A 47,406-nucleotide genomic window follows, 5' to 3' on the forward strand; every position below is an offset into this window, starting at 1 on the left:
GCGGTTTTAGAAGGAGTTGTAATTTTTCAAAAAAGATTGAAAACCATTTTAAAGCTTTCGACTTAACCTTTTTTTACATCAATAATGGCTTCATTTAATGTCAGCATACTTTTTGAAACACCACCGAGACATTTTTAACATCATCCATGGCTTTTTGAAGGTTGCCATGATCTCCAATCGCAATACTGATACGGCCAGAAAGGTTCTTATACTCATCAGCAGTTTGAGCAATTTCAGCAGCGGTAGCGCCAATTCCAAGAGCAGCTAAAGCCCCGGTTAGAGCATTAAAGCCGGTTTTTAAGCCCTGTAACTCTCCCGAGACACCTTTAGATGCTTGCTCTGTTTGCTGTAATTCTTGTGATGTTGCCTCTAATTCTTTATCAAGCTGCTTTATTTGTTGGGCGGTTTCTTGGGATTGGTTGCCAAGCTGGTCTACCTCTTTTGTCGCACTGCTGGTATCACCTACAACACTGGCTGAGCCTTCTTTAAGTGCTGCAAATGCTTCTTTTGCTGCTTTTTCTGACTGATGCATATTAGAAACAAATGCTTTTGTGTCAGCATCCATTACCAATTTAAACGTTAAATTTTTACCAGACATGCTGACCTCTAAAATTCAGGCAATAAAAAACCCGCCGAAGCGGGTGTGAATCAAGTAAAAAACCTCCCGAAGGAGGTTCTTGTTTTATTTAGAATTACGCTCTTTTAGAAAATGCCTTCCTACACGCAATGTATCTGTGCCGTACAGCAAATCCAATACACTATCAAAACGCTTGGTAAATTCGGCAATATCCATTGTTGGGTAGAAGCCCGGAGGTAGTGGCATTGCGGTCAATACGCCATTGCGAGCACTTACATGCCAAGAATCATACTTGGAGTTATTGAACTCTTGGCTGATCTGCTGGGCTACCTGCACCACCTCTTGAGGGTAAGGCAGAGCTTTAATTTCAGGCTTTTCAACTTTCGCCTTTAAATCCATTGTTTCTAGATAATGCACCGCTTCTGGAAAATGAATCTCTAAAAGCTCTGCATAGCGTGGGATTTTAAAGTGTCGATTATGACGCGCCCACATTTCAGCAAAGATTTTACGCTCACCACCAGAACGACGAGCCACAATTTCATGAAGTAACGCTTGTTGTTCAGGTGAAATAGCTTGACGCGCCTTAACTCTAAATTGCATCACCATTGCATCGTAAGCACGAATAACCTGTAGGTGGAATTTTGCAGATATCCACATTGCGTACGAGTAAACCAATTCTTTTACGACGTATGTACCTTGCTTCTCCGCACCACCCTTAATTACTTTTACAGCACTTTGCAAATTTGCAGAGTTTATATTTTGACCGATATGAGAATTTGCATATCGCTCTATTTCCTCAATCAAGTCCTTGGTCTGCTGGTTGCGAAGAAAATAAGCAGGGAAATGTTTTTTATCATCACCACTTGCCTTATGTAGATCATTCAAGCAATAACGACCATCTTCATCTTGGCGAATTGAGAAATCACCAATAACCAACGGTTGAGTATTTGGATTTACTGGATTTTGTGTTAAATTAGACATAAGAATTCTCTCTTATTTGATGTAGTTGAGACATTCAAAACCTTGTTTATTCTTGGCGGAAGGCAAGGTTTTTTTGTGCCTGTGGTTTTCATGCTTTCGCACTCTCTATTTCATTTTTCATTTGCTTAACCGCATGGTTGATCAAATAGTTCACTGGTCGCTCATACTCCTGGCCTAGTTCCTTAAGCCAATCCATTAATTCAGGTTCAATTCGAAGATTGTATTGAATCTTGGTTCTAGAGGATTTGGTTGTATTGGGTTTGGTTGGCAATTCCACTTCAATCTCCTTTATTTTTAATAGTACCTCTTGGGTACATACCAATAATGTACCTCTTAGCGACCATTGTCAAGTACCTCTTTGGTACTTTAATATGGGTATTTTAATTTTGCGGTATATGGTTATGAGCGAGAATCAGCGCGATCCACAGTACAAATTGCGTTGGCCTGAAGATTTAAGAGATAAAATCATGGAGTCCGCCAAAAATAACAACCGATCAATTAATGCGGAGATATGTGCTCGATTAGAGCAAAGTCTTGCATTATCACCAGAAACCCATCCGATAAATATGGCACCAGAAGAACTGATGGAGCGAGCTTCCCACACAATTGCTAAAGATGTTCTAGATGAATTTATGAAATTTGCCCAGCAAGGCGATATAAAAGAAATAAAAATAGTAATTAAAGAAGATAGAAATAAAAAAGCACTCTAGGGTGCTTTATGGTCTTGCTTTTATACATGATAAATATGCGCTATTCTCAAAATCCAATATTGATTTTTGTTGGAATTCAGGCGTATCAAATCTAGGTCTGCTGTAAGCATCAATCACAAGAGCTCTAACAACATCTTTAATTGCAGGATCAGCAGGTCGTACGACTTTATCCATCATCTCTGTCATTGAAGCTCCTTTTTGCCTACTACTCATTATTGCTTTTGCAGCCCCTGTTGAAGATTTGCATATAGCCAGCCACTCATCCTCCGTATACTTACTCTCTTGCTGCCTAGTAATTTTTTCTTGAGCAATCTTTTCCTGACGTTCCTGCTCATACTCTTTAGCTCTTTTTTCTCCATTCAGCCTTTCTTGTTCAGCTTTCAAGGCTTTTGCTTTCTCTGTTTCCGCTTGTCTTTGTGCGGATAGTTGAAGAGCTTTAGCCTCATCAAGCTTCTCTTGCTCCAGCTTCTGCTGATGCGCAATCTCAGCCTGTTTCAATCGTTCTTTGTCAGATTCATTACTTTTATAAGCAAATACCCCAAAAGCCAAAATAAGAGCAAATACCCCAGCCAATAAATATTTCATCTGGATCAACGCTCCCACTCAATCTTGTAGATCTGGCCATCCACCACAGTAATTGTGTAGTTCTGACCATTTACAGTGTAACGATAAGAAGTAGCTTTATGCGGCCAACCTTTACGGTCATGAATCACGTGATGATAAGAAGATTCAGGTTCACCCAATACATCATACATTTGCCCCAATGTAGAGCCAGGCTTCACATAACTGGTACTGCCACGTACTGAGTTCACCTCTACAGCAAAAGCTGTGGTACTAAGCATAAGAATCGTAATTAATAATAATTTTTTCACAGTAACCCCCTAAATTATTATTTTCACATCATAACTTTAGGGTGATGCATGATCAATCAGAAACCATTTCTTTCTTGAACGACTCAAAGCCTTTTTTGTCAGATTGGGCTACACGTGCTGCAACAGCGTTATTGAAGATTCCCTGTTTGTACATCTTGTTTGCTGCCTTAACATAGCCCTGGAATGCACCGTAGGTCATCTGCATGATTTCACTATGCTGATGGCCCATTGATACCAGAAACTGGAATGAGTCAAACCAGGTGGAGTCATCTTTCTTTTTAATACCACGTTTTGGTTTTTCGTATTTGAAGTAAGCCTGATTGACCAGAAGCACCGCTTTAAGTAGATCTTTAAATCCCTGTTCATCAGTAGCAAGTTCCACCAGTGATTCATTATCCAGATCAGTAACGCATGCCATGGTCGAAATAACCTGTACACCATGAGCTTTAAATAACTGTGTCAAAATTTCATCTGAATAATTTTGGTCTTTAATGAAGTTTTTCAAAACTTCAGCATGCATTGCCCAGGTATCAAAGTCCTTCATCTGGATCTGACGTACTTCGATGTCATTAACTTTAATACTTCGATTTGTTGCTGGGAAAAAATCATTCATGATGGGTCTCTGAGATAAATTTTAGACATTAAAAAAGCACCCGAAGGTGCTTTTCTTTTAACTTTAATAAAGGCTGAATTCTATAAAGCCCAATTACGACCTTGCCCCATCTCATAAACGATGAGAATTAAGGCTACTATCATTAGAACGACAACAACGATTTCGGCTTTGGTCAGCATTTTCGGAGCTCCACTTTTCATCATTCATATGATAAGCAAAGCATACAATTAATAACATAAAGATTACAAAAAAATTATTGGATGTTACAAAGATTTAGAAGTTAGGGAAGTTTCTTTAGAGTGTAACTACCTACTGAAGCATTCAAACATTTCGTTAAGCAACTCAACAAAAAGTTTCAACCGAAAAGCATTCTTACGCAAACCTAGAAACCTATAACTTTAGACCTGAATATCTTACATATCCCGACATAGCTGCTACATCCACGATTTAAATCATTCTCTACACTGAAATTAAGTCTTAGAAACGTAGAGGAAATTCAAATGAAAAAGTATTCGAAAATTCTAATCTTAGCTTTAATGGGATTTACTGGTACCGTAGCTATCGCAGCTGACTCGATTCCAATAGAAGCCACTGCCGCAGCTGAAGCACAACAGGTTGCTTTAGAGTATGGAAATGAAAAATATCAAAAATCTGAATCATCTGGTGAATAAAAGAAAGCCCTTAATTAAAGGGCTTTTTAATTACTTCCAGCTTGGCGTACAACCATTCTTCCATGACAACTCAAATTGCTTTTGATCCGTCTGATTTTCTACAAGTACTATATCCTTTGAAAGCATAATAAAACGCTGGAAGGGAACATAATCACTATCTGCTTCTTTATAGCTTACTTCTCCACACTCTCCTATTTGATTGCGGAACTTTGCCGAATCAGGGTTGGGAATGAATTTTTTTGTAGCTTCTTTTGCAAATTCAAGCTGTTCCTTTTTGCTTGTTTCTAAATCAAGATGCTGACCGTGAGATTCCTTGTGTCCACACCCAGCTAAAATCACAATAAAAAAGAATAAGCTTAAATTTTTCATAATATCCCCATGTATTAAGGGCAGCACTTTACATTAATTTTCAATCTTATCTAAAGCCTAGGGAGAGTGGATTTGTAAAGTTATGTTTTACTATTTTAAGTCTTTTTAAAATTGACCCTATCTAGCCAGGTGAAACTTCCACTTATCAAAAAACCGCCCTAAAGGCGGTTCTTAGCTTACTAACTTACTGACATACAAGATAAATAAAAGTAGAAATAATTATTACAGCTAGGATGGAGACAAATATTTCTATTTTAGTCATAGCAGTTTTATTCCTAACATGAACTGAATATCTTTTATAGCCCTATTGAGCGCTAATTAAACTAACAAAATATTACAAAATGATGAAGTATTAAAAAACCACTCCGAAGAGTGGTTTAAGAACTTCGATAATTCTTATTATCCAGCCAAACACTTATTAAGAATATCTCGGGTGTAATTTGGATTTTGGGTTGCATTTGGATCACCGTAAATACTTTCAATCATCTTATATAAACGATCCTTTTCACCCGGACTTCCTTGAGCCTGTTGAGCTACTTTTTCAACAACACCAAAAGCAACATCTTTACTTATCCCCATCTGTTTACCTTGCAAGACCATTCTTGCAGCATTAGCAGTATCTACACATCCTTGTTTTTCAGGATCAGTTAAAGTACTTCCACTGGTACAGTAGGCAGTATATCCATCACTAAAGATATTTTCGTCTTCAAGATCTTCAAAAACTACAACGCCGCTAGAGATATAGAATTTCTTAAAGCCAGGATATGCGCCATAACTATTCTTGGCATTTACTTCACCACAAGCTCCATTTATATTTTGGAATTTCGCAGAGTCTGGATCTTTTAAAGAACCTTTAACTACGTTTATTGTTGTATTCTCTGCATCGGCATTAGAACACCCGACTAGACCAATCAGAAGAAGGGCCGAAAATATTACTTTTTTCATATTATTACTCGATTATTATCAAGTATAAAATACTAGAATTTTAATCAAAAGAAAACCTAAGTCTTATCTCGTAAAATCCAAAAAAACAGGCACAAAAAAGACGCTAATACGCCGTGGAGTTCTTTGTGCCTGCATGAGGTTATTACGCTGCCGGAATCGTCACAACATGGCCATATAAGCCTAATGCCGGATCTGCTTGCTTCGTTACATCAGATAAAGCCTGACCAGAGATTTCATACTGACCAAGTTCTTCATGAATCAGTGGGAAAGTGGTTTCTGGCGACTTCTTGGTACGCCATAAACGTACAGCCATATGCTTACCATTCGCGGTATTGATGCCCTTGAAGAAAAGCTCATACTCTTTTTCAAAGTCGGATGCCAGAGTGGTATTAGTCACTGCACCAGTGGTGTAGGTGGCTAAGATCGGCATGGTCAGATCTGATACATTATGGAAAACCACAGTACCAAATACAGCATCCAGTGTGTAATTCTCTGGATCAACAGTCTTAGCTGTGCCAGTGGTTGAATCCTTGAATGAAACCGTTTTCAGGTTATAACCATCCAGTTTGATTTCTTTACCGGCCACCACAGTACCCAGTGATACATCTGTCGCTGTAGTGGTCGCTACGGCGTGATTCATACCAGACAGGATGTATTGAAGGTTTTCTGGATCAGTTTCTTCCAGCGTTCCCGTGAAATTCACTGATGTTGCGTTGATCATGGTGAAGTCAGTAGTACGCTGACCAGATGTTGATTCTTTATGCTCAACAACATCAGCACCAATTTCTAACTCAAAGTCTGGCACGTTACCCAAATGGCGCATTGCACTAGCAACACCATTCACAAGTTCTGACAGGTAAAACTTACCTTGCAGCGAAATATATTCTTTAGCCATTACTTTTCATCCCCTGTAGTTTTTTTGGCTGGAGCAGCTTTAGGTTCAGGCAATTCCTGAATGACACCATCTGCCAGTAACTTTTTGATTTGTGCATCATCCAGCCCGCCAACGACATCGCCCTTTTGAAAGCGACCTACAGGCTGTAATGCTTTGTATTGTTTTGCCATGACTGGCTCCTAAATGAATTTTTGTGATTCAAAAATAATCGTGATGTATGCAAAGCCTGGACTATACCCATCCCGAACCGAAATCATTTCTAGTGCCGTTCGTGATGCCTGAGGCTGCCAGCCGGAAAGTAGCTGAATTACTTTCTCAGTCAAAAGCCCAGCTTCATCACTCACCGCTCGGCCATCAGTCATCTGAGATTGAGCATTACGACATGCCACCGTGACCGCCCATTGCTGACCGATCTGATTGATACTTCCACGACCTGCACTGGCTTTTTTGTCAATACGAACGAAATTGACGTGTGCTGACGGCGTAACCTGCGACATCTCGGTTACGCTGACTGAGTTTAACGGCGTATAGATCTTTAGAAGTTCTGGAATTTCTTTCAGCTTTTCTGCAATCTCATCACGCACCGCGAAGAAGGTGCTCATCTATAAAACTCCCGACAATATCCAAAATCATTACCTCATCTTCAGCATTAATACCGAGCTGGGTCCGTGGCGGTAGAACTGATTGCTTAACCTTTCGATACTGGCCACCAACTGCAAAGGTGATGTATTGGCCATTCTTAGGTAAGATTGTTGCGCCGTAATGCAGATGGGGTGCGTACACAACATCTGTACCCACCTCCACACCACTTGAAAGAACATTGTGTGTGTAGGAATTCATCAGGCGGCCAGTGTTTCGAAGCGTTTCACCGACCCCGACACCATCCCTGCCTTGCATGCTGGCACGCCATGAAATCTTCCACGGGTTCCCATCTACATCAGTACCTGTTAAGAATCGATTCTGAACACTATTCACAAGCCCAGCACCGATCTCATCAAACAGCCGATCCTTTAAAGAATCAAAGTTACCTAATTGATTAAGCACCGCTTCAATCGGTGAGCTATCAGCTTGAATGGTTATTGCAAAAGCCATAAGCACCTCACTTCAAGCTGGGCATCTGGTCCAGGATAGAATCTCCAAATACACCACCGGTATATGAAGTACCGACTGGCGCTGTTGAAGGTCGTCCTTTAGGTTGGTCATCCACGATCTGGTTTGTTTCAGGCAGCTGAATCTGCAAATGGGCCTTGTTGTCAGCAACGCGTTTTAAGAATGCGATTGCATCCTCATAACGCTTCCGAGCCTCCTCGATAGGCTGCTGGAAGTAAAGACGATAGCGTGCAATATCACACGCCATACGCTTTAAGTTACTAGGCACATTGGGAAGTGGCAAAGGATAACGACCACCGATATGACCGTTAATCTCCTCTGTTGCATCCTGAATTGCATCAGTTATTGAAGACTGAGAAGGAAGCATCGCTTTCAGATTTTCAATCTCATCACCAAATCGTGCGACCAAATCTGCTTCAGTCGCATACATAGATCACCTATTTGGTTTCATCAGCAGGTTTTTCACCGGCTTTAGGTTTTGCGGCAGGTTTCACCTTTTCAAGTTCAGCCACTTTTGCCTTTAGCTCAGCAACTTCTTGATCAGCCTTGGCCTTGTCCGCAACTGCTGCCTGATTGGCTTCAGTTAAGGTTTTATTTGCTACTGTTAACTCAGCATTGGCCTTTTCAAGTTCAGCCAAGCGTGCGGCTGTACTGTCTGCTTTGGGTTCTTCCGGCTCTTGATATTCTTCAATAGCCCCAGATGCTAAAAGGGCCTGAAGTTGTTTAGCTTCAAGCCCTTTGATTTCATCACCTGGCATAAAATGCCCGATGGATTGTTTTGCTGTGTACTTCGGCATGTCTTGCTCCTTATAGAGTGATAAAGCCAGTACCACCAACGACACCGTTCTTATTAGACGGCACAACCAGTGGAGCAGATTCGGTCATCAGCATGATGCCGCTTGGATCTTCACAGTACCATTGACGGTCAAAGTACTGCTGAGCAACGCCGTTGGCCAACATATTTTTAATCTTACAGTGAGCTACCGAACCATTGGTATCGGAGATCAGTGAGAAGTAATCCTTAGGAATAAAACGATTCACCTTGCCCTTGTTGCGGTAGGTTGCGTCATATACCCAGAATTCGATTCCATCAAAAGTACCTTTGAAGGTCGCTGACTCTTTGACACCAAAGCTTGGATTCACTGGAACAGAAATACCGGCATACGGCGTGATGAATTCTTTTTTGAATTCTTCATTGTTCCAGAGAGCCGCCCAAACTAAACCAGACATAACAGACAGCTTAGCTTCGCCACCATCAGCCGACAATTGACGTTCAAGCATGGTGCGAATATCCGTTACTGGCTTGGCACCCGCTTCATTCCATTTGACCAACGGCGTATATGTCAAAGACGCATCACGACGGTAATCCACCAGGTTGAGCTCATAATCATCTGAGTGAAGCGTGTATTTACCATTTTTCAGTAAATCAATCGCCATCATCATGACTGAGTTATCAATCGCATCATGGTTGCGCTTCATCACTGAGATTTGAGCAATGATCATTTGCTCTTGCTCAGATAGTCGCTGGTTACCAGTTGAGATGATACCTGCAGTACGTAAACGCTCAAGCAAGGCAATTTCAAAAGTTTCTGCCGGAGTGACCTGATTCTTTGGCTTGTAGTAAGCCGGTTTAACGTGGCGTACTTCACCAGATTGAGTAGTATCAAATGGCTTACCAGGCTGTTGCGGTGATACCAGTGGTGCCAGATCATGTTCAGCTGATAATTCAGCCAGTGGCACATCATCACGCGTGAATAACGGGCGATTAGGGAAAAGCTTATCTAAAAGCCATGTGTCCATTGGACGGTAATTCGAGTGGATCAGTGCCAGCTCACCCACATCAAGAAGTTCAAGTGGAGCACCTTCAATATTAAAAGACTGTGGCATGTTGTTTACACCTTAGAAAGTTCGATTTTGTTTTTAGTTGCCTGTGCACGCGCTGCATCATATTCTTCAGCAGCAAGCAAAGTCCCATTAAGCGATACAGCTTCAATACTGAAAACCCCGCCATAGTAGACCAGAATTTCAATTCCATCAGCGGCCTTGATTGTGGCTTCTGCAGCAGTAACATCCTGACCACAAATCACATCCCATGTTTTTTCATCAGCAGCATGCGTAAGTACATTGGCATCTGAAAGTGTGAGCAAGTCGCCTTTCTTGTAGGCCGTTGCAGTATTTACTTTGGCATTGGCACGTCGTAACTTTTCATTGTCTAGAATCAGCTTTTTAGACTGGACCGTAATTTTTGGAATAACCTGGCTCATGAATTATTTCCCCTTGTTTTGTTCTGCGAATGCTTGTGCACCAGAAGTGAATTTGTGAGTGTCGGTATTATTCGACTGACCACCTTGCCCCGGATTAGCTTGATGGCTAAACAGGTGAGCAAATGCCGGATTTACACTTGGTGTTTGTTGTGTTTGTGGTGTAGCTGGTGGTTGCTGGCTACCTGCAGAAAATTGACGAAGTTGCTTAGCTGAGAATGCAAATGCACCATCATCAAGCTTTTTCATTTCTTCAATATCTTCAGCGCTGAATTCTTTGCCCAGGTCTTTACCTAATGCAGTGATTTCAGCTTCACGTTTTGCTGCTGCGAATTGTTTGTTTTGTTCAGTCAGAGTATTCACCTGACCTTCCAGTTCGGTAATTTTGGCCTGAGCCTTTTCTAATTCGGTCACGTCTGTGTCCTCTGGTTGATTAAATTGTTTTGGAGAGTGACTTGCTGCCACTGCGTTTGTATTGTCATCCGCACCCAAAGCACAGAAAGACACCTCACGAATACGACCACCACGGAAAACCGTGATAGGCCCTTGATGCACTTTTCCATTTACAGTGACTGATGCACCCGCTTGGATTTCTTCGACTGCAGAGGGTTCAATTCGCACTGACATCTGCCATGGAAAGCCATCGTCAGAGTCCTGAGCAACCTGAGTACCAAATTCATTACTCATTAGATCGCCTGAAACTGTTAGGCCGTTCTGGTGATCAATGCTGTGGCTATTGATGGCTCCAGCACGTTGCCGGGTTGAGTGATCCAGTAACGCAGGGATTCGGCCTTTAATTTGCATAGAATCAAGATCAAAGATGATTCGATCCCAATACCAATGATCGGTAATAACTTCACCACTGTATGCAACACCGGAGAAAGTCCGCTTCTTCTTGCCATCTTCAGCTTGATCGACATTTAAGTTACCGACCTGGAAGCAATACTGATTCGGCTTATGTTCCTCTTCTTTTGGCATTTCTCATGCTCCATAAAAAAACCGCCCTTTCGGACGGCGTAAAATAGCTACAAATAAACCCACCGAGGTGGGTAAATAGTTCAAGTATTCTTTATAGGTATCAGCTTAAGTTTCCATTCACTATCAAACCTCTTATTTAGAAAGTTTGTTATCTGGTTCTCACGATCTTTGAACTCATATGGAGTTAAGACTATTGCATTCCTTCCGCTAGATACCCCATACCTTGTAAATCCCGTAAGCGCTCTCCTTGTAGAAGTATTATTTGACAAAAGAACCCTTGCCTTTCCTTCTCTTATTAAACGCTTTCGGCCTCTTATTTTAGGGCACTTATCTGCAGGTATTTCGATCTCAATTGCAAAACAAACCATATCCCAACCAAGTGACTAAGCTGTACAGATTTTATAAGTCTACTTTGCCCCTAATCCAATATTTAAATATTCCATTCGTTGTATAAAAAATGTAGCTTAAACATTGTCCTATAGCAGATTAGTTAATTAAAAGATTAATTAACTAGTGGTCTGATCGTATAAACCATCTGCCCTTCAACCGCTTCAATCGAAACAACCTCAAATGACAATCCCATCGGTATTAAAACGCCGTTACCAGCATTCAACATATCCAGATCAACACCCAAGCCTTTAGCATTCTCAATCTTAATCACGATATCTGAAGCTGTATCAGCCATCAGCAACGGCGCATTAAGCTGAGCTGTCTGCCCAACCTGATAAGCCGCTACTTGATTAAGTGTCGCAGCACCCACCACGGTTGAAGCCGCATTGCTCGCCACAGCTTGAATAGCTGCCATATCAGTACTCAGCCAGCGCTTAAGCACATCATCAGCCAGAGAGCTTGTAGCAGAGTTTAAGTAGCTGGTCAGCGATGCATCATTTCCCTGTACATAGTCCAGGAAAGTCCGAATCGCACTTGGTCGAATGCTTGGATCAAGTGGAATCACGGTATTGGCCACCGTATCAAATAGATCCCGAGCCTTATCATCCATCGGAGCAAATAGTCTTGTGAGTTTTTTACTCGCCGTCCATTCAGCCTTGATTACCTCTTTCTGCTCGAGGAGATATTCCTTATCCAGACTTGAAGTGCTGATCTTTTTATCCACCAGTGATTCAAGCTCACCAAACTGTAAAGGATGGGAACTCCAATCCAAAGCTTCAGCAACCTCTGTTAGCTTATCGTCAGGTGTAATGCCGTATTTCAGCGCCTGTTTCTCAGTTAATGCTATGCATGTGCACCGACAGCGGAAACCTGTGGGAGGATAATGTGTCAGCCAGAATGGATCATCAATGTGACGAACGATCCGGTTCAAGGCCAAATGACTCGGACGCACTCGACTATCATTGATCGCCGAATACATCAGATATGATCGTTTAGCTTTGTTCCTTTGCTGTTGTTGCCACCGGCCATGACCGTAAGCACTTTGGATGTTCGTACGAAATACATTGTCCAGGTAATGCTTTGGCAGAATGATTTCAGATTCTTCAATTAGCTTCTGAAAATCCTTAAAGGTACCGCCGTCGGCAATCGATTTATTCACCGCCTTGATGACCGTTTCAATCTGCTCAAGACTCGATAGAAAGCTAACCGTAGTTGCCATCTGTCGGGTCTTAAGGTCCATTGAATAGAACTCATCAGGTAGCACGATCTTTTTACTGTGAGCGTACTGAAGCGCCTCAAGAAATGTGACTGGTTGCATAACTTACTTCCCGTTTTGAGCCGCCACATACCCCAATACATCTGCCGCATACAAAGCCTGATCTAAATTGGCAGTGAACTGAGTTTGTGTTGCTCCAGGTATTAACTGCATTAGGTTATAAGCTAGACTTTCAGGACCATCAGACTTGAATATCAATTCTTTGACCTGGTCCGGCTTAAGTAGTTGCAATTCATCTTGGCCATCAGTCAGTTCTTCAACTTCTTGCTGTTCTGGTGATAACTTGTTTGCTTGTGCCTTGAAGTTAAACGCCGTCTTAGGCAATGCAGTAAATTGATTGAAGCCAGTTTGAGGCTGTTCAATCACATCACCATCTTCCAAACCATATTCACGCTTAAAGTATTGTGGCGTTAAGACTGCACCGGCATTCTTTAACTTCACATCACGATCCGCTTTAGGCTCTTCCAGTGATTTCTCTTCACCAATGATGACCCGGTGGCGTTCCCAGCCATTGATATCACATAGCGCGTTAATAATGGCTTGTATCGTTGGCATGATCATTCGTACGTCAGCTTTATACTTTGAGTTTTGCACTTCAAGATGCACATCACCCAAAGCACGAGAGCCCGCACCATCTGTACCACTGGTTAAAGTCTGACCCAGAATCACCTTTTGAATACGGCGCTCAAGGTTCTTGTCAAAAGTTTCGAATGTCTGTGATGCGTTGCCATTGGTATTGGCTGTCTGGATCTCTACCGAATCTGTACCGCTTAAAGCAATTACCGAACTGGCATGCGCTCTAAGTAGTGCATCACGCATATCTGTCGTCTTGCCGGCAGTTTTACCAACCAGCATTGGTAAGCCAAACTTTTCAACAAACTTGGCCCAGAACTTAAAGCCAGACGTTTTGAAGAACCAGACCCAGTACAGTCGACTTAGAAGAGCCTCACCTAATGGATTCTCATAAGTAGATTTACAACGTGTCAAAAAGTGTTTGAAGCGCTGATCAACCTCCTGATCCTGTCGAGTTGTGTTGTAGTTGGCCAGCAACATCAGACGACCATCATTCTTAGGCTCATACCATTGCATTGGCTTTTCACCAATCCACTTAAAACCAATAAACGGCGTAATGGTATTGCCATCAATATGTAGGCTCGGTTCCTCAGGCTTGGTATAGATTGCTTCTAATACAGAATATCCGTACCAGCGAGCATTCTGCGCACCCAGAAGAATCTCAGACCACCACTCACGTAAATGCTCCATGATGATTTTTGATTCCGGTTGATCCATCGGTTCTACACGCCATGATGCACTTTCAAGTTTATCTTGGCGCTTTTCAATGGCCTGATAAATCTCATCGTCATACATCATGACTTTCAATCGTGGACGTGTGACCCCGGCTTTTCGAAGTACTTCATCGCCGTCTGGCATTTTGGTCAGATAACTGATTAAAGCCTGTTCAGCCTCATGAGAATACAGTGCACCAGCTTCAGGTTTTGCATTCTCAGGCTTTTTCCTTTTCTTAGACATAACTCAACCTTATGCAGCCGGAGGGCTGTAATTAATCGCAATTACTGCATCTTCAATCGCATCAATCAGCGTATCTACTTGGTCATCATGATCATGGGTAAATGCCGCATTGAATGCTTCACATTCTTCAAAGAATTCACCGACCCAATGAGCATCTTTAGGTACCATCACAAAACGATCTTCCGGTTTATCCTTATAGTTTGCTTCGAGATGGACCTGCACATCCATGAAACGGGATAGCTTGTCTGTATTACGTTGGACTGGAATCACAGCGACACCAGAGTAAGTGCCGAGTGTTTGGATCAACTGAGTACCAGATGCCTTATCTTCTACTTTCATGTAGCGGATTGGTTTGGTATGCCAGGTGTACTCTTTATGCTTATCCAGAAAGGCTTTAGCCTGACGGTTAAGCTCTGGTGCTTCCCATTTACCGCGCAAGAGATCAAGCAAGTACAGTTTTCCATCTATACCCATACCCACCAGCAGGAATACAGAGTAGTCATTGTGCTCTTTGGTTTTCTGTGCTGTATCGACAAGGACGGCGCGCCACTGAAGCTCTGGATGCTCTTTATAGAATCCAAACCATTCAGACTTGATTAAGTCACCGCCTAATTTCTTAGGCTGCTGCATGTACTGACTGGAGAATGTATAACGGGATACCGTGGCACCTTCTTTATCCTTGCCACCCTTTTCAAGTTGTAATAAGGATTGAAGCGATTCTTTCTTTGGCCAGTAACTTTGGCGGCCTTGCTCATCACGCTCAGCATCTCGCGGTACCAGCTTTTGAATATGCTCTGGCAGGGTTGTAATGTACTTATCATCAATCAGTGCCGGAATGGATATCTGAGTCCATTCACCAGGTAGATTACCTGTCATGACAAAGTTGGTTGGATCCTCAGTATGCAGGCGCTGCATGATCATGATGATGGGTGTATCAGACTTGGCTTTACGTGAGTTCACCGTATTAAGTAACTTACGATTGGCAGCATCTCGTTTGATCTTACTGAAAGCATCTTCTGGCTTTAACGGGTCATCAATGATGATACAACCTGTAAAGCCATCATCAGCCAGTGTTCCTGCGCGCCGTCCTGTTACCTGTCCACCCATAGAGGCCACATACACATGGCCAACATCGTAGTCCTCAACTGTAATCTTCCATTCCTTTTTGGAGTCAGTACTATTGGAGACTGTTAAATCCCACATCATCCGATAGTCTTTGGACTTCACAATGTCACGCGCCGTATCTGATACACCCTCAACTAGTGATTGAGAAAAGGATAGATACAGAAATCGAGAGCGTGCATTCAAAGCCAAACCACGTGGAATTAGATTAGTTGTCAGTTCAGTTTTACCCGCGCCTGGTGGAACGTTGATGACCACGTTCGCAATCTCACCAGCTATCACCTGATCAATGATCCAAGAGATATAAACATGGTGCCAATTCACCGTAAATTTAAAGCCCATCCGGGGCTTGAAAAAACGCCGGGTGAAATATAAATGCTCATCTTCACACAGCTTCTTTTCAACCTGTGTTTGCAGATCCATTTAGTATTCCTCTTGGGCCTTCTTTACAGCAGCTTCGACCTGTTCTTGAGTAGCATGAACAACGGTGGTCTGTAATGCTTCGCCGTCCTTACCGGTAATTTCTTGTCGGTTAGTGAATTGACCACCTACATCTTTAGCAGCCTGCTCAAGAATCTTGAGTGCTAATTTTGCATTCTTGGTTTTTTCAAGTTGCTTCTGATATTGCTTAAGCCGGTAATACTTACTGGCAATTGGAATATCTATTAAACCTTCATCAAATTTCTTACGAGTCTGATTGAATAGATCTGCAAGTTTTTTCCCGAGATTGCGACCCGCGTATTTAGTTGGGTCATAGTTTTCACACTGACGGCGATCGATTTCAATGTTGAACTCTTGCTTGACCAACTCCGCAACTTCTTGAGGGGTATCACGGCATGCAAGAGCTTGAACAATAAATATTTTTACAGGCTCTTTAAGTGCTGCCATAAATCCCCCTTTTGTCATGCTACGTCATGCAAAGTAGGCAAAAAAATTTAACCGATGACACAGTTCCCACAACACGCAGCAATACTTGTTTCAGATACAAACGGCGCATTCTTGGCAATTTCAACGAGACGTTTCACTGAGTCATCAGCTCCCCACCGTTTAGTCTCACCAAAGAACACTTCAACGTCATGGCCAGCTAAGTAATGTTTAGGCAGGCCAGTCATATCGCTATAAATTATTTCACCATCGTCATCACGCTCTACACCAATGTGATATAGCTCATGCTCAATCAACCGGCAGAAATCCCGATCTGTTGCCTGTTCGCAATAAGTGGCATCTACAGTAATCAGATATTGAGGTACGAAACCAAACCAGTCTCGCATCTGTTGTTCCTGGCGTGCTTTCTTCCAGCCACCCACGTTAAACATCACTTTTTCACATTGGCCAAGCACCATACGTTTTTTCGCTAGAGCGGCAGATGAAGCCCAAGCAAATGCAAGGAATTCTTCATTGTCGTGAAGTAACTCGGCAATATGATCATGATCCGGGTTATGCAGTTCACCACCGAGAGTGAGCCAATTCTTCACGACCCATTCTTTAAGCTCTGGTGCAGGTGCCAAGCGAATGGCTTCCTCTTCTTCGGCCTGATCAATCAGATCCGTCGGTGGGAATGGTCTGAACTGTTCCATAAGATGCCTTTAAATTTCTAAGCCACTGTATGGCCCTATTGGATGATGAGATATCTGAGACTTCAAAGCGTATATACCGATATCCCATTTCTTCAGCATGGTCATAACGATCAATGCTCCATGCTTTAGTAGCCAGCTTACCCTTACGACCACCAGACCACGGACCACCCGCTATTTCGATCAATGTAAGATAACCCACCAGGTGCAAATCGAAACGCCAGTGCTTAGTGGTTTTGAAATGAAAATATTCTTCATATTTGATTTCCATCCGATCAAGAATTTCTTTCAGTCGATCGAATGCTTCTAGGTATTTTTCACCAGCTTTGGGTAGTGGCCTGTTACGAGGTTTATTTTTGATTGGGTCTTTACCAGTTAATTTTTTATAGTGCTTAGGATCCATATAAAGCGAACCGCAAATTCTTAATACGCTCCTTCAACTTAATCATGATTCCATCAATTGCCAGCAGCTCATTGCGTGTCAGGCCGGATCGACTGAGATTCTGATACTTAGACAGCTCAGCACTGCAAAATTCTAAGTCTTGTTTAGCTTGTACTTTGTCTGTCATAGGTACCACCAGTCTTGTTCTTCTTCATCGAGTTTTTTCACTTCAATGCACTTGTATGTTTTCGACCCAACAAAAAAGCCACCTAATCGCTCACATTCATTTGCCACGTAGATATGCGTATACCAGCTGCAAATAACCCATGCCACGATAAAACCAAGTAAAAATTGCCACACGGTCACCACCAATAAGAAAAGAAAAACCTCGCCAAGTTCGTTATCTGGGCGAGGTCTTATGTGCCGTAATACGTCCGGCGATTTAGAAATAAAAAAAGCCTGCTTAACTCTCCCAAATTAAGCAGGCCCATGTCAGGTCAAAAATCTATTTCATTGTTTTTCTGAGCAAAGATCCTAACAGATGATTATTACAGCTGAATGTAATTATTTGTTGAAGATTAAGAAAATATCGACTAATAATTAATCACTTAGATTTTTTAAGCATTCTTAATTAAGTCAAAAAAATACCCACACCATTGGGGTCGATGTGGGCGAAACTTTAAATTCAAAATGTGGAGTCTTTGAACAAGTGGTAAATTAATAGAGAATTAATATAATTTCCAACTTATTTTCAAAATAAATTATTAATTAATAAGTGAATTTATCGATTAGTTTATTATAGATTACTCAATTTCTTTCAAACAATCCCGACACACTTTGATTTCTTCATCATCAACCGAGTAGTCGATCTCAGTCACGCCATGCAGTCCGAATAAGCAGAATATAAATTGGAGCATACTTTTCTCCTGATATTAAAAACCCCACTAAAAAATGGGGTCATTACAGCTTATTAAGCGGGAAAACAATTCCTCATTACCTGAACATTCTTAGCTGTGAAGAACTTCTAATTCAAAACCGTTATCAATCATTTCATTAATACTGGGTATCAGTGCCTCCACCCACTCTCCCTTGCTCCAAACCTTTAAAATTCCATTCTCTTCCTTATAGTAAGCATGATCGAAAAGTGAGATATGATGAATAACCTGTGTTCCGTTTGGTATACGTGTCATACAAACCTCCAGACTTTTTGTTGTAATTTTAATCTATCAGAATATTGTGTTTTTTAATTATAGATGCTTGTATCAATTCACTATTAAATGTGACCTATCAAACAATGTAGCAACACATGACATAAGAAAAATATAGGCAAAAAAATACCTCCTTTATGGGAAAAGGAGGCAGAAACTTGAAAAAGAAACTACAGCGATAGAATCTGGGCTGAATTATATACTTTAAAATATTATATACAAGACCATGTTATTAACTTTTACTTTCAAATAAAAAACCTGCTTAGCTGGAGGGCTAAACAGGCAGGATTTAAATCATCTTTTATTTGTTTTCGTAAGGTTCTAGGAATGAACACAAGATAGCATTTGCTCATCACAACTAAGTATAAGAAATATATGCAGAATGTTTTAACACGTAATAATTAAGTTATATTTATTAATAACTTGATCATCATTTACTCAAAAAGATCACTTAATAATCAATCTTGTCTATCTGGCACGCCATGCAGGATTCGAACCTGCAACCATTGGTATAGAAAACCCATGCTCTTTCCAGTTGAGCTAATGGCGCAAATAAAACAACCCAGTTATCCAAAATGAATAACTGGGCTGAGTAGTTTCGTAATTTAAGGCTAACTTATGCGTTAAGAGCTTGCCAATTCTCACAGTAGACACTCGCCTTTTCAGGTGGTCAATCCAAGGGTGGGATTTATTCAAATCTCGACACCCATCTATGCACTTTGCTAACCAATGCAAAGCGTCTATCACTTTTTGGTATGAAGGACTGATAGATAACCTTCAGGCAATAAAAAAGCCCACACCTTGGAGTTATTGATGTAGGCCTATAAATGAATTTTCTTATATCTGTATCTGTTGATTTATACTGAGCATTCTAATACAAATATTATTGAGAATCATTTGCAATAAGTTACAGATTGATTATTTAGCCAATAAAAAAGCCCACCATTTGGCGAGCTTTTAAATCAATCTAGTGCTTTAACGTACACTTCGATCACTATAACAGAAATATGCCATATCTTGGCATGCCAGTCAAATACTATTCGATTCTCAATCGTTTATCGTGCCCAGCTAGATAAAACTTACCTGCATAGATCATATTTCGCAGAACGTTTCGACCCAATTTGAATTCTTCTTCCATCTTGCGATCTGATAGCCCACGTACATTACGCTCTACAAATAACTGAACCGCACGCTTACCAGACTCACAAACCGAACTAGACTTATTAAAATCCACAATCAACTTCCGGACCTGCTCAGCTTCAAAATCATTAATCTGGCAAATGGCCTGATCCTTACGTGGTGCTGCACCTTTGTTATTTTCGCAGATTAACCAGTAGATCTGATTCACATGTAATCCATCCGGTTCATGACCTGACTTCATTCGGCTGACCTGTACATAAGCGCCGTATTGTTTAAGCCATTCCTCAATAGTGAACTTACCCCAATCCATCACTTCCGCCTTCACCATCGCATTCATCCCTATTCCCCTAAAACTTTAATTGCTTGTTCTACAGACTCAACCACTGCAACATGACCACGCCAGTCTTGGTGCCACTCGATCTGATCTGGTGTGAGCTTCCGTGCTGACTTAACCTTGCCACCGTCTTTCACTTCGAGAAGCAGATTCTTACCCCTAAAACCAACCAGTAAATCAGGCACTCCCTTGCCAGTTGAAGCAAGCGATTGAACACTTGCCCCAACCTGACGTAGCGCCTTTACAATTTCAGTTTGATTTGCATCAATCTTTGCTGCTCTACGCATTGGCACCTCGCAGGGCTTTTTCTGCCCAAGTCAGCCATTCCGGAAATAAACACCCCTCTTTTCCAAACTGATGAATCTTTTCAAGTCCAGCATCAATCCGCTTTTGCTGATCCTCAACCTGTTTTTTCTTCCCGATATAACAAGCCTCCATGTTGTTGAGCTGGGCTTTCAGGTCGTCAATGATGGCTTGTTGGTGGTTCCATGCCATTTCGGAAACCTTGTGCTCATTACCAAGGAAATAAACTGTTTTCCCATTTGCATTCAGGCTTCTAAACCACTTTTCAAATTCACTCATCTCTCAATCACCTTCGCAGTCGGACTAATGTGGTTACGGATATCACTTACATAGTCCGTGCGGTCTTGGTCAGCGATGGCTGCGCGTAATTCAGCATGTGTAAAACCAACCGAGCTTCTTTGCCACATTCCATTGATTACAGCTATTTTCCAACTCTCAGGCACACCATGCTTTTGAAGCATCCCATCAAGTGCTTTTGCGTTTTCCAATCCTAATTTTTCGATTAAGTTCATGCTGCTGCTCCCTGCGCCATATCTTTGATAAATTCTTCTGCATGAAGTGTGAGAGAGAACCCTTTCGGATGTGCTCCATCACATTTGACCAATCCCCAAAATTCCAACCGGTTCATGTATCGCTGAACACTGCGAATTGAGATACCCATTTTCGGCTCAATGGAGTCGTGAAGTTGCTGGATCGAAACGCGGCCTCTAGTAGTTGCCAAAGTGCGCATGATCATTAAATTAATGTATGTACGGTCTGCTTCTTTTCTCACGCCGCACCCCCAAATAAATCTAAAGTCCATTCATCACGAACCGGTTTTGCTTTAACTGGCTTCTTTGGCTCCGACTTGATCACTGGCTCCATTGGAGGCGCATACTCAAGTTCTAGCGACTTAGGTGCATTCTTATCAAATAATTCAAATAAGCTGGCATCGTAATAAGAGCCGCCAAACCACCGCACACCACCTTTGAGTAAGACTCTGTCGTGATAAGTGCGAACTTCTATTTTTCCGTATCTCGGTGAGCCACATGATTCATAGATCGTGTTTTCATCACCAATCATCTTGAGCAATGTGCCGCAGCAAATTTTGTTTAAGTCTTGATCCTTCACACCCCACCCCCTGCGCTTTCCTTAAAGCCTTTAATTTTCTGCTTGGCTTCTTCCAGGTACTTCTTAAGCTCATCACCTTGAAGCGGTTGAGTGTCTTTAGGTGAAGACCCATGACCCCACTCACCAAGATCAGCCACAATCTTTTTCTCAATGGCTTTTGGGCGCTCCCAGACTGCTTGCTGTTGCCCCTGTTCGGCATACTCCTTAACTACGTCCACATAGTTATCTTTAAACGCCTCATACGCTAAATAAGAGGCTCTATCGACGTTCTTTGCCCACTGGATCTCGGCAAACAATTCATAGCAGCGGTCATACGCTTCTTTTTCGGCATTTGTGATCGGGTGGTTGTTATCACCAAGCCATTTCACGATATTGCCCAGTGCTGCATGCTTCCCTTTGAATGAATCAACAACACGTTGCTGCTCAGTACCAAAACCTGTAATCCCAAGACACCATTTGCGGAACATGGCTGGATCTGGACAAAAGCCGTTATCACGAACCATGCGAAGGCCAAGATCAATCTGTTCGCGTGAAAGGTCTTCAATGCAGATTTTCATTGCATGGCTGATTGCTTCAATCGGCATACCTTCAAATGTTTTTTCAAAAGAGCGTGGTGCAATTGCCTTGAAGATTCCAACCAGTTGACCTGTCTTGATTGGCTGAACTGCAGTTTGTTGATTAGTAACCATAGCTGTCATTGCCCTGCTCCTCTTTTGCGATCAACTGTTGAATTTCATCCCAGCGAGATGGTTTTGGGTTTTGTTGTCCAGGTGTGAATTGCTGCTTTGGTGCAAACAAACCTTGATAGTTGCCAGTGATTGAAGTTTTTAAAGATTCGTTGCTGCCATCAAATCCCCATTTCTGGAAATCCTTGTAAATCGCATTCAAGGCATTTTTGGTCAGCTTTGTTTTTGCTGTTTGAGAGCGACTAGAAACGTATTGTTCCCAGAGAGAGAAATCACAGAGAAGTGAAAATCTTTCTGAAGTCAGTTTGATCACTTCGTCATAAGATAATTTACGAGCCTTGTCTTTGCGCTCAGCTTCGGCTTTTGCTTTTGCTTCTGCTTCTTGTTTTTCTAACTCAAGTTGATCCTGTTTTTTCTTTTCTTGAAAACAGTAAAAATGAGTCTCCAAAGGTTTTTTAGAGCGAAGCGACTTAATTAATAGTTCTATAGATAGAGTTCTATAAGTTAGTTCTATTGTGTCTTCAGTTATGGAAGTGGTTAGCACTTCACTTTTGGAAGTGGTGCGCTTCACTTTTGGAAGTGCTTCACTTTTGGAAGTGGTACTTTTGTTTTGAAAGTGCTCAACCAATGAAACCTCATTAATCTGGTATTCATTCCCCTTGCGACTGTTCTCGCTAACAATAGAAATCACACCTAAATCAAGTAATTCCTTAAGGCCTCTTCTAACGGTTGCGGTGCCTAATTTTTTAGAGCCTTCGAGCTTTCCACCTTGCAACTGCGAATAGCTCACATGGTCGGTTATCTTGTCCTTAAAGCCGTTAATACGATCCTCAAGTTCTGCATAGACATTTTTCGCTGCATCACTTAAAAAAGGCCGCACCTCATATCGGTATAACCGACTGGACATGACATAGCCTTTTTCAAACTTGTCAGCCATTTTTTTACCTTTGGAGAATTGGACAATATTGTCCTCATGTTTTTTGAGTGCTGTCATGACTTCACTCCTAGGCGCAAATACGCACCAACACGCTCACCTTCGCGCTTAAGTTCATCAAGCATGTCATCTAGGCCAAACTGGTTGGCACGTTCAATAAGCTCACGAATGAGTTCTTTTTTTGCTAGGTCAACATCCTCTGTTGAGTCATGTGCCACGCATTCATGCTCTTCACATTCAATGCACTCAAACTCATACCCACTATCAACCAGTTCATCTGCAATTCGATTTAGGTGGTTGTTGTGAGCTGTCCAGATGAAGTCGCACACATCTTCGATTGTTATGCTCATGCTGCCACCCCCTGCTCTAACCACTTCGCAATGCGAGTAATCAATTTTTGAGTAAGTTTTACCTGGGTAAATACCTTTTCACCTGACTCAGTTAATCGAGGTGCGGAAGTCACAACATGAATAAGCTTTTGATCAATAGATTTTTGATAAGCTTGAATTTTTCCATATTGATCGCGGTATACAACCTTGTGATCAAGGAGATATTGAACCAACTGATTTTGACCAATCTTGAGAACTTTTGCGGATTCACGGATGCCCAGTACATTGGTGCAGTCAGCAATGCGATCTAGGCCTTTGGCTTTCGGCTCCAGTACTGCAACATGTTGCTTAAGAGCAATGTTTTCCTGTTCGGCAGCTAGAGCCAACTGAATAAGATCCATGCGGCTTAGTTCGACTGGTTTTTGTGCCTTAAGCGCTTCCTCCATTGCGGTCATGCGGTCAAACACTTGAGCTTGCAGCTCATAGCTATATGACATAGCCATCAAGCAGGCTTCGCGTTTTGGGAAGTTATAGATATGGCGTGTATTATTGTTGCCGTAGTTTTGCGTTCCGATAAATTTCGGAGCGTGCCCTTCACCCAAAACACTTGGTACTTTCCGCATAAAGTCGTCATGACGAAGTTCTTTATATGGCTTTTCGGCAGTAGCAACTTCTTTGCGATGAATGTTAATAAAATCAACAATCTCAGGTGATGACATTGTTACTTCGTTTATGTTAAAATTTTCTTGTGTTAACATATTCATTGTTTGGATCTCCGACGATTTAAACACCGAAAAGCCTGACCTCGACCGTCAGGCTTTTTCTGTTTCTGGGTTATCAATACAAGCTTGGATTTGTTTATCCAGCTCAGCCAAAGCAACGTGCATCTGGTGAATCACCTTTGACATGTCTTGCACTTCACCTTTCGTGATACGGCCATCCGCCATGATTTCGCGGAAAAGGCTCATCACATCACCACCCTTCATGCCAATGCACAGAACTTTGTCAGTCAATGACATGTCGCGGCATTCAGGAATTTCAGGTAGATCAATTGCAACTTTTTCATGTTCAGCAGATAGAGCATGCAAAATGCGGAAATCACCAGTTAAAGCCATAAGCTTTGAAGCCTCGGCCAGTGTTAAGTGGTGAGTTTCAGTATTTGGATTTACTTTGCTGTTAAGCACAGCCGGGCTTTTGATTCCCATACGTGCGGCTAGAGCTGAAGCGCCACCCGGGTAGTCATGAACTGTGTTGTACGCTGCATCCGTTATGTTCATTTAAGGTTCCTTTGAACGTGGTTGTTTAAATTCAAATGCTTAATAATTGGTTTAAGCAATTAAGGCTTCTAAATTTGCCTTTAACTTGCCTTTACTTTGAATTTGGAGAATTGCCTGGGTTGAAGCTGGAATTCCATATGAGCGCCATTTACTAATAGCTCCGCGTGTCTTTTTTAAGATTCGCGCTAGGTCTGCGTCGCTTTCAGCTCCGTAATGCTCCTTTACGTCATCGACAGTCATAATGTTTACCTTGATAAACTTAAAGTTTCCCCAAGTAAACCATAAGTTTCTTTTTAGGTCAATAATAATGTTTACCATTGGAAACAATTGTTATGAGTATTTTGCAATGAGCAGCGTTTCTGAACGTATCTTGATAAGAATGAAGGAACTTAACCTTCAGCAAGTTGATCTAATTGAAGCTACCGGCCTAAGTAAAGGTACGGTTTCAAAGTGGATTTCAGGGGTTAATGTACCTAGCGGCAAAAGCATTACATCTCTTGCAAAAGCCCTAAAAACAACACCAGAGTGGATTTTAGATGGTGAGGGCCTTAAAAATTTAGGTGGCCCTGTAAAAGAAGAGGATGATAAAGGATTTAATAACGTTCGTTTTAATGGAAAGAAACTTACAAGGATTCCGGTGTTAGATTTTGTACAAGCTGGTATGTGGCGAGAAGTCGCCTACGATGGTAGTGAGCCAAAAGGATATACCCTCACTACATATGAAAATAAAGATCCAAGCACTATTTTTAGTGTGACAGTCGAAGGTATGAGCATGTACCCCGAGTTTCAGCCTGGTGATGATATTGTTATTGATGCCTCAATTACTCCTCAGCCTGGTGATTATGTGGTAGCTCAGAATGGTGAATATGAAGTTACTTTTAAGAAGTACAGAGTTGTAGGTTTTGATGAGCATGGCCGTGAAGTATTTGAATTGGTTCCACTAAATCCAGACTTCCCTATCCATAACTCACAAAAGCACCCTATTTCAATTATTGGTGTAGTTGTTCAACATCACAGGGAATTTAGAAAATAATAAAAGCCACTATATGCGGCTTGGGTATTTTAATTGTGAATACGCTGCATGATTTTAGAAGTATTGGTTTTGTTTTAAATGGGGTGGCAAATGGGAAAAAGACTGAAGGATGATGAAATAATAGCTTTAAAAAGTGTTCCCAAAATACTCTTAAAGCCACTTCGTCAAAAGTGGATAGATCAGCTAAAATTTAGACAGCTTTCTATTGAGTTGTGTAGCCAGGATCAGAAACATAGATTTAAGCTTTACATGAGACAATCAAATTTAGATGAAGATAATTTCTCATGTGGATTGAGTTACTTGGAGTCAAATGAAAGTGATATTACGCTAGCAAGATACAATGGAAGTAGTCATGTTCATGTCAATAAATGCGATGGTCAACGATTTGATTTTCAATGCCATATCCATCAAGCTAACGAAGCATCACTAAAAGTTTCCAAAAAAATTGAAAACTTTGCTATTCAAACAGATAGATATAAAAATCTATCTGGCGCTATACAATGTGTACTAAAAGATTTTAATATAATTGATATCAACATCGGACAACTTATAGAGCAAGGAGGATTGTTTGATGAAAATTAATGAAGTTAAACAATTGCTTTGCAATAGTTTTTGTCGTGATATAGGTTTTAAAGAAACTAGAAATGGAGCAATAGTGTCTCTGCCCATATTTGATATGGATGGTGATGCTTTTAGTATTTATTTAAGCGAAATAACTGGCGGTTGGCGTTTATCAGATGGCGCAAGCACAGTGATGCGCTTAAGCTACGAGAATGACTTAGACACATTGTTAAAAGGCTCACGTTTTGATTTATTCAACAACTATGTAGCAGAGGCTAATGCTGAATATGATGATGGTGAATTCACAATGCAGATCCCGGCTGATCAACTGGTCATGGGCTTGTTTGAGTTCACTAGGTTGTTAAATAGAATTAGTGATTTAGCGCTATTAAAACAACATAGAGTTGTATCTACATTTAAAGATCAACTTAGAGAGGCTCTATTTTCTCTGCTACCATCCGATCAGATTCACGAAAATTATCGCGTCCCGGGGCTACCGAATGCTGATGATTATGTTATTGATTATATGGTAGAAGCAGAAACCCCCTTATTTCTATTCGGTGCCAGCAATAAGGACTCTGTTAGACTCTCAATTATTACAATGCAATACCTTGAAAAGCACGATATTAACTTTAACTCACTGGTGATTTTGGAAGACTCTTCAAAATTACCAACACAGGATTTAAATCGACTCATGATTGCAGCTAACGATATAATTCCTAATTTGCATGAAATACAAGCTATCGAGAAAAAAATTAAACATCGATTAGTTTGCTGATACTCAACTTAGTTTTATAGCAGCACATACCCACCCCAGCGGTGGGTTTTCTTTTATTAAATTTTGCTTATAATTCAAAGTCCAATAACAATAAAACTATAACTATGAAAAGAATAACTTTGACCACCCTACTCTTGTCTTTAGCTTTCACTGGTTGTGAGAAGCAACTTAGTGAAGATATAGATCCAATCACAACTGCAACAGCTCTTGAGAACTCAGATAACATTCTTAGTAAATACATAGAAAAGCTTGATTCAGAGTTCACCACTCAAGAGGTACGGGTAAAGATTCTTTGTAGGGACTATCCGCATGAATATAAAAACAACTATATGCCTAATTTACTTAAGCTATCACCAGGTGAATACAGTGAGACAGTGCTCTTGGCTGACATGGATCTAGTTCTAGATCACTACAAGCAGACAAGCAATATCCAATGTTAGACGTTTCTTCCTACTGAAATATCGCCCTACTACACTAGGTTCAAGGCCAACCATGGCAAGGCCTGTAATAACAAAGTAAAGCACTACTAACCCACCCCAGCGGTGGTTTTTTCTTTATGTAAGGTAAGTGTAACCTTGTCTTTAAACGCTACATTATAACAATTAGTATAAAGACACCTATGATTCATAAATAGAAAGGTAAGTCTCAATGAAATATCTGTTAGGCGCAGCATTGTTAGGATTAGCAATTACTGGCTGTACTTCAAATCCAAAAAACGAAGTGGTGCAAGAAAAAGTTGTGAGCAATACTCCAGCTGAAACTCAGGTAATTAACTTTACTGGTCCAATGGATCTTACAGTTGAATTGAAATCTTCAGATAATTTTGAAACTGCAGAAATGACAGATAATTCTGGCAAGGTTTATCACCTTAAACGAGCTATTTCAGGAAGTGGTATGCGTTTGGCCAATGATGACGGCGTTTCAATTCACTTCAAAGCTGGTGAAGGTATTGTAGAGTTTATGAAAGACAAACCTATCAGTATTACTGAATACAAAAAATAAGATTATTGCTCTAGGACAACCCATCCCTGTGATGGGTTTTCTTTTGTCTATTAAAACATAAAAGTTTCCATAAATAATTAAAAAGTTTCTTTTGATAAACTTTTCTCTTGACTATAGAGTTTCCTTTGGTAAACTAAATCCCATAGACAACAAAAAGCCCCAGCGTAGCCTACGACAACTACCTGGAGCATGACCCACAAACTACCTGTGAGTGATTTAATTATGAATAAAAACCCAATTCGCTTCAACCCAAACATTATAGGAACTTTGTTCCTGGGTATTTTGGGAACCCTTTCTTTAGGTGCTATGGCATTTGATTCAAGCAAGCCTGTGAGCTTTCAAGCTGAATCTATCCAAGATCAGCCACAAATCAACATCGCTGCCCCATCGTACCAGGTGGAAAACGCAGTCTGCCACCAGTACTGCACAGCAAAAGTTAAAGCTGGTGAATACGACATCTACGTTGATTATCAGCTTGACGATGGCTCAGTCGAATTCCTAGACATTCTGAACGTAGTTCATTTTGACAAGACGATTAATGCCTATGTTGATCGCTATGAGATTGAAAAGATTAATGCTGCGATTGCTGGGGGTGCTAAATGACAGACCTTCACGATCAATTCGCCATGGCTGCAATGCCAGCTCTAATAATGATGGGCCGCACTGAGGAAAAGGTAGCTGAACTAGCTTACAAGCAAGCCGATGCAATGGTCGCTGAGCGTGAAAAAGGTTCAAGCGAAAGCGTGCATAGCGTCAAGCAAGAACTCATTAAAGCCATTAAAGAACAGCACGACATCGATGTTAGTAATCTTCATCTAACAGCTGGCCATCTAATTTTTGTTTTAAAAACTGGTCGAATTACTGCGGGATTATAAAAATGAATACACAAGTAAATCTACAAGAAGTTGAAAGTGCACGTCAAACATGGCTTGAAGCACGTCGTTTGGGTATTGGTGGCTCTGATGTGGCAGCAATCTTAGGTCTAAGCAAATACCGCTCTCCATATCAATTATGGCTGGATAAAACAGGTCGTACCGAAGTTGAAGATTCTCAAAGCGAAGCGTCTTACTGGGGCAATACCCTTGAAGATATCGTGGCAAAAGAATATGCCAAGCGCAATGGCGTGAAGATCCAGCGTGTGAATGCAACTCTGGTACATCCTGAATATGACTGGATGCGCGCCAATATTGACCGCGCCATTATCAATCCTGATATCTCAGGTAATGTCCGTATCAAAGATGGAAAGCTGACTACAGACCGCATCCTGGAATGTAAGACTGCTAACCAGTACCTGGCGAAATTGTGGGGTGATGAGCAGTCAGAACAGGTGCCAGATTACTACCTGACACAAGTGCAGTGGTACATGGGTATTACGGGCGCTTCGATGTGTGGTCTAGGTGTGCTGATCGGTGGCCAGAAATTCCGTAGCTATCAGGTGGCATTTGATCCAGAGCTGTTTGAAATGCTGACAGAAGAGTGCTCCAAGTTCTGGCTTGAGCATGTGCAAAACGATGTGCCTCCTGCTCCAACCACGTTTGATGATGTGCTGCATCGTTGGTCTACACACAATCCCGACCAGGCTGTTCAGGCAGATAACGAACTTGCCAATCTGGTTGCTGAATACAAGGACTTAAATAAGACCATCAAAGAAGCTGGCGCTGAACTGGATGATTTGAAGCTGCAAATCTGCACCCGTATGGAAGATGCAGAAATGATCATAGCTGAGGATAAACGCCTTGCAACATTCAAATATCAGGAACGTAACACGCTGGATAGCAAGGCTCTGAAAGCAGCCCATCCTGACATCTACGAGCAATTTGTTAAGACTTCAAGCACCCGTGTGCTGCGCATTAATTAAGATTTATAGGTAAAAGAATATGAACTCAATTGTTAAAACAAACCCGAACACCGCTGTTAATTTCTTAACTCCTAACAATCTGCAGGAAGCAATGCAAATTGCTGAAATTCTTGCCGGTTCTGACATCGTGCCTAAAGACTACCAACGTAAGCCAGGCAACATTCTTGTTGCCATGCAATGGGGTGCTGAGATTGGTTTGCAACCACTTCAAGCAATGCAAAACATTGCGGTGATTAATGGCCGCCCTTCTATTTGGGGTGACGCAATGCTCGCCCTTGTGCGTGGATCTGGCTTGCTTGACTTTATTCGTGAAGAACTTTCCGAAGACGGTCAAAAGGCTATCTGTACTGTGAAGCGTAAAGGTGAAGAACCTGCTGTATCCGAATTCAGCATGGAAGATGCGAAACGTGCTGGTCTATCCGGCAAGCAAGGCCCATGGACACAGTATCCAAAACGCATGATGAAGTTGCGTGCTCGTTCTTATGCCCTTCGCGATGTATTCCCAGATGTGTTGAAAGGTATGGCGATTGCTGAGGAAGAGCAGGATAAAGAAATCGATATAACACCAGCTGGCGCACCTGGAACAGAAACCAAGCCGAATACAGGCGCATCTGCTCTGAAAAGCCGCCTGAAAAAGAAAAATGATGCTGTTGATTCTTCAGCTAAAGAGCTGGATCTGAGTGTGTATTACATCAACATCAAGGATGCACGCACATTAAACCAGCTTGAAAAAGTGGGTGAAGAAATTGCAGCACTAAACCTTGGCGAACCAGCCAAGTCTGAAATTGGCGAAGTATTTAAAGAGAAACGCCGTCAATTGAAAGAGCAAGTGAAATTACTTGTTCAGTCGATTGTCAACCAGATCAATGATGCTTCGGACATGAATGCTCTCAACCAGATTATGGAAAACGAATTTGAGCCAGCATCAGGCGAGATGACTGACGAGCAGATCGCACAAATTAATTCTGCTTATGAAGCCCAAGAAGCAGCACTTACACCATAAGGATTGTGATTGCACCCCTCTTCGGGGTGCATCTGGAGTATATAAGCATGATTTTCAAAATTAAAAAGAAACATGAAGTCGGTTTCAAGCTTTGGCTAGAAAAGCTGGGTTATACGAAGAAAGAACTGACAGATGGTAGCTCTACATTTTCCGGAAAAGGTACACGTAAAGCACTGAGCTATGTGTTTTTAAAGAATGATTTAACAGGTAATGCTGCATGCCAGATGTTATTCGATGAATATGAAATGCACCTGCACTGCCCGAATGTTTCGAATGAAACCAGCGAAAACTTAGCAAAGATTGTGGCTAATCAGATTATGAAGGTGGCGTGATGGATGTTCAGAAAGAGAGAGAAGCGTTTGAAGATTGGGTTAAATCAAAAGGAAGAGTTGTAGAGCGTTTTTCTGATGGCTCATATAAGTCAATGACTTTGGATAAAGAATGGTCAGCATGGCAAGCCGCCAAAGCCCAAGCGGTGCCGGACCTAGGTGAGCTGCAAGAAAGGATTGCAGGACATCAGTATTACCATGATGAACATGGCCACATGATTGTGGATATGGATGATGTGGTTAAAGAGATCAGCGGATTTGATAGTTGGAAGGCCCAAGCGGTGCCGGAAGGATTTGTTTTGGTGCCGAAAGAAAATATTTCTTGTTTTTGGCAAGACAATGATGAGCCTGAGAACTTCTGCAATTCAAGCAATGATTGGGATTGCTTAGGTGATGGGATCGAAAAAGATCAAATCATGATTGTGAATAAACACACTCAAGCACATATCTCTACCGAGAAGTTCTTCGGTGTGTGGAAATTGATTGAAACCTCATACGGCACTCGATGGAAATTTGAGTTATTCAAATCGGAGTTTGAGGCTAAGCAAGCCATGATCGAAGCGCAGGAGCCAGCCAATGACTGAAATTCAACTAACCAAACTTCAATTGGCGAACTATGTTTGTGATGAGCTGCATAAAGAAATGCCATTTGATCTGATTTTTAATCAGGATGAATTCGTGCCTTTTATGGAAATCATTGACGCTTCAAATCTCAATATTGGATTTCCAGTTAAGAACATCGGTGACAAGATTCATGTTGGTGTAACTAAAGGAAATTCAAACGGTATATATCAGGCATTGAGCAGCTACATCGCTCAGCATCAGAAGCCGGAAAACTGCATCGATCAATTTATTGCTAGTGGTGAATTTGATAAGGCTTTTAAGGATGTGTTTGGTTTACCGGAATCAGTACAACAAAGTTTAAAAGAGGTAACTTAATGGCTCGATACACCATCACCGTTGAAGCCGAAAGACCGCCTCAAATTATGCTGGGTCAGACTATCGGTGGTGCAACGGTGAAGGAGCTTAAAGAGGTTGAAGTCGAACTGGTTTCAGCTTCTTATCTGGCTCAAAAATACAATCTGTCAGTGACCACGATTCGAGAAAAATTAGTTTCGATCAATCAAGGCACACAAGGCAAGGCGCTATACAATCCAAAGTTGGCCCACGACCTGCTGACAACCAAAGTTAAAGTAGGCAGACCGAGAGCTAATTAGCTCTCACTGTCGTTAAACATTTCCACTAAATCCTGAGCATCTGGATTGTAATAAGTATTCACCAGCATTGAGATAGTTTTGTGGCCAGTAATTTTGGCTAGCACTTCAACCGGTAATTTTCTCACCTTCACCATTCTTGTGATGGCTTCATGTCGTGAATCATGGAAGTTGATATGTGTAAGCCCTGCTCTTTTCTTTGCTCTCATCCATGTAGCACAACATATCTGTTTATCAATAGGTAAAAGTTTATCTGTTCCTTTAGGTAATAAAGAAAGCAGTCTTTTGGCTTCACCAGATAAAGGCACGTTTCTGGATTCACCATTTTTTGTCATCGGTAAATGCACAAAGCCTTCTTTAATATCCTTCCTACGCATTGCCAGTATTTCACCCTGACGCATAGCAGTTTCCAGAGCAAATCGAAATGCCCATGCTACATAGTGGCGTGACGTTTCTGGTGTTGTGGATCCATCCCAGCTTAACGCCTTTATCAATAATTCTTGATCTTCTTCTGTAATACGCTGACTTCTGGATTTTTCCTTGCTCGGCATGGTGACCGCATGCCAGACGTTAGAATCAATCAAAAACAGTTCTTTCATGGCATAGGTAAACACGGCTGAATAAATGGCGTGTTCATTCCTGAGTGTTGCTATCTTCACTTCTTTTTTACGGTTATTTCGCCATTCTGCAATGTCAGCAGGCTTGAAATCATAAATAGACTTGTCAGCTAAATTTGGTGCAATCCGGTCAAGGTTTTTAATTTTAAAATTGATAGTCCGTGCAGATCGCATGTGACGACCATGCTCTTGATAGTATCTAGCACAAAGTTCCCTAAATGGATAATTCGGCTTTTCGCCTTGTTCTATTGCCTTTTTACCAGATCGAAGTTCAAGCAATTTATTATAGGCCCACTGTTCACATTCCTTCGCTGTGTCTCGGGTGGCTGAATATCTTTGCTTGTCGAAAGTGACAATGATGCGCCAGCTGGACCCTCGCTGGATGGGTTTGGGTATTTTCATTTTATTGGTGCAGATTTGGTGCAGATTACTTTGCATTTTATCGGTAAAGTAAAAAAATGAAAGGATATAGAAGGGATTTTGTGCAGTTTTGGGTATGGTTTAGTGACGGGATAGGATTAATAGACTGTTTTAAATTATTGTTTTTATTAAAATTAAATCTTTTTATAATTTATTTTTTGTCTTTTTATCAGAAAATATCATCTAAAATCATTGTATACTACCTACTTTCTTTGTAGCCAAGATCATCATCCCGCGTTGATCAAGCCTGTAGTGAATTTCGATGAGCACCTTAATTCTTGTTACCTCCGCACCGACTTCTATTTATGCCTGGCATGCGCTTGGACTCGCCCAAGCTTTACAACATAAACAGGAAGCTTTCCGTGTATTTTTCTATCAAGATGGCGTGTCGGTCGCAAATGCATTGCAATGGGTGCCCGACGACCAGCGTCATCTCACACGTTCCTGGCAGGATCTGAATATCCGCTTACCTGTTTGTGTCAGTGCAGCCTTAGCGCGTGGGATTACAGATCAGGAAAATGCTCAACGTCACAATATTCAGCAACATAATCTTGCTGATGGTTTTGAATTGGTCGGTCTAGGCGAGCTTGCTGATGCTGTTCACTCCTCACAACGTCTAATTCAATTCTAGATGCTTCATTTTTCAGGATGTGTTGCTTTTAAAAGGAATCTTGTGTGAAATCTGTACTTGTTATATTAACCCAAGCCAACCTAAACAGCTTGCAGGTGCATGAAAGCCTATCTGCTACGATGGTACTGGCGACCTTCGGCGCTGAAGTTAAAGTATTACTCCAAGGCGCGGCCTTGAGTCTTTTACGTTCTGAGCTCCAGTTTGACCAGCTTAAACATGCCTTTAAACTGGCTTCAAATCTGGTGGATAGTTTCGAATTTTATGACCTGACCCCAATTCTGGTTGAGCAGAAAAATCAGGACTCTCCTTTTGTAAAGCAAAGCGAACAGGAGATTGAGTTGATTGAACTCAATTCAGAATTCGTTCAAAAATTTGATCACGTATTGTATTGGTAAGTTGGTAAGGATGAAGGATAAATAAATGTCAGATCAAACCCTTTACCTGATCCAGTCAGATTATGCAGCGACGGCGTCAGTCCTTGATCAGTTAGCACAGCTCCATGCTTCAGATGATCAGGTGGTCCTGATGGGAGAATCTGTGCTGTATCTGGACCATGCTTTCGTACAGCAACTGCCGCAAGTTTATATCCTAAGAAATGATGCAGAAACTCTGATCTCACCTTTATCGGAAAATGTTGCTTTACTCGACTACTCCGAATTTGCAGATCTATGTCTGAAATTTAGTCGCTGCATCTCAATGAAATAATCCATGAGTCAAATATGAATCTAGAACTGGACCAAGATGGTCATTTAGTCGATTACACCATCTGGAATGAAGACGTTGCCCAAGTACTGGCAGATACACTGGAACTTCAACTTACTCCTTGGCATTTTGAAGTGCTACAGGCAGTCCGTCAATTTTATCAGCAGTTTGGGCATTCTCCTGCAACCCGTCCGTTGATTAAGTTTTTGATGAAGACAGTCAACCCGGAAATTAACAATGCCTTATTACAGGAAAAGTTTAATACAGGTCTGGTGGCACGCCATTTAAGCCGACTGGCTGGTATCCCGAAACCGGCGAACTGCTTATAAGTTTTAATCTAAAATATGAATGAAGAAAAAGCCCGTTTTAACGGGCTTTTTCTTATTAAGCTTATCTATGATCTGTATTCACGGCTAAATAAAACTTTTAACTAAGGAAGGTTAAAAACCATTCTGATCTAAAGCATTTAAAGCTTGATCAAGCTGTGAAGAGATTTCAGGCAAAACTTTCTGTAAAAATTCTATTTGAGCTCTCGCTTCTTCCGGAGCAACGACCTGAGCATTTACCAGATTCTGCTGCTGTACCAGCAAACGATCCAGCTGGCGTTCATCTGGCTTCTCGCCTTGACTTAAACCATTCATCATTTGGGTAAAATCCAGATAAAGCTGCTCTCTCTGTTGTAATAAGACCTGCTGTTCAGAATCCACTTCCGGGTGTCCAGCCGTTCTTGCCGGTACAGGTGGTTTAGAAATTAAACTGGAAGTAATCAGTGACTTTGCTGGAAAAGTCATCTGATCATCAGGTTTCAGTATATTGAACTCTGCCTTATAGATATCCTTATGAACCTGATAAGCAATCCCAACCAGAATACCGGTTAATAACATTCCCGCCAGCAGATATAAAGTAAGTGTTTTGTTCCTCATATATGCCACCTACAATGCTTAGAGCAACGTTCATAACACATTGCTCTTTTTAAGCCATTATTTGCTACGGCGTAGACCAGTCTGCTGGAGCATAACCGATCCGGACACGCTGTGGATGATTGCCTACAGGTACACTGGTCACTTTATTGCCTGTCGCGAAATCAATTACGGTCACCACATCCGTTTCACTTTCTGAAATGATACAGCTACGGCCATCCGGACTTCGGGTAGCCCAGTATGGTTTACCTGCAGGAATCAATTTTCCGGCAGTCAGACTCTGACGATCAACAATAGTGGCGTAATTATCCATCGTGCCCGCAACACAGAGCTTCTCACCGTCTGCACTGATCGACAGGCCATGATGGCGGGAATCATTCACCCATTTAGTCCGGTCTTTAGGAATGCTATCGCTACCTGGCAACTGCCCAATACGGGTCACTTTATTCTGGTTTAAGTCATACTCAATCAAACCATTAAAAAATGATACCTGAGCATAGAGTTTACTTTCATCCTTGCTAAAGACCATCGGCCGCACTGAATTAGATAAATCTTTTCGACCAAACGCATCCAATGCCGGTCTAAAGTCAATTTTCTTAAGCACCTGATGGGTATTGGCATCTGCAATGGTGATATAGCGTTTACCCTTGGTGAAATCCTGCCACTGCGCATCAAGAGAGGTTTCTACATTACCAATGGCCGAGTTCAGAATTTTTCTGCCATTATCAAAGTAGATATTTTCATGCGGTTTATCACCCGTCGCAAATCGACCAAGTTCCTTACCAGTATGAATATCCAGTACATGCACCACATTTCCGGAAGATGCGGAAACCGCGACACGCTGGCCATCTGGTGAAACTGCCATATGATCCGCGCGGAAGCCTTCAACTGGAGTACGCCAGTTAATTTTGCCTGTCTTGATGTTGATAGAGACCACATCGGCAAAACTTGGACGGGATGCGACCACAGACTGTCCATCTGGCGTGGAGTACATATCGTCGACCAGCTGATCATTACCTTCACCCGCAGTAGCTTGAATATAGGTATAGGCAATCAGTTTAATGGGATTGAGGTGAATCTCTTTCAGACGCTCCTTACGATCAGGAATCATGTTGATCACACCAACCTTGCCAAAGTCACCTGAAGATCGAATCACTGTAACTGTTCCATCCCAGTTATTACCCACAAAGAAAACTTGCTGGGAATTGGGCGGTTGAGGCAAGGTAGACGAATCTGCCTGTGCAGTTGAAAAGACTGAGAGCATGGCCATCGCGGACAAGCTCATACAGAACCGTGATAATCGTTTTTTCTGGATTTCCAAGCGGTATTCTCCATATTTTCTATTTTATTGTTTTTATCTTTGTTCAATCCACAGTCAGGCCGTGGATCTCAATCATCCACTATACAATGAAGAAAAAACCATGCTGAATTTTCCGACAGAATAGAAAGATAAGAATCCAGAAAAGTTGAAGCGTCCATTGATATGAACGCTTCTCAGTAAGATAGTTTTATTGAAAAATGCTTAGAACTTTAGACATCCAATACATCAACGAATTGAGCATCTAGAACCTTAGCTAGGTCCGCAGGTTTTAAACCAATATCCAGACCGCGTTTACCCCCACTGACATAGATTTTATTCAGCTGTTCTGCAGATGCATCAATGACAGTTTTCAGGCGTTTTTTCTGCCCAACCGGACTAATCCCACCGACAAGATAACCGGTTAGACGTTCTGCCTGTTTGGGATCAGCCATTTGTAGCTTTTTACAACCAAAGGCTGATGCTACTTTTTTCAGGTTTAACTGATGGTTGACTGGAAGAACTGCTACAAAATACTGCTTCTCATCCGTGACCAATAAGGTTTTAAATACTTCTTCTACTGCCAGCCCTAACTTTTCTGCTGCTTCCAAACCAAAGCTTTTGGCATTGGCATCATGTTCATATTCGTGAATGCTATATTCAATTTTTTGAGATTTTAATAATTTGCATGCAGGTGTCATAACAGCTTCGATAGTATTTTGACGGAATCTTCATTATAGCTTATCAATTCTGCTTGAGTTTTATTCTGTGATTCTCAATAGTCTATACAATCAATATATGTTCAAAATACAATCAGATACCATTAGCTTTTAATCCAGAATATCTATTCATATTGTACTTTAACTGAACTTAGCTACCCCATTTATCATTGTAATTCCGCATACCATCTTGTTCTTAAGCTTAAAAATTCATCATTTAAAAACTTAGGCAATATTCAGATGAATAACAACGCCTATACATGAAGTGCCATTTTGCCAATGTTATTGAGCGAACATAAAGAATTACAAATAAAGGTAAGCTTTAGAAAATTGAGCACATTCGTCAATATTAGATGAGGCCAGTAAAAGATTAATGAAGAATCATAAGTTTTTAATTTTACTTTTACGGCCAGTATCATTTATCCAATGTTCAGTAGCAATGAGCCTATCTCTTTTTGCAGAAAAATAATGTGTGACTTGCTTTACTAGCGACATAAAACCCATTTAATACTAAACTTCACTTCATTCCATTTATCAAATAACTTTTTGATTTTTATTCCAAGTTTGATATTTTAGTTTACAGAATAATGAATAGAATAAACATTTGATTCATTCAAAAATCTAATGAAAATCCGGTCTTTTACCGATCACCACAATTTTTGATATGAGCAGAGACTTCGAGTAATAATTTTTATTTTTGACCAGCCATTGCCGAATAAACACTCAATTTAAAAGAATTATGAATAAACATTGAGGTCTAACTTACACAGCATAAATGTAACAATTCAGCCAATTCATCTAAAATATAAAAATGATGTAAAAGACGAAGATTTGGTAGTTTTGAACATTGCTAAATGCTTGCAAAGTTTTCATTATATGGCCACTGCGTGGTACATGCTTTTCTATGTCAATTCAAAGAAATTATAAAAATAATGTAGGAATTCATGCCATAATAGGCGAAGTTTGTAGACATCTTGCAAACCTATCCTGAAACTTTTTAACTGGAGCACCATAGATGACTTCGACCATTTTGGTTATTCATGGACCGAATTTAAATTTGCTAGGAAAGCGCGAACCCGAAGTTTATGGTTATTTAACTCTAGAAGATATTAATCAGCAGCTCACTGCTCAGGCTGAAAAAGCTACTTTACAACTTGACACTTTCCAGAGCAACTGGGAAGGCGCAATTGTTGACCGAATTCATCAAGCCCAACAAGACGGCGTGCAATATATCATTATTAATCCTGCTGCCCTGACACATACCTCAGTTGCAGTTCGTGATGCACTTCTTGGCGTGGCAATCCCGTTTATTGAAGTCCACCTGTCTAACGTCCATGCACGTGAGGCATTCCGACATCATTCATATCTATCCGATAAAGCTATTGGCGTGATCTGTGGTCTAGGTGCAAAAGGCTATGCTGCCGCACTCGACTATGTCATTGAAAAAATACAATCTTCTAAACAATCTTAATTAGGAATACTGTCTCATGGATATCCGTAAAATCAAGAAGCTCATCGATTTGATGATTGAATCTGACTTACAGGCGATTGAAGTTAAGGAAGGTGATCAGTCGATTGCTCTGACTCGTCGTAATCCAGTAGTTGCAGCAGCTGTTCCTGCAATGCCTGCACCTGCAGCTGACGTCCCTGCAGCTAAATCTCCTCGTGGTGCAGTTGAAAAATCTCCAATGGTTGGCGTGTTCTATGCGGCTCCAAGCCCAGGCGAAGCACCTTTTGTAAAAATTGGCCAAACTGTTTCTGCTGGCGAAACACTGGGTATCATTGAAGCAATGAAAATCATGAACCCGATTGAAGCAACTCAAAGCGGCGTGATTGAAGAAATTCTGGTGAAAAATGGTGAAGTGATTCAGTTTGGTCAGCCACTTTTCCGTTACCGCGCCTAATCACTTCGGGGATTCATAATGTTGCAAAAAGTTTTAATTGCAAACCGAGGTGAGATCGCCTTGCGCATCGCCCGAGCTTGCAAAACTTTAGGAATTAAAACAGTCGGTGTCTATTCAGACGCTGACAAAGACCTGATGCACTTACGCTTCTGTGACGAAGCCGTGTGTATTGGTCCTGGCGCAAGTAGCGACAGTTACCTGAATATTCCAGCCCTGATTACAGCTGCTGAAATCACCAGCGCAGATGCCATCCACCCTGGTTATGGCTTCCTGTCTGAAAATGCTGAATTTGCTGAAATCGTAGAAAGCTCTGGTTTTATCTTCATTGGTCCACGTCCAGAACATATTCGCCTGATGGGGAACAAGGTTTCTGCGATTATTGCCATGAAAAAAGCGGGTGTACCAACTGTACCTGGCTGTGATCATGCGGTGACGATTCACAATGCGCTTGCTGAAGCCAAAGAAATTGGTTTCCCGCTCATCGTGAAAGCGGCTTCCGGTGGTGGTGGTCGTGGTATGCGTATCGTAGAACGTGTGGATACCCTGCTTGAATCAGTACAAGCTGCGCAGCGTGATGCTGAAATGTGGTTTGGCGATGACACGGTTTATATGGAACGTTTCCTGCAAAAACCGCGTCACGTCGAAGTACAGGTTCTAGGCGACGGTAATGGTCATGCGATCCACCTGTATGACCGTGACTGTTCTTTACAGCGTCGTCACCAGAAAGTACTTGAAGAAGCGCCAGCGCCTAACCTGCCAGAACAGGCTCGTACTGACATTCTTGAGGCCTGTGTCAATGCTTGTAAATTGATGCAATATCGTGGTGCCGGTACATTTGAGTTCCTGTTTGAAGAAGGCGAATTCTTCTTTATCGAAATGAACACCCGTGTTCAGGTAGAACACCCTGTGACTGAAATGGTCACCGGTATCGACATCATTGAACAGCAGTTGCGTATTGCGGCTGGCTTAGGTCTGGATATCCAGCAAGAAGATGTACGTGTTCAAGGTCATGCGATCGAATGCCGTATCAATGCAGAAGATCCATCGAACTTTATGCCATCTCCAGGCAAAATCGAGACTTTCTATGCGCCAGGTGGTGCAGGTATCCGTTTAGACTCTCATATCTATCCAGGTTACAGCATCCCACCGTATTATGATTCAATGATTGCCAAGCTAATTGCCCATGGTAAAGACCGTGAAACTGCAATTGCACGTATGAAACAGGCCTTGGATGAAATGATTCTGACAGGTGTGAAAACCAATATCCCATTACACAAAGATCTGATTCTTCAGGATGAAAATTTCTGTGAACAGGCGATGGATATTCACTATCTGGAAAAACATTTGTTGAAGCAGCTTGAAGGTGCTGAAGACAAAGAAAAAGCTTGATCCAGTAATTGATCTAATAAAAAAACCGCTGAATTCAGCGGTTTTTTATATCTAGCCTTCAATCAAGGCAAAATGCGTCGAAGCACAGCAAAACATTGTTCTGCTTTTTCATTGGCACAGAAATTAATGGTATTTGAGTTCTGCCACTTCACAAAATACTGCGAAATCTCGCCTGACTGATCCACCTGATTACCGGAACAGTCTTTTTCATTATTGTCGTATTTAACCTGCATAATCAGCGCTGGAATCTGTGCAGCAGGATCTTGTGAAGGCTGATAGTCATACAGCCCTGTGGTCCATTCTGAACCGCTTTTAATCACTACGTTGTTATTGCCTTTAAAATTATAGTATTCAACACATTTCTTATTATCTGGAATTTCCATTCCCCATAGCCCGACAATTTCAGGACGGGTATTAATGGTAAAGGTATTCGGAACTTCGATAGGTTTCGCAATACTATTTGCAGCTTGATTATTATTTTCTGTTGCCATTAGCCAAGATGAGCTCATGAGCAAGACAAGGCCAAGACAGGTTTTTTTCATATTCACAGGCTTCGTTTCAATCCTAATAATTAATTTTAACTTATCATATTTTTCGGGATCATATTCTGCTCTGCATCAGTTTAAATACCGAAATAAAACAAATTTTTATCATTATAGTTTAAAAACATGGATTTCCTTTTTTAATTTTTTTGTATATATTTCGTATACAAACGTATATTGATAACGTAAGTAAAAACAGATTATTCCAAGAATAAAGTTGTACTTTTGGGTAAAAAGCATTTCCCAAACAAAGTGATATTTCACAAATAAAAATTAGATACAGGACTTAGATTTGCGAATACCTCGAATCACAGACCAGAACTTGAATCCTGAAACATATGCCTACTTGGTCATTCTTTTCATTATTTTAGTGACTTGTTTGATTGGCATTATGACCAGAACACAGGATTACTTAGCCATACTCTGGCCTGCCAATGCTGCCTTACTGGCCATGTTTTTACGCTTCCCCCATTTAAACAATATGGGCGGGTGGCTAGGTGCTTTCTGTGCGTTCATGTTTGCTGATCTGGCGACAGGTAATAATCTTTTACAGAGTCTGTTTCTAACGCTTGCTAACCTGATCAGTACGATTGTATCGCTATTTTTTATCCGATATTTCCAGATCAATTATAAGTACTACAATACTGGCTTCACTTTCGTGCATATGTTCGGCATCTGTGCATTCGCAGGATGCCTGGCCAGTGCAGTGTTTGCCGTTGCGACCTTACCCAATCTTCCTCATTCCTTTATGACCAAGGAAAATTTATGGATTGATTTTGGGCTATGGTGGACAGGCGAAATGGTAAATTACATTATTGTCCTGCCGCTTTTTCTAGCCTTTCCTAGAACCAAAGATCTCAAGTATTTATTTAAAAACCGCAGAAAGAAGCAGAACTCTTTTAGTTATCTGCTGCCAGCAGGTACGGTAATCCTGTGTATTATCCTGAGTAATATTTTTGTCGGTCCAGGTGCCCTGCTTTATCCGTTGGCAGCTTTAATCTGGGCAGCACTGACCTATCGCATCTTCACAATTGCAATTATTAATGCCTTTGTAATCATTTTGATGTATTACAGCCTGACCCAGTTCTATGCCACTACACATGATACGTTGGCAGACTCGACCATTTATATCTCATTAAGGATCGGACTGTTTATGCTGGCATTATCGCCGCTGATCCTGTGTATCATCAGTCAGAACCGTAATGACCTGTTTAAACGGGTATTGTATTTGGCCAATCACGACAGTCTGACACGGACCATGAACCGGCATTTTTTCTTCCAGAAAGGTGAATATTTACTGCAACATTCCAAGAGCGTGCAGTTTTCCCTGATTATGCTGGATATCGACCATTTCAAACGTTTAAATGATCATTTTGGCCATCATGTGGGCGATAAAGTACTGCAACATTTTGCTGAAATCATCCGTTCCAATTTACGTTCTCAGGATCTGTTTGCGCGTATTGGTGGTGAGGAATTTGTGATTTTGCTTTGGGATACCAAACCATCTAAGGCCCAGTTTATTGCCGAGCGTATTCGTGAACTGGTAGCTAAAACGCCAATGTATCAACCTGATGGATCACCGTTATCGATTACTGTGAGTCTCGGGATTACGCATCAACATGCCCCGCTTTCTCAGGATTTACAGCAACTGATCAATACCACGGATCAGGCCTTATATCAAGCCAAACACTTGGGACGTAATCAGGTGGTGCTTGCATCCTGAACTGAAACCCTCTACAACCTTATAACAATATCAACGCTAGGGAATGCAGATGAAATTTGAAGAATACTTACAATACGATGGATTAGGACTGGCTGAACTGGTTAAAAATAAACAGGTGCATTCAAGTGAACTTTTATCAGTTGCCTTAGAACGCAGTGCAAATATTAATCCTGAAATCAATGCCATTATTATTCCCATGCATGAGCATGCCTTGCAGCGTACCCAGCAAAAACTGTCTGGCCCCTTTGCTGGAGTTCCATTTCTGGTCAAAGACCTGTTTCAGGAATATGCAGGTTATCCGACGTCTTATGGATGTCAGGGTTTAAAGCGTATCGGGTATATCGCTGAAACCAATGCCGAGATTGTTAATCGTTGGGAACAGGCAGGTATTGTGACCTTTGGCCGTACCAACACCCCTGAATTCGGAATTAAAGGCATTACAGAGCCAGATGCCTGGGGAAGCTGTAAAAACCCGTGGAATTTAAGACATAACAGTGGTGGCTCGTCAGGCGGTTCTGCTTCTGCTGTGGCAGCCGGCATTGTGCCAATTGCCGGTGCAGGTGATGGTGGTGGCTCAATTCGTATTCCGGCTTCCTACTGTGGTCTGTTTGGTTTAAAACCAAGCCGTGGACGTACGCCGTGGGGACCGCAAATGAGTGAGGCAATGCACGGTGCTGCCATTCAACATGTACTCACCAAAACTGTTCGGGATAGTGCGGCAATGCTGGATGCCACCCATGGTGAAGATCGCAGTTCACTGTTTACGATTCAACGTCCGCATACACATTATCTGGAAGTGATTCAGCAACCACCAAAAAAATTAAAAATCGCATTTAATACGCGTTCCAGCATTGATACGCCTGTTTCTCAAGATGCTATTAAAGCGGTAGAACAAACTGCCCGTTTACTGGAATCTTTAGGTCATGAAGTCGTTGAGGATCAACCGCAGATTGATGGCATGCAACTGGCTAAAGATTTTATTACGACGTGGTTTAGCCAGTTTTCTTATATGCTGGACGAAATCCAGAAAGGCTATCCATCCAGATCAGGCGATTTTGAACTGGATTCTCTGGCGCTAGCTGCTTTTGGTGCCAAAACGACGGCAATTGAATATATCCAAAATCTGACCAACTGGGGACAATATGTGACCCAGATGAATCATTTCTTTGATGATTATGATCTCTACCTGACACCAGCCACGGCCACTGTTGCACCCAAAAATGGCGAAGTCAAGACACCAAACTGGCAGAAGCCGATTCTTAAAGCTTTATTAAAAATGAATAAGGCACATTTATTGGCACAAGGTAAGCTGGTCGACCAGATTGTGAAAGAAAACCTAAAATGGGTGCCATTCACTCAGTTAGCCAATATTACCGGCCTTCCAGCAATGTCCGTACCGCTTTACTGGAATGAAGATAACTTACCTTTGGGTTCACAATTTATTGCACCATTTGCCCGTGAAGATTTACTGTTGCAACTGGCCGCTCAATTAGAACAGGCTCAGCCCTGGTTTAATCAATATTCCAAAATCCGCGTTTAATTGTTCGATGGTATTTTAAATCTGCTTTTGTAATTCGACCTTGTTGGGTAAGCCAAATACCAGCAACAGGCCCAGCAAGGTCGACAGCGCAGCAGCAATAAAGATTGATGTTCCACCGACCTGATCCCAATAACGACCGGCTAGAATGCTGCCACTCGCCACGCCTAAGCCCCACATGGTGCTATACAGTGCCTGTCCACGGCCTTGCTGTCCAGCCGAGAAGTTCTGAAAAATAACCCGCATGGCAATCATATGGAATAAACCAAAACTCAGGGCATGAATGGTCTGGGCAAAAAACTGTGCCAGAAATGACGATGGAAATATGCCGACAGTCAACCATCTTAAACCAGTCATTAACAGGCATAGCATTGCCAGATGACGCCATGACCAGCGTGTCAGAAAGAATGTAGCGTAGGCAAACATAATGATTTCAGCAATGACTCCAACCGACCAAAGCAATCCGATCTGACTGGTACTGAATCCATTCTGGCTGAGATAGTTACTATAAAAACTATAAAACGGCGCATGTGAAAACAGCATGATCAGTTCAATCAGGAAAAAACTGTATACTACCGGACGCTTGAAAATCGGCCATAAAGCTTCGAGTTTTTTCTGAGCTGTTGGTGCTGCTGTTGGTTCCTTGATAGTGAACGACCAGAGAAAAGCCAGAAATGAGATACAGAGCAGTAATACTGGTAGCATACTGATGCTGATAATTTCAAAAATTGCGCCTAAACCAAATACGCCAATAATAAATCCAATAGATCCCCACTTACGGACTTTACCATAGAGCTCTGCCCTTTTTTCACCTAACCAGAATAAAGTCACACCTTCAAACTGAGCCAAAATTGCATTTTGAAAGAAACTGAAAATCAGCATGAGCAAAGCGACTGACTGGAAGCTATTTGGAATGATAAATATCATGAACCAGATACAAGCTTCCATCCAGGTAGCTATACGCACCAGCAACATGCGTTTCCCGGATTTGTCTGCAATCCACCCCCAAATAAATGGCGCAAAAAATCGGGTGACAATCGCAATCGAAGATAAAATCCCAATTTCCTGATAATTAAAGCCTTGATCTTCCAGATACAGACTCCAGAAAGGCATGAATGCGCCCACAATCGCATAATAAAAAAAGTAGAAAAAACTGAGTCTGTAATGAATAGCTAGAGATTGCATCAAACTAGATACTCTTTCATTTCTGATAACTTAAAATAAATATAAGTTGCGTTTAGTTGCATTGAATGGGTCTCGGTTGAGTCTAGTTAATCTGTAAGCTAATCATCTATAGATTCTTCAAAGCTCTTTAACTAATTTTAGAAAAGTTAGATTTTAACTTAATACATTAGCTAAATTCTTAATTTATTCTTTTAGTTCAATCATGAGCTTATCAATCGTAATCATTTGATGGTTCTAAGAATTAAAATGACTGAGGTTATGATACTTAGACAGCTCAGCACTGCAAAAATCTAAGTTTTACTTGGACTTTATCTGAAATAGATATTACTGATAAGAAAACCCCTTTTCGAAACCTAGAATAAGAAAGATTCTCATTCTTAAATTTAAATTTTCAATAAAAATGTATCAATACTGTAGTATTTACGTTAATTTTTAATTAATTTTTATGTTAATTTGATCACTCTTTAATATAGAAGAATCTACTATTCATGAAAACTTATATACTTTATGCATTATTTGGCATTTTTATTTGTATGCTTGTGGCTTTTTTAGCAGTAGCACTAATTTCACACGATATATTTTTCTTAGTAGTTGTAGGTTTACTCGCCATATCAGCATTCCTAGTGTATTTAGAAATCATAGATAAAAAGTACGATCCCTTTAATTTTAAGTAAAAGCTAAGCAATCTATTAAGATTCAAACTCCATTATATAATGGAGTTTTTTTATTTAATTTTTTCAAACGATCCCGGCATTCTCTATTACCGTCGTCACTCTCAGTCGCACCATGTAGGCAGAATAAGCAGAAGAGTAATCGGAGCATACTTTTTTCCAGTCAAAAAATAACCCGCTCAACCTGGGAAAGTTAAGCGGGTAGGCTTTAACACGTCGTTATAGTTTTTAGCTAGTTCATCATTATTCATGGAGCACCTTTAAAGTAGCACTTATATGATGCAGCAATAGTATAAGAAGCATTACTGAATCGTGGGTGCTGGTTGGCCTTGGGTTGAATTTGGTGATTTGTTAGACAGGAATTACACTACTTAATTATTTTTGTGTTCTAGTCGCTGTATAAAGTTTATCAAGCAACAAAAAAGCTCTTATTTCTATGGGCTTTAAAAACTCGCAAAGAAATCGAATAAATATTTAATGAATGTGAACCTGTCATTAATATCGGGTACGTCAAATACCCATAAAGTTTTAGTTTGTGATCTATATTTAAATCTTACTGCCGACACTTTAGTTGTCATTGACGCATCTTCACCGAGATGTTCAGGAATTAATTTAAGATTTTCTGATAGAAATCGTGATTTATTTATTAGATCTCTTGCGAAAGTCGTTATTGCAAGTTCATCCGGTTTACCAGTGCAGCGATTAAGTTAATGCGTAAACCGAATCTTTTCCGTCTATTTCGATAGCGTTCACTTAGTATTCTAAATCTTTTCAATTGACTGTTAATGTGTTCG

The 47,406-nt window shown here is 41.2% G+C and carries 66 protein-coding genes, 1 tRNA gene and 2 pseudogenes; 24 read left to right on the forward strand and 45 right to left on the reverse strand.

Features of this window, described 5'->3' with window-relative positions; all coding sequences use genetic code 11:
- Nucleotides 1-98, forward strand: a pseudogene (locus tag FTU19_RS11390) (IS1 family transposase); the annotation flags it as partial.
- Between the two features lie 2 nt (nt 99-100).
- On the opposite strand, the gene FTU19_RS11395 reads toward FTU19_RS11390, so the two are convergent.
- The 3 genes from FTU19_RS11395 to FTU19_RS11405 form a co-directional block, all read right to left on the reverse strand.
- Nucleotides 101-598 (reverse strand): hypothetical protein, encoded by a 498-nt coding sequence (locus FTU19_RS11395; protein WP_257225455.1) that lies wholly within the window; start codon nt 596-598, stop codon nt 101-103.
- An 84-nt stretch (nt 599-682) separates the two neighbouring features.
- Nucleotides 683-1,558 carry a KilA-N domain-containing protein gene (locus FTU19_RS11400; RefSeq protein ID WP_180131235.1) on the reverse strand — a complete coding sequence of 292 codons (876 nt, stop codon included), beginning with the start codon at nt 1,556-1,558 and terminating at the stop codon, nt 683-685.
- Between the two features lie 88 nt (nt 1,559-1,646).
- Nucleotides 1,647-1,835: a DNA-binding protein gene (locus FTU19_RS11405; RefSeq protein WP_180131238.1), complete on the reverse strand. Its 189-nt coding sequence runs from the start codon at nt 1,833-1,835 to the stop codon at nt 1,647-1,649.
- Between the two features lie 94 nt (nt 1,836-1,929).
- On the opposite strand from FTU19_RS11405, the gene FTU19_RS11410 reads away from it, so the two are divergent.
- Entirely contained in the window at nt 1,930-2,268 is a 339-nt protein-coding gene (locus FTU19_RS11410; protein WP_257225456.1) for an Arc family DNA-binding protein, read from the forward strand.
- Between the two features lie 6 nt (nt 2,269-2,274).
- On the opposite strand, the gene FTU19_RS11415 is transcribed toward FTU19_RS11410, so the two are convergent.
- From FTU19_RS11415 to FTU19_RS11425, 3 genes are read right to left on the reverse strand one after another with little or no spacing between them, the layout of a single operon-like run.
- A complete protein-coding gene (locus tag FTU19_RS11415; RefSeq protein ID WP_180131241.1) occupies nt 2,275-2,853 on the reverse strand; it encodes a hypothetical protein in 579 nt (192 codons plus the stop codon).
- Nucleotides 2,854-2,858: 5 nt separating this feature from the next.
- Nucleotides 2,859-3,140: a hypothetical protein gene (locus tag FTU19_RS11420; protein ID WP_180131244.1), complete on the reverse strand. Its 282-nt coding sequence runs from the start codon at nt 3,138-3,140 to the stop codon at nt 2,859-2,861.
- Nucleotides 3,141-3,192: 52 nt separating this feature from the next.
- Nucleotides 3,193-3,753 (reverse strand): hypothetical protein, encoded by a 561-nt coding sequence (locus FTU19_RS11425; protein ID WP_180131247.1) that lies wholly within the window; start codon nt 3,751-3,753, stop codon nt 3,193-3,195.
- A 500-nt stretch (nt 3,754-4,253) separates the two neighbouring features.
- Between FTU19_RS11425 and FTU19_RS11430 the strand changes: the two genes are divergently transcribed.
- Complete coding sequence (locus FTU19_RS11430; protein ID WP_180131250.1) at nt 4,254-4,424, forward strand: hypothetical protein; 171 nt, start codon at nt 4,254-4,256, stop codon at nt 4,422-4,424.
- A gap of 30 nt (nt 4,425-4,454) precedes the next feature.
- Here FTU19_RS11430 and FTU19_RS11435 read toward each other — a convergent pair whose 3' ends face one another.
- The 32 genes from FTU19_RS11435 to FTU19_RS11590 all read right to left on the reverse strand — a co-directional run bounded on the left by FTU19_RS11435 (nt 4,455) and on the right by FTU19_RS11590 (nt 24,817).
- The gene (locus tag FTU19_RS11435) at nt 4,455-4,793 is read right to left on the reverse strand and encodes a hypothetical protein (RefSeq protein ID WP_180131253.1); all 339 of its coding nucleotides are present in this window, start codon (nt 4,791-4,793) and stop codon (nt 4,455-4,457) included.
- 399 nt (nt 4,794-5,192) lie between these two features.
- The gene (locus FTU19_RS16340; protein ID WP_257225457.1) at nt 5,193-5,738 is read right to left on the reverse strand and encodes a hypothetical protein; all 546 of its coding nucleotides are present in this window, start codon (nt 5,736-5,738) and stop codon (nt 5,193-5,195) included.
- A gap of 142 nt (nt 5,739-5,880) precedes the next feature.
- Entirely contained in the window at nt 5,881-6,633 is a 753-nt protein-coding gene (locus FTU19_RS11445; RefSeq protein WP_180131255.1) for a hypothetical protein, read from the reverse strand.
- The gene (locus FTU19_RS11450; RefSeq protein WP_171505567.1) at nt 6,633-6,803 is read right to left on the reverse strand and encodes a hypothetical protein; all 171 of its coding nucleotides are present in this window, start codon (nt 6,801-6,803) and stop codon (nt 6,633-6,635) included. Before FTU19_RS11450 ends, FTU19_RS11445 begins: the two co-directional genes overlap by 1 nt.
- Before the next feature lie 9 nt (nt 6,804-6,812).
- The gene (locus FTU19_RS11455) at nt 6,813-7,235 is read right to left on the reverse strand and encodes a hypothetical protein (protein ID WP_034171151.1); all 423 of its coding nucleotides are present in this window, start codon (nt 7,233-7,235) and stop codon (nt 6,813-6,815) included.
- Nucleotides 7,210-7,725: a phage virion morphogenesis protein gene (locus tag FTU19_RS11460; protein ID WP_180131258.1), complete on the reverse strand. Its 516-nt coding sequence runs from the start codon at nt 7,723-7,725 to the stop codon at nt 7,210-7,212. Before FTU19_RS11460 ends, FTU19_RS11455 begins: the two co-directional genes overlap by 26 nt.
- Before the next feature lie 7 nt (nt 7,726-7,732).
- Nucleotides 7,733-8,173 carry a gp436 family protein gene (locus tag FTU19_RS11465; RefSeq protein WP_086044620.1) on the reverse strand — a complete coding sequence of 147 codons (441 nt, stop codon included), beginning with the start codon at nt 8,171-8,173 and terminating at the stop codon, nt 7,733-7,735.
- 7 nt (nt 8,174-8,180) lie between these two features.
- On the reverse strand, nt 8,181-8,540 hold the full coding sequence (locus FTU19_RS11470; RefSeq protein ID WP_180131261.1) for a hypothetical protein: 360 nt from the start codon (nt 8,538-8,540) through the stop codon (nt 8,181-8,183).
- A gap of 10 nt (nt 8,541-8,550) precedes the next feature.
- The gene (locus tag FTU19_RS11475; protein ID WP_180131264.1) at nt 8,551-9,630 is read right to left on the reverse strand and encodes a major capsid protein; all 1,080 of its coding nucleotides are present in this window, start codon (nt 9,628-9,630) and stop codon (nt 8,551-8,553) included.
- A gap of 5 nt (nt 9,631-9,635) precedes the next feature.
- Nucleotides 9,636-10,007, reverse strand: coding sequence for a hypothetical protein (locus tag FTU19_RS11480; protein ID WP_180131267.1), 372 nt, complete (start codon nt 10,005-10,007; stop codon nt 9,636-9,638).
- Between the two features lie 3 nt (nt 10,008-10,010).
- Nucleotides 10,011-10,982, reverse strand: coding sequence for a hypothetical protein (locus tag FTU19_RS11485; protein WP_180131270.1), 972 nt, complete (start codon nt 10,980-10,982; stop codon nt 10,011-10,013).
- Nucleotides 10,983-11,484: 502 nt separating this feature from the next.
- On the reverse strand, nt 11,485-12,690 hold the full coding sequence (locus FTU19_RS11490; RefSeq protein WP_180131273.1) for a phage minor head protein: 1,206 nt from the start codon (nt 12,688-12,690) through the stop codon (nt 11,485-11,487).
- A gap of 3 nt (nt 12,691-12,693) precedes the next feature.
- Nucleotides 12,694-14,178 carry a DUF935 family protein gene (locus tag FTU19_RS11495; protein WP_180131276.1) on the reverse strand — a complete coding sequence of 495 codons (1,485 nt, stop codon included), beginning with the start codon at nt 14,176-14,178 and terminating at the stop codon, nt 12,694-12,696.
- Nucleotides 14,179-14,187: 9 nt separating this feature from the next.
- Entirely contained in the window at nt 14,188-15,723 is a 1,536-nt protein-coding gene (gene terL / locus FTU19_RS11500; RefSeq protein ID WP_180131278.1) for a phage terminase large subunit, read from the reverse strand.
- Nucleotides 15,724-16,188, reverse strand: coding sequence for a DUF2280 domain-containing protein (locus tag FTU19_RS11505; protein WP_005236588.1), 465 nt, complete (start codon nt 16,186-16,188; stop codon nt 15,724-15,726).
- A 47-nt stretch (nt 16,189-16,235) separates the two neighbouring features.
- Nucleotides 16,236-16,877 carry a putative metallopeptidase gene (locus tag FTU19_RS11510; RefSeq protein WP_180131281.1) on the reverse strand — a complete coding sequence of 214 codons (642 nt, stop codon included), beginning with the start codon at nt 16,875-16,877 and terminating at the stop codon, nt 16,236-16,238.
- On the reverse strand, nt 16,837-17,277 hold the full coding sequence (locus FTU19_RS11515) for a hypothetical protein (protein ID WP_180131284.1): 441 nt from the start codon (nt 17,275-17,277) through the stop codon (nt 16,837-16,839). Before FTU19_RS11515 ends, FTU19_RS11510 begins: the two co-directional genes overlap by 41 nt.
- Nucleotides 17,267-17,443: a hypothetical protein gene (locus FTU19_RS11520; RefSeq protein WP_180047644.1), complete on the reverse strand. Its 177-nt coding sequence runs from the start codon at nt 17,441-17,443 to the stop codon at nt 17,267-17,269. Before FTU19_RS11520 ends, FTU19_RS11515 begins: the two co-directional genes overlap by 11 nt.
- Before the next feature lie 820 nt (nt 17,444-18,263).
- Nucleotides 18,264-18,446, reverse strand: a complete 183-nt coding sequence (locus FTU19_RS11525; RefSeq protein ID WP_004730170.1) for a hypothetical protein — start codon at nt 18,444-18,446, stop codon at nt 18,264-18,266.
- 491 nt (nt 18,447-18,937) lie between these two features.
- Nucleotides 18,938-19,014: transfer RNA gene (locus FTU19_RS11530), tRNA-Arg, on the reverse strand.
- Nucleotides 19,015-19,500: 486 nt separating this feature from the next.
- Nucleotides 19,501-19,941 (reverse strand): hypothetical protein, encoded by a 441-nt coding sequence (locus tag FTU19_RS11535; protein ID WP_180131287.1) that lies wholly within the window; start codon nt 19,939-19,941, stop codon nt 19,501-19,503.
- Between the two features lie 2 nt (nt 19,942-19,943).
- Nucleotides 19,944-20,225, reverse strand: coding sequence for a hypothetical protein (locus FTU19_RS11540; RefSeq protein ID WP_180131290.1), 282 nt, complete (start codon nt 20,223-20,225; stop codon nt 19,944-19,946).
- Nucleotides 20,218-20,520, reverse strand: a complete 303-nt coding sequence (locus tag FTU19_RS11545; RefSeq protein WP_257225458.1) for a hypothetical protein — start codon at nt 20,518-20,520, stop codon at nt 20,218-20,220. Before FTU19_RS11545 ends, FTU19_RS11540 begins: the two co-directional genes overlap by 8 nt.
- Nucleotides 20,517-20,753, reverse strand: a complete 237-nt coding sequence (locus FTU19_RS11550; protein WP_180131294.1) for a hypothetical protein — start codon at nt 20,751-20,753, stop codon at nt 20,517-20,519. The genes FTU19_RS11545 and FTU19_RS11550 overlap by 4 nt, the downstream gene beginning before the upstream one ends.
- On the reverse strand, nt 20,750-21,013 hold the full coding sequence (locus tag FTU19_RS11555; RefSeq protein ID WP_180131297.1) for a hypothetical protein: 264 nt from the start codon (nt 21,011-21,013) through the stop codon (nt 20,750-20,752). Before FTU19_RS11555 ends, FTU19_RS11550 begins: the two co-directional genes overlap by 4 nt.
- Nucleotides 21,010-21,351, reverse strand: coding sequence for a hypothetical protein (locus FTU19_RS11560; protein WP_180131299.1), 342 nt, complete (start codon nt 21,349-21,351; stop codon nt 21,010-21,012). The genes FTU19_RS11555 and FTU19_RS11560 overlap by 4 nt, the downstream gene beginning before the upstream one ends.
- Entirely contained in the window at nt 21,348-22,049 is a 702-nt protein-coding gene (locus FTU19_RS11565) for a hypothetical protein (protein ID WP_180003571.1), read from the reverse strand. The genes FTU19_RS11560 and FTU19_RS11565 overlap by 4 nt, the downstream gene beginning before the upstream one ends.
- The gene (locus FTU19_RS11570) at nt 22,030-23,031 is read right to left on the reverse strand and encodes a hypothetical protein (RefSeq protein WP_180131302.1); all 1,002 of its coding nucleotides are present in this window, start codon (nt 23,029-23,031) and stop codon (nt 22,030-22,032) included. Before FTU19_RS11570 ends, FTU19_RS11565 begins: the two co-directional genes overlap by 20 nt.
- Nucleotides 23,028-23,321: a hypothetical protein gene (locus FTU19_RS11575; RefSeq protein ID WP_180131305.1), complete on the reverse strand. Its 294-nt coding sequence runs from the start codon at nt 23,319-23,321 to the stop codon at nt 23,028-23,030. The genes FTU19_RS11570 and FTU19_RS11575 overlap by 4 nt, the downstream gene beginning before the upstream one ends.
- A complete protein-coding gene (locus tag FTU19_RS11580) occupies nt 23,318-24,064 on the reverse strand; it encodes a phage antirepressor KilAC domain-containing protein (protein WP_180131308.1) in 747 nt (248 codons plus the stop codon). The genes FTU19_RS11575 and FTU19_RS11580 overlap by 4 nt, the downstream gene beginning before the upstream one ends.
- A 48-nt stretch (nt 24,065-24,112) precedes the next feature.
- The gene (locus FTU19_RS11585) at nt 24,113-24,577 is read right to left on the reverse strand and encodes a phage regulatory CII family protein (protein ID WP_104471652.1); all 465 of its coding nucleotides are present in this window, start codon (nt 24,575-24,577) and stop codon (nt 24,113-24,115) included.
- Between the two features lie 51 nt (nt 24,578-24,628).
- Nucleotides 24,629-24,817 carry a hypothetical protein gene (locus FTU19_RS11590; RefSeq protein ID WP_180053640.1) on the reverse strand — a complete coding sequence of 63 codons (189 nt, stop codon included), beginning with the start codon at nt 24,815-24,817 and terminating at the stop codon, nt 24,629-24,631.
- A gap of 106 nt (nt 24,818-24,923) precedes the next feature.
- Here FTU19_RS11590 and FTU19_RS11595 point away from each other — a divergent pair, with 106 nt between their 5' ends.
- From FTU19_RS11595 to FTU19_RS11650, 12 genes are all read left to right on the forward strand, one after another.
- Nucleotides 24,924-25,610, forward strand: coding sequence for a LexA family transcriptional regulator (locus FTU19_RS11595; protein ID WP_180131311.1), 687 nt, complete (start codon nt 24,924-24,926; stop codon nt 25,608-25,610).
- A gap of 90 nt (nt 25,611-25,700) precedes the next feature.
- Entirely contained in the window at nt 25,701-26,192 is a 492-nt protein-coding gene (locus FTU19_RS11600; protein ID WP_180131314.1) for a hypothetical protein, read from the forward strand.
- Nucleotides 26,182-26,949 carry a DUF1828 domain-containing protein gene (locus tag FTU19_RS11605; protein WP_180131317.1) on the forward strand — a complete coding sequence of 256 codons (768 nt, stop codon included), beginning with the start codon at nt 26,182-26,184 and terminating at the stop codon, nt 26,947-26,949. The genes FTU19_RS11600 and FTU19_RS11605 overlap by 11 nt, the downstream gene beginning before the upstream one ends.
- Before the next feature lie 648 nt (nt 26,950-27,597).
- Complete coding sequence (locus tag FTU19_RS11610; protein ID WP_005104451.1) at nt 27,598-27,951, forward strand: hypothetical protein; 354 nt, start codon at nt 27,598-27,600, stop codon at nt 27,949-27,951.
- A gap of 189 nt (nt 27,952-28,140) precedes the next feature.
- Entirely contained in the window at nt 28,141-28,554 is a 414-nt protein-coding gene (locus tag FTU19_RS11615) for a hypothetical protein (RefSeq protein WP_257225459.1), read from the forward strand.
- Nucleotides 28,551-28,826, forward strand: a complete 276-nt coding sequence (locus FTU19_RS11620; RefSeq protein ID WP_180003595.1) for a hypothetical protein — start codon at nt 28,551-28,553, stop codon at nt 28,824-28,826. The genes FTU19_RS11615 and FTU19_RS11620 overlap by 4 nt, the downstream gene beginning before the upstream one ends.
- A gap of 2 nt (nt 28,827-28,828) precedes the next feature.
- A complete protein-coding gene (locus FTU19_RS11625; protein WP_180131320.1) occupies nt 28,829-29,809 on the forward strand; it encodes a YqaJ viral recombinase family protein in 981 nt (326 codons plus the stop codon).
- 19 nt (nt 29,810-29,828) lie between these two features.
- Entirely contained in the window at nt 29,829-30,812 is a 984-nt protein-coding gene (locus tag FTU19_RS11630; protein ID WP_180003599.1) for a recombinase RecT, read from the forward strand.
- A 47-nt stretch (nt 30,813-30,859) separates the two neighbouring features.
- On the forward strand, nt 30,860-31,144 hold the full coding sequence (locus FTU19_RS11635; RefSeq protein ID WP_257225460.1) for a hypothetical protein: 285 nt from the start codon (nt 30,860-30,862) through the stop codon (nt 31,142-31,144).
- The gene (locus FTU19_RS11640; RefSeq protein ID WP_180131323.1) at nt 31,144-31,725 is read left to right on the forward strand and encodes a hypothetical protein; all 582 of its coding nucleotides are present in this window, start codon (nt 31,144-31,146) and stop codon (nt 31,723-31,725) included. The genes FTU19_RS11635 and FTU19_RS11640 overlap by 1 nt, the downstream gene beginning before the upstream one ends.
- Nucleotides 31,718-32,080 carry a hypothetical protein gene (locus FTU19_RS11645; RefSeq protein ID WP_180033916.1) on the forward strand — a complete coding sequence of 121 codons (363 nt, stop codon included), beginning with the start codon at nt 31,718-31,720 and terminating at the stop codon, nt 32,078-32,080. Before FTU19_RS11640 ends, FTU19_RS11645 begins: the two co-directional genes overlap by 8 nt.
- Nucleotides 32,080-32,358 carry a hypothetical protein gene (locus tag FTU19_RS11650; protein WP_034171181.1) on the forward strand — a complete coding sequence of 93 codons (279 nt, stop codon included), beginning with the start codon at nt 32,080-32,082 and terminating at the stop codon, nt 32,356-32,358. Before FTU19_RS11645 ends, FTU19_RS11650 begins: the two co-directional genes overlap by 1 nt.
- Here the strand turns inward: FTU19_RS11650 and FTU19_RS11655 are convergent.
- A complete protein-coding gene (locus FTU19_RS11655) occupies nt 32,355-33,374 on the reverse strand; it encodes a site-specific integrase (protein ID WP_180131326.1) in 1,020 nt (339 codons plus the stop codon). The two genes, FTU19_RS11650 and FTU19_RS11655, sit on opposite strands and share 4 nt — an antisense overlap.
- A gap of 280 nt (nt 33,375-33,654) precedes the next feature.
- Here FTU19_RS11655 and tusD point away from each other — a divergent pair, with 280 nt between their 5' ends.
- Genes tusD through FTU19_RS11675 form a run of 4 tightly spaced genes read left to right on the forward strand, consistent with a single transcriptional unit; the run spans nt 33,655 to nt 35,054 of the window.
- Nucleotides 33,655-34,023, forward strand: a complete 369-nt coding sequence (gene tusD, locus FTU19_RS11660; RefSeq protein WP_180131328.1) for a sulfurtransferase complex subunit TusD — start codon at nt 33,655-33,657, stop codon at nt 34,021-34,023.
- 44 nt (nt 34,024-34,067) lie between these two features.
- Nucleotides 34,068-34,418, forward strand: coding sequence for a hypothetical protein (locus FTU19_RS11665; protein WP_005235449.1), 351 nt, complete (start codon nt 34,068-34,070; stop codon nt 34,416-34,418).
- Between the two features lie 25 nt (nt 34,419-34,443).
- Nucleotides 34,444-34,728, forward strand: coding sequence for a DsrH/TusB family sulfur metabolism protein (locus tag FTU19_RS11670; RefSeq protein ID WP_180131331.1), 285 nt, complete (start codon nt 34,444-34,446; stop codon nt 34,726-34,728).
- Between the two features lie 14 nt (nt 34,729-34,742).
- On the forward strand, nt 34,743-35,054 hold the full coding sequence (locus tag FTU19_RS11675; RefSeq protein WP_034705617.1) for a TusE/DsrC/DsvC family sulfur relay protein: 312 nt from the start codon (nt 34,743-34,745) through the stop codon (nt 35,052-35,054).
- A 111-nt stretch (nt 35,055-35,165) separates the two neighbouring features.
- Here FTU19_RS11675 and FTU19_RS11680 read toward each other — a convergent pair whose 3' ends face one another.
- The 3 genes from FTU19_RS11680 to ybaK all read right to left on the reverse strand — a co-directional run bounded on the left by FTU19_RS11680 (nt 35,166) and on the right by ybaK (nt 37,643).
- The gene (locus FTU19_RS11680; protein WP_180104338.1) at nt 35,166-35,648 is read right to left on the reverse strand and encodes a hypothetical protein; all 483 of its coding nucleotides are present in this window, start codon (nt 35,646-35,648) and stop codon (nt 35,166-35,168) included.
- Between the two features lie 64 nt (nt 35,649-35,712).
- Nucleotides 35,713-36,915 carry a YncE family protein gene (locus tag FTU19_RS11685; protein WP_373684968.1) on the reverse strand — a complete coding sequence of 401 codons (1,203 nt, stop codon included), beginning with the start codon at nt 36,913-36,915 and terminating at the stop codon, nt 35,713-35,715.
- Nucleotides 36,916-37,175: 260 nt separating this feature from the next.
- Entirely contained in the window at nt 37,176-37,643 is a 468-nt protein-coding gene (ybaK, locus tag FTU19_RS11690; RefSeq protein ID WP_159122961.1) for a Cys-tRNA(Pro) deacylase, read from the reverse strand.
- A 1,033-nt stretch (nt 37,644-38,676) separates the two neighbouring features.
- Between ybaK and aroQ the strand changes: the two genes are divergently transcribed.
- Genes aroQ through accC form a run of 3 tightly spaced genes read left to right on the forward strand, consistent with a single transcriptional unit; the run spans nt 38,677 to nt 40,954 of the window.
- On the forward strand, nt 38,677-39,132 hold the full coding sequence (gene aroQ / locus FTU19_RS11695) for a type II 3-dehydroquinate dehydratase (RefSeq protein ID WP_004785950.1): 456 nt from the start codon (nt 38,677-38,679) through the stop codon (nt 39,130-39,132).
- 16 nt (nt 39,133-39,148) lie between these two features.
- A complete protein-coding gene (accB, locus tag FTU19_RS11700; protein WP_004785952.1) occupies nt 39,149-39,565 on the forward strand; it encodes an acetyl-CoA carboxylase biotin carboxyl carrier protein in 417 nt (138 codons plus the stop codon).
- Nucleotides 39,566-39,583: 18 nt separating this feature from the next.
- On the forward strand, nt 39,584-40,954 hold the full coding sequence (accC, locus tag FTU19_RS11705) for an acetyl-CoA carboxylase biotin carboxylase subunit (protein ID WP_180053626.1): 1,371 nt from the start codon (nt 39,584-39,586) through the stop codon (nt 40,952-40,954).
- A 62-nt stretch (nt 40,955-41,016) separates the two neighbouring features.
- Here the strand turns inward: accC and FTU19_RS11710 are convergent, their stop codons facing one another.
- Nucleotides 41,017-41,463 carry a hypothetical protein gene (locus tag FTU19_RS11710; RefSeq protein WP_171065466.1) on the reverse strand — a complete coding sequence of 149 codons (447 nt, stop codon included), beginning with the start codon at nt 41,461-41,463 and terminating at the stop codon, nt 41,017-41,019.
- Between the two features lie 325 nt (nt 41,464-41,788).
- On the opposite strand from FTU19_RS11710, the gene FTU19_RS11715 reads away from it, so the two are divergent.
- Both FTU19_RS11715 and FTU19_RS11720 read left to right on the forward strand, forming a co-directional pair.
- Nucleotides 41,789-43,219 carry a diguanylate cyclase gene (locus tag FTU19_RS11715; RefSeq protein ID WP_180131334.1) on the forward strand — a complete coding sequence of 477 codons (1,431 nt, stop codon included), beginning with the start codon at nt 41,789-41,791 and terminating at the stop codon, nt 43,217-43,219.
- Between the two features lie 49 nt (nt 43,220-43,268).
- On the forward strand, nt 43,269-44,759 hold the full coding sequence (locus tag FTU19_RS11720) for an amidase (protein WP_180131337.1): 1,491 nt from the start codon (nt 43,269-43,271) through the stop codon (nt 44,757-44,759).
- A gap of 15 nt (nt 44,760-44,774) precedes the next feature.
- On the opposite strand, the gene FTU19_RS11725 is transcribed toward FTU19_RS11720, so the two are convergent.
- Both FTU19_RS11725 and FTU19_RS11730 read right to left on the reverse strand, forming a co-directional pair.
- On the reverse strand, nt 44,775-45,941 hold the full coding sequence (locus tag FTU19_RS11725) for an MFS transporter (RefSeq protein WP_180131340.1): 1,167 nt from the start codon (nt 45,939-45,941) through the stop codon (nt 44,775-44,777).
- Nucleotides 45,942-47,279: 1,338 nt separating this feature from the next.
- A pseudogene (locus tag FTU19_RS11730) lies at nt 47,280-47,406 on the reverse strand (IS5/IS1182 family transposase); the annotation flags it as partial.

It is taken from the genome of Acinetobacter sp. YH12072, from assembly GCF_013419565.1.
Lineage (GTDB): Bacteria > Pseudomonadota > Gammaproteobacteria > Pseudomonadales > Moraxellaceae > Acinetobacter.

Excerpts from the sequence above, each read along its gene's own strand:
- FTU19_RS11395 (WP_257225455.1), bottom strand. The coding sequence starts at position 598 with ATGTCTGGTAAAAATTTAACGTTTAAATTGGTAATGGATGCTGACACA.
- FTU19_RS11400 (WP_180131235.1), bottom strand. The coding sequence starts at position 1,558 with ATGTCTAATTTAACACAAAATCCAGTAAATCCAAATACTCAACCGTTG.
- FTU19_RS11410 (WP_257225456.1), top strand. The coding sequence starts at position 1,930 with ATGGGTATTTTAATTTTGCGGTATATGGTTATGAGCGAGAATCAGCGC.
- FTU19_RS11415 (WP_180131241.1), bottom strand. The coding sequence starts at position 2,853 with ATGAAATATTTATTGGCTGGGGTATTTGCTCTTATTTTGGCTTTTGGG.
- FTU19_RS11425 (WP_180131247.1), bottom strand. The coding sequence starts at position 3,753 with ATGAATGATTTTTTCCCAGCAACAAATCGAAGTATTAAAGTTAATGAC.
- FTU19_RS11430 (WP_180131250.1), top strand. The coding sequence starts at position 4,254 with ATGAAAAAGTATTCGAAAATTCTAATCTTAGCTTTAATGGGATTTACT.
- FTU19_RS11435 (WP_180131253.1), bottom strand. The coding sequence starts at position 4,793 with ATGAAAAATTTAAGCTTATTCTTTTTTATTGTGATTTTAGCTGGGTGT.
- FTU19_RS16340 (WP_257225457.1), bottom strand. The coding sequence starts at position 5,738 with ATGAAAAAAGTAATATTTTCGGCCCTTCTTCTGATTGGTCTAGTCGGG.
- FTU19_RS11445 (WP_180131255.1), bottom strand. The coding sequence starts at position 6,633 with ATGGCTAAAGAATATATTTCGCTGCAAGGTAAGTTTTACCTGTCAGAA.
- FTU19_RS11450 (WP_171505567.1), bottom strand. The coding sequence starts at position 6,803 with ATGGCAAAACAATACAAAGCATTACAGCCTGTAGGTCGCTTTCAAAAG.
- FTU19_RS11455 (WP_034171151.1), bottom strand. The coding sequence starts at position 7,235 with ATGAGCACCTTCTTCGCGGTGCGTGATGAGATTGCAGAAAAGCTGAAA.
- FTU19_RS11460 (WP_180131258.1), bottom strand. The coding sequence starts at position 7,725 with ATGGCTTTTGCAATAACCATTCAAGCTGATAGCTCACCGATTGAAGCG.
- FTU19_RS11465 (WP_086044620.1), bottom strand. The coding sequence starts at position 8,173 with ATGTATGCGACTGAAGCAGATTTGGTCGCACGATTTGGTGATGAGATT.
- FTU19_RS11470 (WP_180131261.1), bottom strand. The coding sequence starts at position 8,540 with ATGCCGAAGTACACAGCAAAACAATCCATCGGGCATTTTATGCCAGGT.
- FTU19_RS11475 (WP_180131264.1), bottom strand. The coding sequence starts at position 9,630 with ATGCCACAGTCTTTTAATATTGAAGGTGCTCCACTTGAACTTCTTGAT.
- FTU19_RS11480 (WP_180131267.1), bottom strand. The coding sequence starts at position 10,007 with ATGAGCCAGGTTATTCCAAAAATTACGGTCCAGTCTAAAAAGCTGATT.
- FTU19_RS11485 (WP_180131270.1), bottom strand. The coding sequence starts at position 10,982 with ATGCCAAAAGAAGAGGAACATAAGCCGAATCAGTATTGCTTCCAGGTC.
- FTU19_RS11490 (WP_180131273.1), bottom strand. The coding sequence starts at position 12,690 with ATGCAACCAGTCACATTTCTTGAGGCGCTTCAGTACGCTCACAGTAAA.
- FTU19_RS11495 (WP_180131276.1), bottom strand. The coding sequence starts at position 14,178 with ATGTCTAAGAAAAGGAAAAAGCCTGAGAATGCAAAACCTGAAGCTGGT.
- terL (WP_180131278.1), bottom strand. The coding sequence starts at position 15,723 with ATGGATCTGCAAACACAGGTTGAAAAGAAGCTGTGTGAAGATGAGCAT.
- FTU19_RS11505 (WP_005236588.1), bottom strand. The coding sequence starts at position 16,188 with ATGGCAGCACTTAAAGAGCCTGTAAAAATATTTATTGTTCAAGCTCTT.
- FTU19_RS11510 (WP_180131281.1), bottom strand. The coding sequence starts at position 16,877 with ATGGAACAGTTCAGACCATTCCCACCGACGGATCTGATTGATCAGGCC.
- FTU19_RS11515 (WP_180131284.1), bottom strand. The coding sequence starts at position 17,277 with ATGGATCCTAAGCACTATAAAAAATTAACTGGTAAAGACCCAATCAAA.
- FTU19_RS11520 (WP_180047644.1), bottom strand. The coding sequence starts at position 17,443 with ATGACAGACAAAGTACAAGCTAAACAAGACTTAGAATTTTGCAGTGCT.
- FTU19_RS11525 (WP_004730170.1), bottom strand. The coding sequence starts at position 18,446 with ATGACACGTATACCAAACGGAACACAGGTTATTCATCATATCTCACTT.
- FTU19_RS11535 (WP_180131287.1), bottom strand. The coding sequence starts at position 19,941 with ATGAATGCGATGGTGAAGGCGGAAGTGATGGATTGGGGTAAGTTCACT.
- FTU19_RS11540 (WP_180131290.1), bottom strand. The coding sequence starts at position 20,225 with ATGCGTAGAGCAGCAAAGATTGATGCAAATCAAACTGAAATTGTAAAG.
- FTU19_RS11545 (WP_257225458.1), bottom strand. The coding sequence starts at position 20,520 with ATGAGTGAATTTGAAAAGTGGTTTAGAAGCCTGAATGCAAATGGGAAA.
- FTU19_RS11550 (WP_180131294.1), bottom strand. The coding sequence starts at position 20,753 with ATGAACTTAATCGAAAAATTAGGATTGGAAAACGCAAAAGCACTTGAT.
- FTU19_RS11565 (WP_180003571.1), bottom strand. The coding sequence starts at position 22,049 with ATGACAGCTATGGTTACTAATCAACAAACTGCAGTTCAGCCAATCAAG.
- FTU19_RS11570 (WP_180131302.1), bottom strand. The coding sequence starts at position 23,031 with ATGACAGCACTCAAAAAACATGAGGACAATATTGTCCAATTCTCCAAA.
- FTU19_RS11575 (WP_180131305.1), bottom strand. The coding sequence starts at position 23,321 with ATGAGCATAACAATCGAAGATGTGTGCGACTTCATCTGGACAGCTCAC.
- FTU19_RS11580 (WP_180131308.1), bottom strand. The coding sequence starts at position 24,064 with ATGAATATGTTAACACAAGAAAATTTTAACATAAACGAAGTAACAATG.
- FTU19_RS11585 (WP_104471652.1), bottom strand. The coding sequence starts at position 24,577 with ATGAACATAACGGATGCAGCGTACAACACAGTTCATGACTACCCGGGT.
- FTU19_RS11590 (WP_180053640.1), bottom strand. The coding sequence starts at position 24,817 with ATGACTGTCGATGACGTAAAGGAGCATTACGGAGCTGAAAGCGACGCA.
- FTU19_RS11595 (WP_180131311.1), top strand. The coding sequence starts at position 24,924 with ATGAGCAGCGTTTCTGAACGTATCTTGATAAGAATGAAGGAACTTAAC.
- FTU19_RS11600 (WP_180131314.1), top strand. The coding sequence starts at position 25,701 with ATGGGAAAAAGACTGAAGGATGATGAAATAATAGCTTTAAAAAGTGTT.
- FTU19_RS11605 (WP_180131317.1), top strand. The coding sequence starts at position 26,182 with ATGAAAATTAATGAAGTTAAACAATTGCTTTGCAATAGTTTTTGTCGT.
- FTU19_RS11610 (WP_005104451.1), top strand. The coding sequence starts at position 27,598 with ATGAAATATCTGTTAGGCGCAGCATTGTTAGGATTAGCAATTACTGGC.
- FTU19_RS11615 (WP_257225459.1), top strand. The coding sequence starts at position 28,141 with ATGACCCACAAACTACCTGTGAGTGATTTAATTATGAATAAAAACCCA.
- FTU19_RS11620 (WP_180003595.1), top strand. The coding sequence starts at position 28,551 with ATGACAGACCTTCACGATCAATTCGCCATGGCTGCAATGCCAGCTCTA.
- FTU19_RS11625 (WP_180131320.1), top strand. The coding sequence starts at position 28,829 with ATGAATACACAAGTAAATCTACAAGAAGTTGAAAGTGCACGTCAAACA.
- FTU19_RS11630 (WP_180003599.1), top strand. The coding sequence starts at position 29,829 with ATGAACTCAATTGTTAAAACAAACCCGAACACCGCTGTTAATTTCTTA.
- FTU19_RS11635 (WP_257225460.1), top strand. The coding sequence starts at position 30,860 with ATGATTTTCAAAATTAAAAAGAAACATGAAGTCGGTTTCAAGCTTTGG.
- FTU19_RS11640 (WP_180131323.1), top strand. The coding sequence starts at position 31,144 with ATGGATGTTCAGAAAGAGAGAGAAGCGTTTGAAGATTGGGTTAAATCA.
- FTU19_RS11645 (WP_180033916.1), top strand. The coding sequence starts at position 31,718 with ATGACTGAAATTCAACTAACCAAACTTCAATTGGCGAACTATGTTTGT.
- FTU19_RS11650 (WP_034171181.1), top strand. The coding sequence starts at position 32,080 with ATGGCTCGATACACCATCACCGTTGAAGCCGAAAGACCGCCTCAAATT.
- FTU19_RS11655 (WP_180131326.1), bottom strand. The coding sequence starts at position 33,374 with ATGAAAATACCCAAACCCATCCAGCGAGGGTCCAGCTGGCGCATCATT.
- tusD (WP_180131328.1), top strand. The coding sequence starts at position 33,655 with ATGAGCACCTTAATTCTTGTTACCTCCGCACCGACTTCTATTTATGCC.
- FTU19_RS11670 (WP_180131331.1), top strand. The coding sequence starts at position 34,444 with ATGTCAGATCAAACCCTTTACCTGATCCAGTCAGATTATGCAGCGACG.
- FTU19_RS11675 (WP_034705617.1), top strand. The coding sequence starts at position 34,743 with ATGAATCTAGAACTGGACCAAGATGGTCATTTAGTCGATTACACCATC.
- FTU19_RS11680 (WP_180104338.1), bottom strand. The coding sequence starts at position 35,648 with ATGAGGAACAAAACACTTACTTTATATCTGCTGGCGGGAATGTTATTA.
- FTU19_RS11685 (WP_373684968.1), bottom strand. The coding sequence starts at position 36,915 with ATGGCCATGCTCTCAGTCTTTTCAACTGCACAGGCAGATTCGTCTACC.
- ybaK (WP_159122961.1), bottom strand. The coding sequence starts at position 37,643 with ATGACACCTGCATGCAAATTATTAAAATCTCAAAAAATTGAATATAGC.
- aroQ (WP_004785950.1), top strand. The coding sequence starts at position 38,677 with ATGACTTCGACCATTTTGGTTATTCATGGACCGAATTTAAATTTGCTA.
- accB (WP_004785952.1), top strand. The coding sequence starts at position 39,149 with ATGGATATCCGTAAAATCAAGAAGCTCATCGATTTGATGATTGAATCT.
- accC (WP_180053626.1), top strand. The coding sequence starts at position 39,584 with ATGTTGCAAAAAGTTTTAATTGCAAACCGAGGTGAGATCGCCTTGCGC.
- FTU19_RS11710 (WP_171065466.1), bottom strand. The coding sequence starts at position 41,463 with ATGAGCTCATCTTGGCTAATGGCAACAGAAAATAATAATCAAGCTGCA.
- FTU19_RS11720 (WP_180131337.1), top strand. The coding sequence starts at position 43,269 with ATGAAATTTGAAGAATACTTACAATACGATGGATTAGGACTGGCTGAA.
- FTU19_RS11725 (WP_180131340.1), bottom strand. The coding sequence starts at position 45,941 with ATGCAATCTCTAGCTATTCATTACAGACTCAGTTTTTTCTACTTTTTT.